This window comes from Streptomyces sp. NPDC004609, assembly GCF_042873655.1.
GTDB lineage: Bacteria > Actinomycetota > Actinomycetes > Streptomycetales > Streptomycetaceae > Streptomyces.
Map to the genome: position 1 here is coordinate 114,338 of NZ_JBIALS010000013.1, position 57,671 is coordinate 172,008.

The 57,671-nt window shown below is 71.0% G+C and carries 46 protein-coding genes, 1 tRNA gene and 1 pseudogene (1 of these 48 cut by a window edge); 23 read left to right on the plus strand and 25 right to left on the minus strand.

Annotated features, from left to right (window positions below):
• On the minus strand, window positions 1-222 hold the beginning of the coding sequence (locus tag ACFYT4_RS15610; protein ID WP_389268569.1) for a response regulator transcription factor. 435 nt of this gene lie to the left of the window's left edge; the window shows 222 of its 657 coding nt (coding positions 1-222); its start codon is at window positions 220-222; its stop codon lies beyond the left edge, outside the window.
• A gap of 228 nt (window positions 223-450) precedes the next feature.
• Between ACFYT4_RS15610 and ACFYT4_RS15615 the strand changes: the two genes are divergently transcribed.
• From ACFYT4_RS15615 to ACFYT4_RS15630, 4 genes are read left to right on the plus strand one after another with little or no spacing between them, the layout of a single operon-like run.
• Window positions 451-1,002, plus strand: a complete 552-nt coding sequence (locus ACFYT4_RS15615) for a hypothetical protein (RefSeq protein ID WP_389268571.1) — start codon at window positions 451-453, stop codon at window positions 1,000-1,002.
• A complete protein-coding gene (locus tag ACFYT4_RS15620; protein ID WP_389268573.1) occupies window positions 1,002-2,231 on the plus strand; it encodes an efflux RND transporter periplasmic adaptor subunit in 1,230 nt (409 codons plus the stop codon). Before ACFYT4_RS15615 ends, ACFYT4_RS15620 begins: the two co-directional genes overlap by 1 nt.
• Window positions 2,228-2,914, plus strand: coding sequence for an ABC transporter ATP-binding protein (locus tag ACFYT4_RS15625; protein WP_389268575.1), 687 nt, complete (start codon window positions 2,228-2,230; stop codon window positions 2,912-2,914). The genes ACFYT4_RS15620 and ACFYT4_RS15625 overlap by 4 nt, the downstream gene beginning before the upstream one ends.
• Window positions 2,911-4,161 carry an ABC transporter permease gene (locus tag ACFYT4_RS15630; protein ID WP_389268577.1) on the plus strand — a complete coding sequence of 417 codons (1,251 nt, stop codon included), beginning with the start codon at window positions 2,911-2,913 and terminating at the stop codon, window positions 4,159-4,161. The genes ACFYT4_RS15625 and ACFYT4_RS15630 overlap by 4 nt, the downstream gene beginning before the upstream one ends.
• Before the next feature lie 260 nt (window positions 4,162-4,421).
• On the opposite strand, the gene ACFYT4_RS15635 is transcribed toward ACFYT4_RS15630, so the two are convergent.
• The 5 genes from ACFYT4_RS15635 to ACFYT4_RS15655 form a co-directional block, all read right to left on the minus strand.
• On the minus strand, window positions 4,422-5,462 hold the full coding sequence (locus ACFYT4_RS15635; protein WP_389268579.1) for a TerC family protein: 1,041 nt from the start codon (window positions 5,460-5,462) through the stop codon (window positions 4,422-4,424).
• 219 nt (window positions 5,463-5,681) lie between these two features.
• Window positions 5,682-7,649, minus strand: a complete 1,968-nt coding sequence (locus ACFYT4_RS15640) for a TerD family protein (protein ID WP_389268581.1) — start codon at window positions 7,647-7,649, stop codon at window positions 5,682-5,684.
• A 165-nt stretch (window positions 7,650-7,814) separates the two neighbouring features.
• The gene (locus ACFYT4_RS15645) at window positions 7,815-8,393 is read right to left on the minus strand and encodes a TerD family protein (protein WP_389268583.1); all 579 of its coding nucleotides are present in this window, start codon (window positions 8,391-8,393) and stop codon (window positions 7,815-7,817) included.
• A 178-nt stretch (window positions 8,394-8,571) separates the two neighbouring features.
• Window positions 8,572-10,701, minus strand: a complete 2,130-nt coding sequence (gene uvrB / locus ACFYT4_RS15650) for an excinuclease ABC subunit UvrB (RefSeq protein ID WP_389268585.1) — start codon at window positions 10,699-10,701, stop codon at window positions 8,572-8,574.
• Window positions 10,702-10,822: 121 nt separating this feature from the next.
• Entirely contained in the window at window positions 10,823-11,704 is an 882-nt protein-coding gene (locus ACFYT4_RS15655; RefSeq protein ID WP_389268587.1) for an MHYT domain-containing protein, read from the minus strand.
• Window positions 11,705-11,962: 258 nt separating this feature from the next.
• On the opposite strand from ACFYT4_RS15655, the gene ACFYT4_RS15660 reads away from it, so the two are divergent.
• The 5 genes from ACFYT4_RS15660 to ACFYT4_RS15680 all read left to right on the plus strand — a co-directional run bounded on the left by ACFYT4_RS15660 (window position 11,963) and on the right by ACFYT4_RS15680 (window position 17,402).
• Complete coding sequence (locus ACFYT4_RS15660) at window positions 11,963-12,859, plus strand: glycerophosphodiester phosphodiesterase (protein ID WP_389268589.1); 897 nt, start codon at window positions 11,963-11,965, stop codon at window positions 12,857-12,859.
• Window positions 12,860-12,918: 59 nt separating this feature from the next.
• Window positions 12,919-13,449, plus strand: a complete 531-nt coding sequence (locus tag ACFYT4_RS15665) for a methylated-DNA--[protein]-cysteine S-methyltransferase (RefSeq protein ID WP_389268591.1) — start codon at window positions 12,919-12,921, stop codon at window positions 13,447-13,449.
• 392 nt (window positions 13,450-13,841) lie between these two features.
• Window positions 13,842-15,050 carry an MFS transporter gene (locus tag ACFYT4_RS15670; RefSeq protein ID WP_389268681.1) on the plus strand — a complete coding sequence of 403 codons (1,209 nt, stop codon included), beginning with the start codon at window positions 13,842-13,844 and terminating at the stop codon, window positions 15,048-15,050.
• Window positions 15,051-15,087: 37 nt separating this feature from the next.
• Window positions 15,088-15,990 carry a pseudouridine-5'-phosphate glycosidase gene (locus ACFYT4_RS15675; RefSeq protein ID WP_389268593.1) on the plus strand — a complete coding sequence of 301 codons (903 nt, stop codon included), beginning with the start codon at window positions 15,088-15,090 and terminating at the stop codon, window positions 15,988-15,990.
• Between the two features lie 443 nt (window positions 15,991-16,433).
• Entirely contained in the window at window positions 16,434-17,402 is a 969-nt protein-coding gene (locus ACFYT4_RS15680) for a carbohydrate kinase family protein (RefSeq protein ID WP_389268683.1), read from the plus strand.
• On the opposite strand, the gene ACFYT4_RS15685 is transcribed toward ACFYT4_RS15680, so the two are convergent.
• The 4 genes from ACFYT4_RS15685 to ACFYT4_RS15700 form a co-directional block, all read right to left on the minus strand.
• Window positions 17,375-18,013 carry a uridine kinase gene (locus ACFYT4_RS15685; RefSeq protein WP_389268595.1) on the minus strand — a complete coding sequence of 213 codons (639 nt, stop codon included), beginning with the start codon at window positions 18,011-18,013 and terminating at the stop codon, window positions 17,375-17,377. The two genes, ACFYT4_RS15680 and ACFYT4_RS15685, sit on opposite strands and share 28 nt — an antisense overlap.
• A gap of 42 nt (window positions 18,014-18,055) precedes the next feature.
• Complete coding sequence (locus ACFYT4_RS15690) at window positions 18,056-18,451, minus strand: cupin domain-containing protein (protein ID WP_389268597.1); 396 nt, start codon at window positions 18,449-18,451, stop codon at window positions 18,056-18,058.
• A gap of 654 nt (window positions 18,452-19,105) precedes the next feature.
• A complete protein-coding gene (locus ACFYT4_RS15695) occupies window positions 19,106-19,837 on the minus strand; it encodes a hypothetical protein (protein WP_389268599.1) in 732 nt (243 codons plus the stop codon).
• 222 nt (window positions 19,838-20,059) lie between these two features.
• On the minus strand, window positions 20,060-21,256 hold the full coding sequence (locus tag ACFYT4_RS15700; RefSeq protein WP_389268601.1) for a cytochrome P450: 1,197 nt from the start codon (window positions 21,254-21,256) through the stop codon (window positions 20,060-20,062).
• A gap of 96 nt (window positions 21,257-21,352) precedes the next feature.
• Here ACFYT4_RS15700 and ACFYT4_RS15705 point away from each other — a divergent pair, with 96 nt between their 5' ends.
• Window positions 21,353-21,886, plus strand: a complete 534-nt coding sequence (locus ACFYT4_RS15705) for a hypothetical protein (RefSeq protein ID WP_389268603.1) — start codon at window positions 21,353-21,355, stop codon at window positions 21,884-21,886.
• A gap of 117 nt (window positions 21,887-22,003) precedes the next feature.
• On the opposite strand, the gene ACFYT4_RS15710 is transcribed toward ACFYT4_RS15705, so the two are convergent.
• The 4 genes and pseudogenes from ACFYT4_RS15710 to ACFYT4_RS15725 form a co-directional block, all read right to left on the minus strand.
• The gene (locus ACFYT4_RS15710; RefSeq protein WP_389268605.1) at window positions 22,004-23,311 is read right to left on the minus strand and encodes an SWIM zinc finger family protein; all 1,308 of its coding nucleotides are present in this window, start codon (window positions 23,309-23,311) and stop codon (window positions 22,004-22,006) included.
• The gene (locus ACFYT4_RS15715; protein ID WP_389268607.1) at window positions 23,308-26,211 is read right to left on the minus strand and encodes a DEAD/DEAH box helicase; all 2,904 of its coding nucleotides are present in this window, start codon (window positions 26,209-26,211) and stop codon (window positions 23,308-23,310) included. Before ACFYT4_RS15715 ends, ACFYT4_RS15710 begins: the two co-directional genes overlap by 4 nt.
• Before the next feature lie 162 nt (window positions 26,212-26,373).
• Window positions 26,374-27,486: an SPFH domain-containing protein gene (locus tag ACFYT4_RS15720; protein WP_389268609.1), complete on the minus strand. Its 1,113-nt coding sequence runs from the start codon at window positions 27,484-27,486 to the stop codon at window positions 26,374-26,376.
• 97 nt (window positions 27,487-27,583) lie between these two features.
• A pseudogene (locus ACFYT4_RS15725) lies at window positions 27,584-27,898 on the minus strand (acyltransferase); the annotation flags it as partial.
• A 344-nt stretch (window positions 27,899-28,242) separates the two neighbouring features.
• On the opposite strand from ACFYT4_RS15725, the gene ACFYT4_RS15730 reads away from it, so the two are divergent.
• Window positions 28,243-28,560 (plus strand): DUF6343 family protein, encoded by a 318-nt coding sequence (locus ACFYT4_RS15730; RefSeq protein ID WP_389268611.1) that lies wholly within the window; start codon window positions 28,243-28,245, stop codon window positions 28,558-28,560.
• Between the two features lie 29 nt (window positions 28,561-28,589).
• Here the strand turns inward: ACFYT4_RS15730 and ACFYT4_RS15735 are convergent, their stop codons facing one another.
• The 5 genes from ACFYT4_RS15735 to rpsA all read right to left on the minus strand — a co-directional run bounded on the left by ACFYT4_RS15735 (window position 28,590) and on the right by rpsA (window position 32,865).
• The gene (locus tag ACFYT4_RS15735; protein WP_389268613.1) at window positions 28,590-28,958 is read right to left on the minus strand and encodes a tetratricopeptide repeat protein; all 369 of its coding nucleotides are present in this window, start codon (window positions 28,956-28,958) and stop codon (window positions 28,590-28,592) included.
• A 78-nt stretch (window positions 28,959-29,036) separates the two neighbouring features.
• Window positions 29,037-29,420: a DUF3592 domain-containing protein gene (locus ACFYT4_RS15740; protein WP_389268615.1), complete on the minus strand. Its 384-nt coding sequence runs from the start codon at window positions 29,418-29,420 to the stop codon at window positions 29,037-29,039.
• A gap of 179 nt (window positions 29,421-29,599) precedes the next feature.
• On the minus strand, window positions 29,600-30,202 hold the full coding sequence (gene coaE / locus ACFYT4_RS15745; RefSeq protein ID WP_389268617.1) for a dephospho-CoA kinase: 603 nt from the start codon (window positions 30,200-30,202) through the stop codon (window positions 29,600-29,602).
• A 51-nt stretch (window positions 30,203-30,253) separates the two neighbouring features.
• A complete protein-coding gene (locus tag ACFYT4_RS15750; protein ID WP_389268619.1) occupies window positions 30,254-31,192 on the minus strand; it encodes a PAC2 family protein in 939 nt (312 codons plus the stop codon).
• A gap of 182 nt (window positions 31,193-31,374) precedes the next feature.
• Window positions 31,375-32,865, minus strand: a complete 1,491-nt coding sequence (gene rpsA, locus ACFYT4_RS15755; RefSeq protein ID WP_384719569.1) for a 30S ribosomal protein S1 — start codon at window positions 32,863-32,865, stop codon at window positions 31,375-31,377.
• Window positions 32,866-33,250: 385 nt separating this feature from the next.
• Here rpsA and ACFYT4_RS15760 point away from each other — a divergent pair, with 385 nt between their 5' ends.
• Together ACFYT4_RS15760 and ACFYT4_RS15765 are read left to right on the plus strand one after the other, a co-directional pair.
• On the plus strand, window positions 33,251-34,111 hold the full coding sequence (locus ACFYT4_RS15760) for a class I SAM-dependent methyltransferase (RefSeq protein WP_389268621.1): 861 nt from the start codon (window positions 33,251-33,253) through the stop codon (window positions 34,109-34,111).
• A 373-nt stretch (window positions 34,112-34,484) separates the two neighbouring features.
• On the plus strand, window positions 34,485-37,313 hold the full coding sequence (locus tag ACFYT4_RS15765; protein WP_389268623.1) for an ATP-dependent RNA helicase: 2,829 nt from the start codon (window positions 34,485-34,487) through the stop codon (window positions 37,311-37,313).
• Between the two features lie 571 nt (window positions 37,314-37,884).
• Here ACFYT4_RS15765 and ACFYT4_RS15770 read toward each other — a convergent pair.
• The 3 genes from ACFYT4_RS15770 to ACFYT4_RS15780 form a co-directional block, all read right to left on the minus strand.
• Window positions 37,885-38,874: a DUF3068 domain-containing protein gene (locus tag ACFYT4_RS15770; RefSeq protein ID WP_389268625.1), complete on the minus strand. Its 990-nt coding sequence runs from the start codon at window positions 38,872-38,874 to the stop codon at window positions 37,885-37,887.
• 12 nt (window positions 38,875-38,886) lie between these two features.
• Window positions 38,887-39,024 (minus strand): SPW_0924 family protein, encoded by a 138-nt coding sequence (locus ACFYT4_RS15775; protein ID WP_389268627.1) that lies wholly within the window; start codon window positions 39,022-39,024, stop codon window positions 38,887-38,889.
• A gap of 168 nt (window positions 39,025-39,192) precedes the next feature.
• Window positions 39,193-40,902: a lytic transglycosylase domain-containing protein gene (locus ACFYT4_RS15780; protein ID WP_389268629.1), complete on the minus strand. Its 1,710-nt coding sequence runs from the start codon at window positions 40,900-40,902 to the stop codon at window positions 39,193-39,195.
• Between the two features lie 241 nt (window positions 40,903-41,143).
• On the opposite strand from ACFYT4_RS15780, the gene ACFYT4_RS15785 reads away from it, so the two are divergent.
• Entirely contained in the window at window positions 41,144-41,962 is an 819-nt protein-coding gene (locus ACFYT4_RS15785) for a DUF4184 family protein (protein ID WP_389268631.1), read from the plus strand.
• Window positions 41,963-42,263: 301 nt separating this feature from the next.
• Here ACFYT4_RS15785 and polA read toward each other — a convergent pair whose 3' ends face one another.
• Complete coding sequence (polA, locus tag ACFYT4_RS15790) at window positions 42,264-44,975, minus strand: DNA polymerase I (protein ID WP_389268633.1); 2,712 nt, start codon at window positions 44,973-44,975, stop codon at window positions 42,264-42,266.
• Window positions 44,976-45,184: 209 nt separating this feature from the next.
• Between polA and ACFYT4_RS15795 the strand changes: the two genes are divergently transcribed.
• The 8 genes from ACFYT4_RS15795 (at window position 45,185) to ACFYT4_RS15830 (ending at window position 55,108) form a co-directional block, all read left to right on the plus strand.
• The gene (locus tag ACFYT4_RS15795) at window positions 45,185-47,455 is read left to right on the plus strand and encodes an FdhF/YdeP family oxidoreductase (protein WP_389268635.1); all 2,271 of its coding nucleotides are present in this window, start codon (window positions 45,185-45,187) and stop codon (window positions 47,453-47,455) included.
• 149 nt (window positions 47,456-47,604) lie between these two features.
• The gene (locus ACFYT4_RS15800; RefSeq protein WP_389268637.1) at window positions 47,605-48,108 is read left to right on the plus strand and encodes a PaaI family thioesterase; all 504 of its coding nucleotides are present in this window, start codon (window positions 47,605-47,607) and stop codon (window positions 48,106-48,108) included.
• A gap of 124 nt (window positions 48,109-48,232) precedes the next feature.
• Entirely contained in the window at window positions 48,233-48,634 is a 402-nt protein-coding gene (locus ACFYT4_RS15805; RefSeq protein ID WP_389268639.1) for a hypothetical protein, read from the plus strand.
• A gap of 864 nt (window positions 48,635-49,498) precedes the next feature.
• On the plus strand, window positions 49,499-50,731 hold the full coding sequence (locus tag ACFYT4_RS15810; RefSeq protein ID WP_389268641.1) for a branched-chain amino acid ABC transporter substrate-binding protein: 1,233 nt from the start codon (window positions 49,499-49,501) through the stop codon (window positions 50,729-50,731).
• A gap of 103 nt (window positions 50,732-50,834) precedes the next feature.
• On the plus strand, window positions 50,835-51,767 hold the full coding sequence (locus ACFYT4_RS15815) for a branched-chain amino acid ABC transporter permease (protein ID WP_389268643.1): 933 nt from the start codon (window positions 50,835-50,837) through the stop codon (window positions 51,765-51,767).
• A 5-nt stretch (window positions 51,768-51,772) separates the two neighbouring features.
• Window positions 51,773-53,503: a branched-chain amino acid ABC transporter permease gene (locus ACFYT4_RS15820; protein ID WP_389268645.1), complete on the plus strand. Its 1,731-nt coding sequence runs from the start codon at window positions 51,773-51,775 to the stop codon at window positions 53,501-53,503.
• Window positions 53,504-53,507: 4 nt separating this feature from the next.
• On the plus strand, window positions 53,508-54,395 hold the full coding sequence (locus tag ACFYT4_RS15825) for an ABC transporter ATP-binding protein (RefSeq protein WP_389268647.1): 888 nt from the start codon (window positions 53,508-53,510) through the stop codon (window positions 54,393-54,395).
• A complete protein-coding gene (locus tag ACFYT4_RS15830) occupies window positions 54,392-55,108 on the plus strand; it encodes an ABC transporter ATP-binding protein (RefSeq protein WP_389268649.1) in 717 nt (238 codons plus the stop codon). Before ACFYT4_RS15825 ends, ACFYT4_RS15830 begins: the two co-directional genes overlap by 4 nt.
• A gap of 177 nt (window positions 55,109-55,285) precedes the next feature.
• On the opposite strand, the gene ACFYT4_RS15835 is transcribed toward ACFYT4_RS15830, so the two are convergent.
• Window positions 55,286-55,942, minus strand: a complete 657-nt coding sequence (locus ACFYT4_RS15835) for an ANTAR domain-containing response regulator (RefSeq protein WP_389268651.1) — start codon at window positions 55,940-55,942, stop codon at window positions 55,286-55,288.
• Window positions 55,943-56,041: 99 nt separating this feature from the next.
• Here ACFYT4_RS15835 and ACFYT4_RS15840 point away from each other — a divergent pair.
• Window positions 56,042-56,114: transfer RNA gene (locus ACFYT4_RS15840), tRNA-Leu, on the plus strand.
• Window positions 56,115-56,172: 58 nt separating this feature from the next.
• Here the strand turns inward: ACFYT4_RS15840 and pyk are convergent.
• The gene (gene pyk, locus ACFYT4_RS15845; RefSeq protein ID WP_389268653.1) at window positions 56,173-57,606 is read right to left on the minus strand and encodes a pyruvate kinase; all 1,434 of its coding nucleotides are present in this window, start codon (window positions 57,604-57,606) and stop codon (window positions 56,173-56,175) included.
• Window positions 57,607-57,671 lie beyond the last annotated feature (65 nt).

Here is a 57,671-nt window from a genome sequence, read left to right on the forward strand (position 1 = left end):
CCGGGCGACGGCGCCGGACTCGGCCAGTCGACGGCAGACCTCGTCCCCGTGGACGGCCGGCAGGTCCCGGTCGAGCACGATCACGTCGTAGTCGTTGACGTCGATGCGCTCCAGGGCCGACGCGCCGTCGTGGACGATGTCGACGGCGTGTGCCTCCTCGCGCAGCCACTCGGCGATCGCGCCGGCGAGCATCGGCTCGTCCTCCACCACCAGAACCCGCATCCCCGTGACCTTCCTTCTCCCGGTGGGGGCCGCTCCGCATCCGGCGCGGCGCGATCCCGGGGGTCCATGGTGGAGGCTGCCACGTTTCCTCCCTGTTAGCAGCCCGGGCCGCCGGAGTCCGCCGTACGGGCGGTCCGGGACCGGAAACGGAGAGGAAACGGCCGACTGCGTTCCATCACTCCTCGGGCGGCCGGAACTCCTCCGGCCCGCAGCGAAGGAGACGACTCCATGCGATCACGTACCCGCAGGGCGCACGCCGCTCTGGCGGTCCTGCCGCTCGCGCTGACCCTGGCGCTGGCCGGCTGCTCGTCCGGCTCGGACCAGAAGGACGTGGCCTCGGCGGCGACCGGCAAGGCGTCCGGCGCCAAGGAGGCCAAGGACGGGGAAGCCGACGGGCCGGACGGCGACGGAAGGGACAAGGCCCTGCAGTTCGCGAAGTGCATGCGCGACAACGGCGTTCCGATGGAGGACCCGAAGGACGACGGGAGGTTCGTCCTGGAACTGGACAAGAACACGAACAAGGCCGACGTGGACAAGGCCATGAAGGCGTGCCGTCAGTTCCAGCCCGCGGCCAAGGGGAAGGGCAAGATCGACCCGAAGGCCGCCGAGGCGATGCGGAAGCTCGCCCAGTGCATGCGCGAGAACGGCGTCGAGGGCTTCCCCGACCCGGCTGCGGGCGGCGGCATCAAGATGGACCGGAGCGTCGGCGAGGACCCCGACTTCAAGGCGGCGGACGAGAAGTGCAAGTCCATGCGCCCGAAGAAGCCCGAGGGGCAGTGATGGGGGAACCGACCGTGGAGGAGCTGACGGACGGGCGCCCGGCCGGCACGCCCGGGGACACACCCGCCGCGACGCCCGGCGAGGCGGCACCCGACGCCACCCCCGACGCGCCCGGTGACGGCGAACCGGGCCGTGGGCCGAGGACACGCCGCCGCAGAAGGCGCGGCCGGAAGGTCGCCGTCGCCCTCGCCGCACTGGCCGCGGGCGGCGCGGTCACCGTCGCCACGCTGGGCCTCGGCGGGGACCAGGGTTCGTCGGACGGCGGTGCCGCGAGCGATCTGCCGCCGAGCACGGCCAAGGTGACGAAGCAGACCCTGGAGGACGTTCACGATGCCGACGGCCAGCTGGGGTACGGTCCGTCGACGGAACTCTCCGGCCGGCTGACCGGCACGCTGACGGATCTCCCCGAGTCGGGTGACCGTGTCGGCCGGGGCAAGCCGCTGTACGAGGTGGACAACAAGCCGGTGACCCTGATGTACGGCTCCCTGCCCGCGTACCGCGAGCTGAAGGAGGGCGTCGAGGGCCAGGACGTCAAGCAGCTGGAGCGGAATCTCTCCGCGCTCGGCTACAGCGGCTTCACCGTCGACGAGGAGTTCACCGGGACGACGGCGTCCGCGGTGAAGGAGTGGCAGGAGGACCTGGGGCTCGACGAGACCGGGGCCGTGGAGCTGGGACGGGTGGTGTTCGCGTCCGGCGAGGTACGGATCGACGCGCTGGACGCCGATGTGGGCAGCGCGGTCTCCATGGGCGGCAAGGTGCTCTCGTACACCGGGACCGCGAAAGCCGTCACCGTGGAACTCGACGTGGCCGACCAGCAGTTGGCGAAGGAGGGGGCGACGGTCGGCGTCACCCTGCCCGACGACACGGTGGTCAACGGGCGGGTCGACGACGTCTCCACGATCTACCAGGCGGCGTCCGGGCAGGAGGAGGAGGCCTCGACCGTCATCGAGGTGGTGGTGGCCCTGAAGGACGAGAAGGCCCAGAAGGCGGCCGAGTCGTACGCCCTGGCGTCGGTGACGGTGAACTTCACCGCGGAGACCCGCAAGGACGTGCTGACCGTGCCGGTCTCCGCGCTGCTGGCACTCGCCGAGGGCGGCTTCGGCCTGGAGGTCGTCAGCGGCGGCAAGACCTCGTACGTCCCGGTCACCACCGGCCTGTTCGCGGACGGCAGGGTGGAGGTGTCCGGCACGGGCATCACCGAGGGCACGACCGTGGGGATACCCAAGTGATCTCTCTGACGGAAGTGACCAAGGTCTACGCGGGCGAGGTGACCGCGCTCGGCGGCGTGTCGCTGCGGATCGCACGCGGCGAACTCGTGGGAATCGTCGGCCCGTCCGGTTCGGGCAAATCGACGATGCTGCACGTGCTGGGCACGCTGGACCGGCCCACCTCGGGACGTGTGCACATCGACGGGTACGACGTGGGCGCGCTCTCCGACGGCAAACTGTCCGCGCTCAGGGCGAGCCGGATCGGCTTTGTGTTCCAGCAGTTCCATCTGGCGTCCGGCACCCCCGCGCTCGACAACGTGGCGGACGGGCTCCTGTACTCGGGGTTCCGTTCCGCCGAGCGCCGGCGCCGGGCCGCGGCGGCGCTGGAGCGGGTGGGGCTCGGCCATCGTATGGACCACGAACCCCATGAGCTGTCCGGCGGTGAGCGCCAGCGTGTGGCCATCGCCCGTGCGGTGGCGGGCGACCCTCCGCTGCTGCTCGCCGACGAGCCGACCGGAGCGCTGGACTCGGTGTCGGGGGAGGGTGTGATGACACTGCTGCGCGAGCTGCACGCCGCGGGCACCACGGTGGTGGTCATCACCCATGACCGGGAGATCGCCGGATCGCTCCCCCGCCAGGTGCGGATGCGGGACGGCCTGGTGGTCGAGGACGTCGTCACCGCGCCGGTGGGGGTGGGACCGTGACCTCCAGCGCACTGCTGCCGGAGAAGGACAGGACACAGCCGGCCGACGCTCGGGATCTGCGTCCTGCCCGGCTGGGGCCGCGCGATGTGATCAAGGTCGGTGCGGTGGGGCTGCGCACCCGCCCCATGCGCGCCTTTCTGTCGGCGCTGGGCATCGCGATCGGTATCGCCGCGATGGTCGCGGTCGTGGGCATCTCGTCCTCGTCCCGCGCCGAGCTGGACCGTACGCTCGCCGCGCTGGGCACCAATCTGCTGACCGTCGCCCCCGGCTCGACCATGACCGGCGAGGACGCCCAGCTGCCGATGGAGGCCGAGGCCATGGTCAGCCGGATCGGCCCGGTGGAATCCGTGTCGGCGGTCGGTGAGATCGCCGACGCCAAGATCTACCGCAACAGCAAGATCCCCCCGGCGGAGACGGGCGGTCTCGTCGCCCTGGCCGCGCGCACAGACCTGCGGGAGGCGGTCGCCGCGGAGCTGCGCAGCGGCACCTGGCTGAACGCCGCGACGAGCAAGTACCCGGCGGCGGTCCTCGGCGCGACGGCGGCCGAGCGTCTGGGCATCGGCCGGATCGGCCCCGACACCCAGATCCTCATCGACGGCAGGTGGTTCACCGTCGTGGGCGTCCTGGAGAAGGCCCCGCTGGCCCCGGAACTGGACACAGCCGCCCTGGTGGGCTGGCCGGTGGCCCAGACGGAGCTGGGCTTCGACGGGCATCCGACGACCGTCTACACCCGGTCCGAGGAGTCCGCCGTACCGGCCGTACGGGATGTGCTGGGGCCCACGGCGAGTCCCCAGGCGCCCAACGAGGCCGAGGTGTCCCGTCCCTCGGACGCGCTGGCGGCGCAGCAGGCGGCGGGTGAGGCGTTCACCGGTCTGCTGCTGGGCCTGGGTGCGGTGGCCCTGCTCGTCGGCGGTGTCGGGGTGGCCAACACCATGGTCATCTCGGTGCTGGAGCGACGGGCCGAGATCGGGCTGCGCCGTTCCCTGGGGGCCACCCGGGGGCAGGTCCGTACGCAGTTCCTGGCGGAGTCCCTGCTGCTGTCCGCGCTCGGCGGGCTGGGCGGGGCGGCGCTGGGGTCCGGTGTGACGGTCGGCTATGCCGTCTACCAGGGCTGGCCCTCCGTGGTGCCGCCGTGGGCGGTGTTCGGCGGTGTCGGCGCGACGCTGGCCATCGGCGCGCTGGCCGGTCTCTACCCGGCCGTACGCGCCTCCCGCCTCTCTCCCACCGAGGCGCTGGCCACGCCGTAGCGCCCGGGCCGGACGGGGCCCGGACAACCGGGAACGGTGGGTGCGACGGCCGAGCCGCCACACCCACCGTTCTGTGCCGTACGGGCCTCTCCCGGTCGGGCCGGGGTCCGGGGCCTCCGGCCCACCCGAGCTTCGGAGGTCGTGTCCGAAGCGGTCCCGGCGGGCGGGACCCGGGGGTCCGGCCCGCCGGACCCCCGAAGTCGCCGGAGCCCCGGCGGGCCGGCCCTTCCTGCGCGGTGGGGCCGGTCCGCGGCCGGGGCTCAGGCCCCGATGCTGTCCTTGTCGCCGTCCTTGGACTTCGAGGACGACGCGGACTCCGTCACCTCGCCCTTGGCCGCGGCCTCGGCGGCCTCCCGCTCCGACTGCTTCTTGGAGGCGATGAGGCTGGTGATGGTGGTGATGATCAGCACACCGCAGATGACCGCCAGCGAGAACGGGATGGAGATCTCGGGGACGTGCACCCCGCTCTCGTGCAGTGCGTGCAGCACCAGCTTGACGCCGATGAAGCCGAGGATCACGGACAGGCCGTAGCTGAGGTGGACCAGCTTCCTCAGCAGTCCGCCGATGAGGAAGTACAGCTGGCGCAGACCCATCAGCGCGAACGCGTTGGCCGTGAAGACGATGTACGGGTCCTGGGTCAGTCCGAAGATCGCGGGGATGGAGTCCAGCGCGAACAGGATGTCCGTGGTGCCGATGGCGAGCATGACGACCATCAGCGGCGTCAGGACGCGCTTGCCGTTGTTCTGGATGAAGAGCTTGGTGCCGTGGTACCTGTCCGCGACGCCGAACCGCTTCTCGATGGACTTCAGGAGGCGGTTCTCCTCGAACTCGTCCTCCTCGTCGTCGGAGCGCGCCTCCTGGATGAGCTTCCAGGCGGTGTAGATCAGGAACGCGCCGAAGATGTAGAAGACCCACGAGAAGCTGGCGATGATCGCGGCGCCGGCGGCGATGAAGATGGCCCGCAGGACCAGCGCGATCAGCACACCGACCAGCAGCACCCGCTGCTGGAGGTGGGAGGGCACCGAGAACTTCGCCATGATCAGGACGAAGACGAAAAGATTGTCGACACTGAGCGACTTCTCGGTGATGAAGCCGGCGAAGAACTCTCCGGAGGACTGGCTACTGCCGAAGATCAGCAGACCGATACCGAAGAGCACGGCCAGGGCGATCCAGACGATCGTCCAGATTCCGGCTTCCTTGATCGACACGTCATGGGGCTTGCGCCCGATGAAGAAGTCGACGGCGATCAGGGTGCCCAGACCGAGAATGGTCAGCACCCAAAGAGTCAATGAAACGTCCACTGCGCCTCCGGCGTCGTACGGCTACTTGATCAGCGTCGTCGCTGCCGGAGGTCTCCTCCACCCGGTGACACCTGCCACCTCGGGCCGACGCCCCGGGACCTGTCGGTCCGTATTGACGGGCACGCCGCAGCCGGGAGTACTCCCCTCCGCTCAAAGGAGCGTACAGGACAGCCCAAGGAAGGGTAAAGCGATTGGTAAAGAGATATTCAAATACGCAGGTCAGCGACCCCAGGATCGCCGTGCGGCGGTCACCTGGTCCAGCACTTGGCGCAGAATCGCGCTGCCCGGCGGCACCGCAGGCGGCTGATACGTCCAGGAGTGCCGGACCCAGGGGTCGGCCAGATGGTCGTCCGGCACGGGCGTGATGCGCAGCAGCGAGCGCCACAGCGGGTCGAGCACGGGCCCGTACGCGCTCGCGTCCTCGCGGTCGGCGACCATCATCAGATGCACCCCGACCGAGGGGCCCTCGTCGGCGAGATAGCGCAGCTGGGTGACGGCGCGGTCGTCGAAGCCGTGCGGGAAGTCGTTGACGATGAGCAGCTGCTCGGAGGTGTCCAGATCGGGCGGCAGGGCGTCCGCCGCGCCGCCGCGCACCGCCATGGTCACCAGATCCACCCGCTGGGTCAGCCTGGCGAGGGTCTCGGTGACTCCCTGCGCGCCGGTGGCGGGCGGCGCGGCGAGGACTCCGGACTGGACCAGTGGAGCGAACGAGGTGGCTCCGGTGCCCGCCGGGTCGATCACATGGACCGTGAAGTCGCCGGGCGGGTGGACGGCGAGCAGCCGGGCCGCGTGGGTGACCGCGCAGTCCACGGCGAGCTTCCTCAGCTGGGCCTCGTCCAGCATGATCGCGGCCTCGGAACCGGCGCGTCCGCTGTCCACCCACAGACCGCGCTCCAGCGGCAGCCTGATCAGGAACGGAATGCGCAGCTCCGGGGTCTCGGGCAGCTGGAGGTCGCCCAGGCGCAGCGCCATCGGGTTCTCCATGGGCACGCGGTACGCGTGCCAGACGGGGTTGTCCCAGCGGGCGAAGGCGGGCGGCAGCGCGGGCTCGACGACATCGGACTCGGCGGCGAGCTGCGCGAGGTCGCGGTCGAGCGCCTGGCGGGCCTGGACGGTCAGCTGCTCGCACTTGGCACGGGCCGCCGCGCGGGCCGCGTCACCGGCTCCTCCGATCCGGCTGCGCGGGTCGGACAGGGCCTGGTCCAGCTCCTGGTCCATCCGGGACTCGGCGAACTCGACGGCGCTGCGGTAGGCGGCGACGGTACGGGCCAGGTCCTCGAACATGCCCCAGATCTGGTTGTAGAGCCGCTCCTCCATGGACCAGCCGGTGGCGTCGCCCGCGACGGGCCGCGACGGCCTGCCGGGCTCGGCGGCGGGCGTGGCCGGGGGCGGCGGGGGCGGGGCGGAGCGGCGGCGGGGGTGCGCGTAGTCGATGGGGCCGCCGGGCACGGTCGGGGCATCGGCCGTGGCGTCCTGCTGGCCGTCTGCGGGGCCCGGCTGGGGGCCGCCCGGCCCGGTGAGCCCGTCCGCGACGGTGGCGTCCGGTGCGGGTGTGTGGTTCGGCCGGGAGCCGGAGGTGCGGCCGTAGGCGCCGTCGGCGGCGCTTCCCGTACGCAGGTGCGCGGGCTCCGCCCGGGGCGGGCGCGGGGTGACGGCCCCCTGGATCTCGGCGGCCCGCTCCCGGGCCCGGTCGACGCGCTGGTCGGTGAGCAGCTGGGCGAGCCCGCCCGCGTACCCCTGTCCGACCGCGCGCACCTTCCAGGCGCCCTGGCGGCGGTACAGCTCGAAGGCGACGAGCGCGGTCTCGGCGTCCAGGCCGGTGATGGTGAAGCTGGCCACCTCGACGCCGTCCCGGCTGATGACGGCCAGGAACGGCGCGGCCGTGGCTCCGAAGTGCGCCGGGCCCCCGGTGCCCTCGGGGAGCGCGAGCAGCAGGCTGACCTGGTGCACGGCGGCGGGCACGGCGTCCAGGTCGACGCTGAAGCGGGGTGCCTCGGTGACGCCCGGGGGGACCTCCACGCCGGGCAGCGCCGGCGCGCCGGGATGGGCGAGCCATTCGTCCCGTACGGCCCCCTGCTCGTCGGAGCAGGTGGCGCAGGCCACCATCGGATGGCCGGCGGACACCCGGACCTCCAGGCGGGTGTCGGGCAGCGGATGGTTCTGCCCACGGACCAGCTCGGCCGTCATCGCCTTGTCCCCTCGATGCTGTAGTCGGTGCTGTCGTCGGGCGGGCGCGGGTGGTCGTGTGCGCGGTGCCCGATGGTGGTAAGCGGTGCAGCTCCCGGTGGCCTGCCCGCCTCCGGGAGCTGCGTGTACGTCCGTACGGTGTCCTGCGGTCCCGCCTGCGGGTGCCTACAGGTGGGGCAGGATCGCCGGCATCAGGTCCTGGAAGGTGCGGCCGTTGGCGGGGTTGCCGAGGGCGGTCATCGTCCAGCCGCCCCCGACGCGGTGCACCTTCGCCATGATCTGCGCGGTGTAGTTGCCGCCGCCGTCGAGGGTGTAGCGGGCCAGCTCCTGGCCGTTGGTCTCGTCGACGATGCGGCAGAAGGCGTTCTGCACCTCCTGGAACGTCTGGCCGGTGAAGGAGTTCACCGTGAAGACGATCTGGTCGATGTGGACCGGTACCCGCGCGAGGTCGACGAGGATGGCCTCGTCGTCCCCGCCCGAGCCGGCGCCGCCGACCATGTTGTCCCCGGTGTGCCTCACGGAGCCGTCGTCGCTGACGAGGTGGCGGAAGAAGACGACGTCCACCGGCTGCTTGTCGGCGAACAGCACCGCGGACGCGTCGAGGTCGATCTCCTTGGTGCGCGAGCCGAACAGACCGCGGCGGGCAGCCGCCTGCCAGCCGAGCCCCATCCTCACTGCGGTGAGAGTGCCCCCGTCGCTCTTCTGCAGGCTGATGGCCTGACCCTTGGTCATATTGACCGTCACGCGCTGTCCCCTTCTCGGTTGAGTGCCCCGCCCATATGAGCGGCTCATCAGCACCCTACGCAGTCGCGTCAACGGTGCGGCACAATTGGCCGGTTTTTGTGTCGGTCTTGCAACACACCAGGTGCCCGGGCCCCGGCACCCCCGATTCGGGCCCCGGAAACACACCGGTGCGCGTGATTCAGGAGAGGCCCGCCTCCTTCATCTGGCGCAGCTCCTTCTTCAGTTCGCCGACCTCGTCACGCAACCGCGCGGCCACCTCGAACTGGAGGTCGGCGGCCGCGGCCCGCATCCGCTCGGTCATCTCCTCGATGATCCCGGCCAGTTCGGCCGCGGGGCGGTCGGTGAGCAGCTCGCCCCGGGTGCCGGACCCGCCCGCCCGGGCGGCCGTCGCCGGGACCGGGGCCTTGGCTCCCCGGCCCGGCTTCTCGCCCTTGGGCCTGCGGTAGTCGGTACCGAGCAGTTCCTCGGTGTCGATCTCCTCGCGCGCGATGGTGGCGACGATGTCGTTGATCTTCTTGCGCAGCGGCTGGGGGTCGATGCCCTTCTCGGTGTTGTACGCGATCTGCTTCTCGCGGCGGCGGTTGGTCTCCTCGATGGCCTTCTCCATGGCCGGGGTGATCTTGTCCGCGTACATATGGACCTGGCCGGAGACGTTGCGCGCCGCGCGGCCGATCGTCTGGATCAGCGAGGTGCCGGAGCGCAGGAAGCCCTCCTTGTCGGCGTCGAGGATCGCCACCAGGGAGACCTCGGGCAGGTCGAGGCCCTCCCTCAGGAGGTTGATGCCGACCAGGACGTCGTACTCGCCGGAGCGCAGCTCGCGCAGCAGCTCGACCCGGCGCAGGGTGTCGACGTCGCTGTGCAGATAGCGGACCTGGATGCCCAGTTCGAGGAAGTAGTCGGTGAGGTCCTCGGCCATCTTCTTGGTGAGGGTGGTGACCAGGACGCGCTCGTCCCTCTCGGTCCGCAGCCGGATCTCGTGCACCAGGTCGTCGATCTGGCCCTCGGTGGGCTTGACGACGACCTCGGGGTCGACCAGGCCGGTGGGGCGGATGATCTGCTCCACGAAACCGTCGCCGCGGGAGAGTTCGTACGCCCCGGGGGTGGCCGAGAGATAGACCGTCTGCCCGATCCGCTCGGTGAACTCCTCCCACTTCAGCGGCCGGTTGTCGAGTGCGGACGGCAGCCGGAACCCGTGCTCGACCAGGGTCCGCTTGCGGGAGGCGTCGCCCTCGTACATCGCGCCGATCTGGGGGACGGTGACATGGGACTCGTCGATGACCAGCAGGAAGTCCTCGGGGAAGTAGTCGAGGAGGGTGTTGGGGGGCGAGCCGGGGTCGCGGCCGTCGAAGTGCATCGAGTAGTTCTCGATGCCGGAGCAGGAGCCGATCTGGCGCATCATCTCAATGTCGTACGTGGTGCGCATGCGCAGCCGCTGGGACTCCAGGAGCTTGCCCTGCTTGTCCAGTTCGGCGAGCCGCTGGTCCAGCTCCTTCTCGATGTCGTCGACGGCCCGCTCCAGGCGCTCGGGGCCGGCGACGTAGTGGCTGGCGGGGAAGACGTAGAGCGACCGGTCCTCGCTGAGGATCTCCCCGGTGATCGGGTGGAGGGTGGACAGGGCCTCGATCTCGTCCCCGAACATCTCGATGCGGACGGCCAGCTCCTCGTAGACGGGGAAGATCTCGATGGTGTCGCCGCGGACCCGGAAGGTGCCCCGGGCGAACGCCGTGTCGTTGCGTGTGTACTGAATGTCGACGAAGCGGCGCAGCAACTGGTCGCGGTCGATCTCGTCACCGACCCGGAGAGGGACCATCCGGTCGACGTACTCCTGTGGGGTGCCGAGGCCGTAGATACAGGAGACGGAGGCGACCACGATCACATCGCGCCTGGTCAGCAGGGAATTCGTGGCCGAGTGGCGCAGCCGCTCCACCTCCTCGTTGATCGAGGAGTCCTTCTCGATGTACGTGTCCGACTGGGGGACGTACGCCTCGGGCTGGTAGTAGTCGTAGTACGAGACGAAATACTCGACCGCGTTGTTGGGCAGGAGCTCGCGGAACTCGTTCGCCAGCTGGGCGGCCAGGGTCTTGTTCGGCGCCATCACCAGGGTGGGGCGCTGAAGCTTCTCGATCATCCAGGCGGTGGTCGCCGACTTGCCGGTGCCGGTGGCGCCGAGCAGGACGACGTCCCTCTCGCCCGCGAGAATACGGCGCTCCAGATCGGCGATGGCCGTGGGCTGGTCGCCGCTGGGCTGGAAGTGACTGACGACCTCGAAGGGCGCCACCGTACGTTCGATCTTGGAAACGGGCCGCATGGATCCACCGTACGACCCCCCACTGACAACCGGGTGCCGAAGCCGTGCGCGGGCCCCGGGGCGAACGGCCCTGCCCCGGGACCATGCCTGGTCAGGCGGTCGATGCCGCCCTTCCGGGCGGTCACCAGCCGTCGGCGCGCGGAGCCTCCCGGTGCATCGTGGGATCGGTGGCCCAGCCGGCGGGACGGGTCCCGAGCGTCATTCCGGCGCCCGCGGCGGGGATCCCGGGGGCCTGCGCCCCCTTCTTGCCGGGCTTGTTCCACTCGGGGTCCCCCATCACCAGCATGGGGTCGAACATCACGACGACTCCCGCGAGCAGCAGGAAGATCACGGGTCCGAGCAGCATGGGCAGCAGCAGCGTGGTCGCCGACTCCCCGACACCGGCGGACGTGGGCACTCCGTGGAGATGGACGCTGACCGCGGCCATTCCCGTGTAGTGCATGCCGGTCACCGCGACGCCCATCACCAGGCTGGCGCCGAGGCTGGCCAGGAAGCCGTGGATCGAGACGGCCGCCCAGAGGGCCGCGGTGGCCGCGACGACGGCGACCACGACGGACAGGACGACGGTGAAGGTGTCGTACTTGATGCTGCCCTGGAGCCGCATTCCGGCCATTCCGAGGTAGTGCATGGAGGCCACACCGAGTCCGGTGACCGTTCCCCCGGTGATGAGTGCCATCGGGGTGGCGCCGCGGTATCCGACGATGAAGATCCCGATGCCGACCATCACGATGGCCACGGCGAGGCTGGCGAAGGTGATGGGGCGGTCGTAGGTGATCGGGACCTCGTCGACCGTGAAGCCCATCATGGCGATGAAGTGCATCGTCCAGATGCCGGAGCCGATCGAGGTGGCGCCGAGGGCCAGCCAGCCCGCTTTGAACGATTCCGTGTTCCGTACCGACCTGGTCGTGCAGCGGAGCCCGAGCGCCGCGCCGAGACAGGCCATCACATAGGCGGCTACGGGTGTGACGAGTCCGTAGGAGAAGCCGTCCATGGTTCCCTGCATGAGTTGGTCCTTGCCCTTGAATCCCGCAGTCCTGGTCTTGGTCGCGCGATCCCCCGATGGAACGTGTGTTCAGGGGGTGAGGGTATGACCCCGAAGGGGTTTGGCAAACACGTGGGGGGAGATTTATCTCCACAGAAACCATCACGTGACGCGTTCTGTGTGCATTCGTTCACATTTTTGCCACGCGTTGCCTGCTCCTCATTGGCTGACAACTGCCACTCTCGGCACATCCGCAACCCGGCCTCCAGAGGAGTCAAGGTGTACGCACGTCCTGTCGCAGCAACCGCCGCCGTCCTGGGTCTCGGCGCGGCACTGTTCTCGGGACCGGTGGCCCAGGCCGACGAAAGGGGCCGTACCGCGCCCGCGTCGGCCGGCCGGTACGGCGATCCGCTGATCATCGCGCACCGGGGTGCGTCCTGCGCCGCGCCCGAGAACACCCTCGCCGCCGTCGACCTCGCCGACCGCATGGGCTTCGCCTGGGTCGAGAACGACGTCCAGCGCACCAGGGACGGCGAACTGGTCGTCATCCACGACGACACGCTCGCGCGCACCACGGATGTGGAGGAACGGTTCCCCGGACGCGCTCCGTGGAACGTGCGGGACTTCACCGCCGCCGAGATCGCCACGCTGGACGCGGGCAGTTGGTTCGGCCCGACGTGGGCGGGCGCGCGGATCCCGACGCTTGAGCAGTATCTGAACCGGGTCGACCGCAACGGCCAGAAGCTGCTGCTGGAGATCAAGCGGCCCGAGCTGTACCCGGGCATCGAGAAGGACACCCTGCGCGTCCTGCGCGAGGAGGGCTGGCTGGACCGCAAACACGTCCGGCACAAGCTCGTCGTCCAGAGCTTCGGCGCGGACAGCGTCAAGGCCGTGCACCGGCAGCGGCCGGATGTGATCACCGGCTTCCTCGGCACCCCCACGGTCGCCGATCTGCCCTCGTACGCGGCCTTCACCGACCAGATCAACCCGGCCGCCTCCACCATCACGGCCGATTACGTGGCCTCGGTTCAGCGGCTCAAGGGCGCCCACGGCAAGCGGCTCCAGGTCCACACCTGGACCGTGAACGACGCCGCGGGCGCGGCCCGGGTGGCCGGATTCGGGGTGGACGGGATCATCACCAACAACCCGGACGTGGTGCGCGACACGGTGGGCTGAGCCGGGCCGCGGGAGCGCTCGCGCGGGCGATGTCGGTGCCCGGTCGTACGGTGGTTCGCATGAAGAGCTTCGAGTGGACCGTCGTGGGCACCGGCATCGGCCCGCTGCTCCTGGCCGCAACCGGCAGGGGCCTGGTCGCTGTGGTCTTCCACGCCGACGCGCGCGTCCGGGACACGGCGCTGCGTCAACTGGCTGCACGTCTCGCCGCCGAGCCCGTGGAGGACGCGACGGGCCGGCTCGCCGAGCCGATACGCCAGCTGGAGGCGTATTTCGCGGGCGATCTGCGGGAGTTCTCGTTGCCGCTCGACTGGTCGCTGTCCGGCGGGTTCAACCGCGAGGTGCTGCGGGAGCTGGCGGCCGCGGTCCCCTTCGGCACGGTCGTCGGGTACGGCGACCTGGCCGCCCGTGTCGGACAGCCGGGCGCCGCCCAGGCCGTGGGGGCGGCCATGGGGTCCAATCCACTGCCGGTGGTCGTGCCGTGCCACCGGGTGGTGGAGACGGACGGCGGGCTGGGCGGCTTCGGCGGCGGCCTGGAGACCAAGCGGAGGCTGCTCGCACTGGAAGGGGTCCTTCCGGAACCGCTGTTCTGAGGGTCCGCGAGGTCCTTCGTCCGGCCCCGGCTCGTCGTACGGCGTCTTGTGCCGTACGACGAGCCGGGGTGCCGGCGGCCGCGGTGGAGGCGCCACCCGGCGCGGCGCCACCCGGACCGGCCCGGGACACGAGGGAAATCCGAGGTGGGAGCCAAGACGGCGGTTTCGTACAGACTTGAACGAGCTGGCACACTGCGCACGTGAGCACGAACCCTGACGCACCTGACATATCCGATGCCGGAGCCGTGGATCCCGGGAGTGTCACGGCACTCCCGGGATCCACGGCTCCGGGCCCCTCGGTGACGGGCAGGGAGTCCGTGGCGGACCCCGCGCGGTCCGCCACAGGCCCCCTCGGCACGGCTCCGCCGGAAGGAACGGTCTCCGAGGACGAACTGCCCGCGCTGCGCCGCCGGGTCACCTCGGTCCTGGTCGCCAGCCAGATCCTCGGCGGCCTCGGGATCGCCACCGGGGTCGCCCTCGCCGCCGTGCTGGCACAGCAGGTGACCGGGTCCGACGCGCTGTCCGGGCTGGCGTCCACCGCGTCCGTCGCCGGGACCGCGCTGCTGTCGATGCCGCTGGCCGCCCTGATGACCGCCCGGGGACGGCGCCCGGGACTGGTGCTCGCGTATGTGATCGGGGCCCTGGGCGCGGGCGTGGTCGTCCTCGGCGCCGTCGTCGAGAACTTCCCGCTCCTCCTGGTGGGACTGGCCGCGTTCGGCGCCGCCTCGCTGGCCAACCTCCAGGCCAGGTTCGCCGCCGCCGATCTCGCGCTGCCCGAGCGGCGCGGGCAGGCGATCTCCACCGTGGTGTGGGCGACCACGATCGGGGCGGTCCTCGGCCCCAACATCGCCGCCCCGGCGGGCCGCAGCGTCGCCTGGCTGGGTGTCCCCTCGGCGGCCGGACCCTTCGTCTGGGCCGCGGGGGTGTTCCTGCTGGCCGCCGCAGTGCTGCAGGTGCTGCTGCGCCCCGATCCGCTGCTGACGTCCCGCGCGCTGTCCCCGGCCGACGGCTCGCCGAGCGAACGCTCCCTGCGTGCCGCCGTCCGTGCCGTACGGGAGTCGCCGATGGCCGTGCTCGCCCTGGTCACCATCACCGTGGCACATACGGTGATGGTGTCGATCATGTCGATGACCCCGGTCGCCCTGAGCCATCACGGCGCGGGCATCGAGCTGATCGGCCTCGTCATCAGCGGCCATATCGCGGGCATGTACGCGTTCTCCCCGGTGATGGGCCGACTGGCGGACCGGGTCGGCCGGCTGGCCGTGATCGGGCTCGCCGTCGGACTGCTCGCCGTGGCCGCGCTGCTGGCCGGTACGGCGGGTCCGAGCCACGCCCAGAACGCGGCCGGACTGTTCCTTCTGGGGCTCGGCTGGTCGGCGGGGGTGGTCGCCGGTTCGGCGCTGCTCACCGACTCCGTGCCGCAGCCCGCCCGCGCGCCCGTCCAGGGGCTGTCCGACCTGGTCATGAACGCCTCCGCGGGCGTGGGCGGCGCGCTCGCGGGACTTGTCGTCGCCCAGGCGGGCTACGGATGGCTGAATGTCATCGGCGCGGGTCTGCTGCTGCCGCTGGCCGTCCTGACCGTACGCAGGTCGCTCGACTGAGGGTTTGGGCCGCCGTTCCCTGTGCCAGGGATGGGACATGCTGCTCACCGACGTGTCAGAGGAAGTACAGGAAGCGCTCGCCGCGCACCGGCCCGTGGTGGCCCTGGAGTCGACGATCATCGCGCACGGTCTGCCGCGCCCCCGCAATCTCGCCGTGGCCGCCGAACTGGAAGGGCTCGTACGGTCCGGGGGAGCTGTTCCCGCCACGATCGCCGTGCTCGACGGACGGGTGCACATCGGCCTGGACAAGGGCCAGTTGGAGCGGGTCGCGCGGGACGACGACGTACGCAAACTGGGTCACCGGGATCTCGCGCCGGCCCTCGCCACCGGGGCGAGCGGGGCGACGACCGTCTCGGCGACGGCGTTCCTGGCGTCGCGGGCCGGGATCCGGGTCTTCGCGACCGGCGGGCTCGGCGGGGTGCACCGCGAGTGGACCCATTCGCAGGACGAGTCGGCGGACCTGCGGGTGCTGGCGGGGACCGGGATCACCGTGGTCTGTGCGGGGGTGAAGTCCGTACTGGACGTGCCCGCGACGCTGCAGCGGCTGGAGACGCTGGGCGTGGCGATCGTCGGCTTCCGGACGGATCGTTTCCCCGGTTTTTATCTGACGTCCTCCGGGGCGCCGGTCGACTGGACCGTCGACTCCCCCGAGCAGGTGGCGGAGGTGATCCACGCCCGGGAGGCTCTCGGCGGCCCCGAGTCGGCGCTGATCGTCGCCAACCCGGTCGCCGAGTCGGAGCAGCTGGACCCGGCCCTGCACGACCGCGTCCTCGGCGAAGCCCTCGACGAGTGCGCGGAACGCGGCATCACGGGCCAGTCCGTGACACCGTTCCTGCTGGACTTCCTCGCGCGCCGCACCAACGGCGCGTCGCTGGAGGCCAATGTGTCGGCGATCCGGGGCAACGTCCGCCTCGCAGCCCTGGTGGCGGCGGCCCTGTGAACGGCACCACCCCCGCCGCCCGCGTCCCGGCGGGCGAGGGTGCGGCAGGCGACGGGTCGGGTCCCGCCGCCCCGGCGGACAAAGGCTCCGGGAGCGGGAGCCCCGGACCCGACGGTCGACCCTGCGAAGGACACCGGGGTGGGTGCTCCCGGCACACCGGGCAGGGGGACGCGCAGCGGCAGGGCGTTCCCCGGCCTGCCGCCCACGACCGCGGGGAAACGCCGACCGGACCGGCCGCCCACCCGGACCGTGCCCATCCGGACCGTGGCCACGCGTTCCGTGCCCGTCCGGGCCGGGGCGCGCAGGACCACGGCGGCACAGATCCCCAAGGCACGGCGGACGCGTTGCCCGGCGCCCCGGAACACGGGAGCCACCCCGACGGGCAGCCCGTCGCTCCGGCCGGGCACGGGCTCGCGGAGCCCCGGCTCCCGGTCACCGGCGCCCTGGGCCACTCCGCCGCGCCCGATGGCGCCCCCGCCCTCCTTGTCATCGGCGAGGTGGTGACCGATGTCGTCGCCCGCCACTCCACGGCCCTGGCGCACGGCACGGACACGGCGGCCCGTATCCGTATCCTCCCCGGCGGCGCGGGGGCCAATGTCGCCTGCTGGGCGGCGCGCCGGGGGCGCCGGAGCGTACGGCTCCTGGGGCGGGTCGGCCGCGACCAGGCCGACTGGCACACGGAGCACCTGCGGGCAGCCGGGGTCCACTCGCTGCTGGTGGCCGATGACACCGTGCCCACAGCGACGGTCATCGCCCTCGTCGACGCGACCGCCGAGCGGACCTTTCTCACCGACAGCGGCGCGGCGCTGCGGATCTCGCCCGCCGACTGGTCGCCGTCCCTGCTGGACGGCGTCGGTCACCTCCATCTCTCCGGGTATCTGCTCTTCGCGGACATCAGCCGCCGGCTCGCGGGGCTCGCCCGTACATCGGCCCGCGCACACGGGACGCCGGTGAGCGTCGACCCCGCGTCCACCGGCTTCATCCGGGCCCTGGGCGTGGACCGGATGCTGTCGTTACTCGACGGCGTGGACGTCCTCGTCCCGAATGCCGACGAGGCCCGTCTCCTCACCGGCCTGACCGACCCGGCCAAGGCCGCCGCCGCACTCAGCCGGCGCGTCCCGCTGACCGTCGTCACGCTGGGGCGCGAGGGAGCCCTGGTGGCGGAGTCCGGCGCGGTCACGGCCCGCGTCCGGGCCCCCTCCGTACGAGCCGTCGACACCACGGGCGCGGGTGACGCGTTCACCGGAGCGTTTCTGGCCGCCCGTCTGTCGGGTGCCGACCCGGCGACGGCGGCGGAGGAGGGCTGCCGCGCGGGCTCGGAGGCGGTGAGGCTCATCGGCGGCCGGCCGACTCCCCCGACCGTCCCCCGCTCCGGGCGTTCACCTCAGCCCATGCCGCCCCACGCCGGGTGACGCGGGTCATCGGCTCGTACCAGCACATCGGCGGCCTCCGCGGGCCCCACCTCCTCCTCGTACCTCTGGAACGCGGGCAGCGTCCAGTGCTCGCTGTGGTCCATACGCCGGCGCAGGGCCGCGGGCGACAGCCCCAGATGCACGGTCAGATCGAACGGGAACCAGTGCCCGAGGAGGAACGGACCGTGCAGCAGCAGCACTCCGCCGTGCGGCAGTTCGGTCCGCGGGCTCCGGGTCGCCCGGTCGGTCACGGGATCCCGGAGATCGGGCAGCACCATCCCGCTGCCGCCCGTCTCCAGGGGGCCGAACACCTCGCGCCGCAGGGCGCCGGTGTCGAACCAGTCGCTGTAGTACGCGTCGGGGTCGTACCGCCCGTGCTCGTACCGCAGTGACGCGGGGCGCAGAAATCCGCCGGTGCCGACGACGATGCCACCGCGCCCGCGCAGCCGCAGTGCTTCCTCGACCCGTCCGGCGAACTCCCCGCCTCGCGCGGCGGGGGCCCCGTCCACCCCGATGCGCACCCAGGAGCCGCCGTCCTCGGCCTCGGTCTCCAGGACCTTGTCGGCGATGGCTTCGGTCAGCCGCTCCCAGGTGATCGCTTCGAGTCTCACCAGTCCATCATCGTGCAGGGCGGGGCGTCGAGCGTTTGGCGACTAGTCGCCAGCACAGGGCGGGGCGTCCGCGTCGACCGACAGGGGGCCGTCCTTGGGCAGCAGATAGGTCAGATACAGCACCACCGGCTCACTGCCGAGATTCCGCCCGATGTGCCGGTTCCGTGCTCCGGACGGCTCGATGAAGGCACCCCCGGCAGGGGTCACCTCGACCGTGCAGTCCTCAAGCGTCCGTGTCAGCGTTCCCGACGTCACGACGGCGAGAAGCTGCCCCGGGTGGTAGTGCCAGCCGGTGGAGCCGCCGGGTGCGAGAGTGATCGTCCGCACGATCACATCGGTTGCGCCCTCCGCCCCCAGATGCAGCGATTCCTGCGAGACGCCCCGCGCGAGGACCGTGCCGGAGACACCGCCACCCGGCGAGACGTCCGCCGCGGGCACGCTCGCCGGCGCCGCCGGACAGTCTGCGGGGATCCTCGCCCCGCGTCCCCGTCCCGTACACCCCGCGCGCCCCGCACACCCCGTGCGCCTCGTGTGCCGCGGCCTGTCCGTGAGTTCCATGGAACCCTCCAACTCCGTGACGCGGCATCGGCGTTCTGTCGCCGACTCCCGTCCGCGCCCTTTCGCCGAACCGTCCTACGGTAGCAAGGCGAACGCCGGTACCGGAAAGGGAAATGCAGGTGAAATACGGGAGCGGGCCCGGAGGCTTAGCCAGCCTCCGAGCCCTGTGAATGCCGCCCATGGGGCACGCCGGCGCACTTGAGGACCCGAGTCAGTCATCATGTCGTCGCGTCCTGCCTTTGGACCACCGCACATCGAGCTGTGCGGGCCGGAGTTGAACCGGCATTTCGACGCCCGGGGCTCGGGCCCGGTCGATCCGGCGATCGGCGGCGAATGCTGAATCTGGAGCAATAGTCTGAGTCTGACGGCGGTCTGCCTCTGCCCGGCTTGGGCTACCGCGGCCCGAATTCGTGGTGCCGCGGGGAGGATTCGAACCTCCACTGGAACCGCCTGATCACGACAAGCCTCAGTTTCAGCTTGCGCTCCTCGCGCACCCCGCCCGCATCGCGGGCGGGGGGTTCGTGAGGCTACCCGCTATCCGAACAGGTAGCCGAACACCGCGTCACCCACTCTCTGGTCGGTGACCTCCCCGCCATTGGCCTCCTCGCGCGCGAACTTGACGGCCTGCTGGAGCTTCTCGACCCGGTCCAGCAGTTCGTTCACCCGCCGGGCCGGAAGCGCACCCGAGAACTTCACCGTGGTCCAGTAGCCGACCGGGATGTCCTCGTAGTAGACCTCGACCTGCGCGGGGTGCTTGTCGGTCGCCTCGGCCTTCACATGGTTACGGGGGACCTTCTTGGTGCGCAGCGTCCGCACGGCGTCCGTCTTCCACGCGTCGGTCGACGGGTCCTGCGTCCACGACTCGGAGGCATCGAGCACCGGCAGCTTGCGCACGAAGGTGTTGATGTCCGTCAGCTGCTTCTCCAGGAAGAGGAGGTACGCCACCGGTACTTCCCGTACCAGCACCTGTCCGTCCACGGTGACATCGGCACGGGCGGAGCAGTTGGCCCAGTCCTTGGTGGCGGTCACATCGAAGAGGCGGGTGAGGGTCTTCGCCGTCTCGCGCAGCACGTCCTCCGCCTTGACCTGCACGCGGGTGGACTCGGGCGGCAGCTGCTCGCCCTCCTCGTCCTTCGGCTGGTACGTCCGCGAGATCCCGGCGAGCAGCGCGGGCTTCTGGAGGCCGTGATGGGCGGACGTGAGGTCCTGGTGTGCCTTGGACTTGACGCCCTTCTCCACTGCGATGATCTGATTCAGCTTTGCCACGCGCTCACGCTAGCAAGACCGCAACGGGTGTTCGAGCCATTATCCGGGCCCGCGCCCACGTCGAACGGCCCGGCTGTACGGCCCGGAGGCACGCCCCGGCCTCGGGCCCGCGCCCGCGGTCACGACCCGGTCGGCCGGTAGGCCACCGGGCGGGCGCGCGCCCGGGCCCGGGTGCGGACGGCCGAGGCAGGCGCGCCGCCTCCGCTTCGGCAGGGCCGGACGTCAGTAACGAACAGGCAGTTCGAGCAGTCCTCTGGCTCGTGTCGACGGCCGGCGGCGGAGTTCGTGCTCCGGGACGTCGAGCGCGAGCTTCGGGAAGCGCTCCAGCAGGGCCGTGAGCGCGACCTCGGTCTCCAGGCGGGCCAGGGGTGCCCCGAGGCAGTAGTGGATACCGTGCCCGAGCGCGACATGGCCCGCGGTGTCCCGGTCCAGATCGAGCCGGCCGGGCTCGGGGAATCGGCCCGGGTCGCGGTTGGCCGACGCCAGGGAGAGCAGTACGGTCTCGCCCTTCGGGACGGTCACTCCGCCGATCGTCATGTCCTCGACGGGGAAGCGCCGCAGAGCCAGCAGCGCCGGTCCGTCGTACCGGAAGAACTCCTCCACCGCCGCCCCGATCCGGCCCGGATCGGCCCGCAGCGCCTCCAGTTGCCCGGGGTGGCGAAGGAGCGCGAGAGCCGCGTTGCCGATGAGCTGGACGGTGTTCTCGTACCCGGCGAAGAGGATCAGGAAGGCGAGCGACATCAGCTCGTCCTCGCTGAGCCGGTCGGTGCCGTCCGGCCCGGACTCCTCCCGCACCGCGATCAGCGCGGACAGCAGATCGTCGTCCGGCCGGGCCCGTTTGTGTGCGAGGAGTTCGGAGAAGAAGCCGACCACGGCCGCCATGGCCTCCCCGGTCCGGCCGGGCCGGGCGGGATCGGGCATGAGCAGCGCGTCCGTCCACTCGCGGAAGTCGCGCCGGGACTGCGGCGGCACTCCGAGCAGTTCGCAGATGACGGTGATGGGCAGCGGCGCGGCGTACGCGGCGACGAGGTCCGCCCGGCCGTCCCCCGCCATGGCGTCGAGGAGATCGTCGGCGATACGGCGGACGGGCTCCCGCAGTTCCTCGATCCGGCGGGTGGTGAACGCCCGGGAGACCAGCCGTCGGATCCGGGTGTGATCGGGCGGATCCATGTTCAGCAGATTCGCGTCCAGAGCGGGCGGCAGCCCGAGTCCCCGGTATCCACCGGGCGCCGAGTGCCGCTTGTCCAGGGACAGCCGCGGATCGGCGAGGCCGTGCCGTACGTCCTCGTAGCGGGTGACGAGCCAGACCGGCAGTCCGTCCGGCCCGGTGACGCGGTGCACCGGCGCGGTCTCGCGGAGCCTGTCGTACACGGCGTACGGATCTGCAAGCAGTTCGCCGGTCGGGTCCTCGTTCGTCATGGGGTCACCCTAAGGGCGTTCACAGTTGCTCCATCACGGAAGTCAAGCGATGATTTTGCGCCGAGATCCGGCCGGACGTTGAGAAGGTTCTCTCCCATGACAGACCGCCCGCTCCTCCTCCTCGACGTCGACGGCCCGCTCAACCCGTTCGCCGCGCGTCTGCCCCGTCTGCGCGGCTATACGACCCACCGTCTGCGCCCCGCGGTCTGGCTGTCCCGTCAGACTCCCGGTTCCCGCCGCCACCGCCGCGGCCTCCGGGTCCGCCTCAACGCGTCACACGGGCCCCGGCTCACCGGGCTCCCCTTCGAACTCGCCTGGGCGAGTGCGTGGATGCACGAGGCCAACACCCTGATCGCTCCGGGTGTCGGGCTTCCCCCGGATCTGCCGGTGGTCGAATGGCCGGAATCCTTCCCCGCCGACCCCGACGGTCTGCTCTGGAAGACCCGCCCGGTACTGGAGTGGGCGGCGGGACGGCCATTCGCCTGGGTCGACGACATGCTGACCGCGCGGGACGTGGCCCATGTCGCCGAACACCACGACGCCCCCGCGCTGCTGTTGCGCATCCATCCGAAGTGGGGGCTGCGGGACGACGACTTCGCGAGGCTGCGGGGGTGGGCGGAGGCGCTGTGAGCCCAGCCGGCGCGGGAACCGCCCCCACCGGCCCCCACCGACCCGCATGGCCCGCCTTACCGCGTGCTTCTTCTGCCCGCGTGCTTCTTTGCCGCCCCCGGGCCATCCGCCCCCGGGTCATCCGTCCGCGGAGGCGTGTCCCTCGTGGGCCAGCAGAGTGGTGAGCGCGCCGACCGGGTCCGTGTCCGGAGTGCCCCGGGGCCACCAGTCCTCGCGGTCGGTGTCCGACTCGTATCCGTACCAGAGGCCGTCGCGGCCGAACCGGAGCTGGAGCGCGGAGGTGGAGAGGCGGTTGCGCCGGGGGCGGAAATGCGGGAAGTCGGCCGCCGCCAGGGCGGGCCGGGCACGGTCGAAGGGTCCGGCGGGCGGATCCCAGGGCTCTTCCAGTACGTCGAGGGCCGGGCGCCCTCCCTGGCGCCAGGCGGCCACCGCCCGTGCCAGGTCCGTGGGTGTACGGCCGGTGGCGGCCGCCAGATCCCGGTACAGGGCGCGGGTGGACGCGGTGAGCCCGGCGCCGGGGTGCGCGGCGGCCAGCCGAACCGCGTCCTGCCAGACGGTGAGCCCGGCTATCGGATCGGTGCCGCCGGTCAGCAGGGTGTGCGCGCGGGCGGCCGCCTCGCCTGCGAGCAGGTCGAGGGCGATCGGATCGGGCGCGCCCGTCGCCTCGGGGTACGCGGGTGGCCGGCCCGGCTGCTCCGGCAGGGGGAAGGGCGGGGGAAGGGCGGGAAGCCGCGTACGGACCAGGACCTCGTGCGCCGGAACGGTGGGCGCGGGCGCGGCGGTGCGCTCGGTCGCCGACCGGGTGGCGTTGCGGTGGGAGAGCTCGGCCAGGATGTCCCGCTCCCCCATGCCGCGCATCAGGAAGAGCACGAACGGATCGTGGTCCAGCAGCCGCGCCGTCTGATAGCAGAGCGCCGCCGCGTGCTTGCAGGGGTAACCGTCGTCCGGGCAGGAGCAGTCGGGAACGAGGTCGCCTGGTGTGGGCAGCAGCTCCGCCGCCGTGGCGAGCGCGTGGGGCACGTCCTTGTCGAGCAGGGCCGCGATGTGGTCGGGGCGGGCGGCCGCGGCGGCCAGGAAGTCCTCCCAGTCGTCGTCGGAGAGCGTGCGGAGACGGATCTCCGTACGGTACGGGCGCACTCTGCTGCCGTGGACGTATGCCGTGACGCGGCCCGGGGTGACCGTGATCGCGTCGACATGGCCTCCCCGCGCGTACGCCCGGCCGCGGGCCAGCCTGGCGAGGTCCAGCGCGGTGGCCTCCAGCGCCTGGACCCAGGCGTTCCCCCACCAGCTGGACGCGAACTCCCGGCCGGTGCGGGGCTCCAGGGCGGGGAAGGTCCGTCTGCGGTCGTCGTGCCGCAGGGCCGGGGAGCCGTGGTGGCGGCCGGATGAAAGGGGTCCGGTGCGGCGGCCCGGTGCCGGGGTCACGCGGGCCTCCGCAGCGAGACGAGATCGGCCAGTTCACGGTCGGTCAGCTCGGTGAGGGCGGCCTCCCCGGAGCCGAGGACCGCGTCGGCCAGTGCCCGCTTGGCGGCGAGCATGCCGGAGATCCGGTCCTCCACGGTGCCTTCCGCGATCAGGCGGTGGACCTGGACGGGCCGGGTCTGCCCGATGCGGTACGCCCGGTCCGTGGCCTGCTCCTCGACGGCGGGGTTCCACCAGCGGTCGAAGTGGACGACATGGCCCGCCCGGGTCAGATTGAGCCCGGTGCCCGCCGCCTTGAGGGACAGGAGGAACACCGGTGTCCCGCCCGACTGGAAGCGGTCGACCATGCGCTCCCTCTCGGCCACGGGCGTTCCTCCGTGGAGGAGCTGGGAGGGAATGGCGCGGGAGGTGAGGTGCTGTGACAGGAGCCGCGCCATGGAGACGTACTGGGTGAAGACCAGGACCGATCCGTCCTCGGCCAGGATCGTCTCCAGCAGCTCGTCGAGGAGGGCGAGCTTGCCGGAGCGCCCGGCCAGCCGGACCGCTCCCCCTCGGGCGGACGCGCCACCGCCTCCCCGGGCGCCGGCGGGGCCGTCGCCCCACCCTCCGTACTCCTTCAGGAACTGCGCCGGGTGATTGCAGATCTGCTTGAGGTCGGTGAGCAGCTTCATCACCAGGCCCCGGCGCGCGATGCCCTCGGCGGCCTGGATGGCGGCCATCGTCTCCCGTACGACGGCCTCGTACAGCGAGACCTGCTCACGGGTGAGCGCGACGGGATGGTCCGACTCCGTCTTGGGCGGCAGCTCGGGCACGATGCCCGGGTCGGACTTCTTGCGGCGCAGCAGGAAGGGCCGGACGAGGCGGGACAGGCGCTCCACCGCGTCCTCGTCCTCGCCCAGCTCCACCGGTCGGGCGTGGCGGGCCCGGAACGTCTTCAGCGGCCCGAGCAGCCCCGGGGTCGTCCAGTCCAGCAGGGCCCACAGCTCGGAGAGGTTGTTCTCGACGGGGGTGCCGGTCAGCGCGACCCGGGCGGGTGCCGGAATCGTCCGCAGGGCCCTGGCGGTCGCGGAGAACGGGTTCTTCACATGCTGTGCCTCGTCGGCGACGACCAGCCCCCAGGTGTGCCCGGCCAGCCGCTCCGCGCTGGAGCGCATGGTGCCGTAGGTGGTGAGCACGAAGCCGCCCCCGGTGTCCGGCAGGGCCCGGTCGGTGCCGTGGAACCGGCGGACGGGCACCCCCGGGGCGAACCGGGTGATCTCCCGCTGCCAGTTGCCGAGGAGGGAGGCCGGGCAGACCACCAGCGTCGGTGCGGGGCGGTCGCGGTGGAGATGGAGCGCGATGACCGTGACCGTCTTGCCGAGACCCATGTCGTCGGCGAGAGCGCCGCCGAGTCCGAGCGAGGTCATCAGGTCGAGCCAGGCCAGACCGCGCAGCTGGTAGTCGCGCAGAGTGGCGGTCAGGCCCTCGGGCGCCGCGACGGGAGCCGCGCCCGCCGTGAGCCGGTCGCGGAGCGCCGCGAGGGTGCCCGTCGGCACGGCCTCCACCGTCTCGCCGTCGACCTCGGCCGTGCCGGTCAGCGCCGCCGCCAGGGCGTCGACGGGCTGGAGCAGTCCGAGCTCCCGTTTGCGTGCCTTCCGCACGAGACCGGGGTCGACGACCACCCACTGGTCCCGCAGCCGTACGATCGGGCGGTGCGACTCGGCCAGGGCGTCCATCTCCCGCTCGGTGAGCGGATCTCCGTCGAGCGCCAGCTGCCAGTTGAACGTCAGCAGTTCCCCGCTGTCGAAGAACGGGGTGCCGTCCGTCGCCGAGCCGGGAGCCGGCCGCACGACCGCGGCGGCCGAGAGCGTGCGCGCGAGCTCCTTCGGCCAGTGCACGGCGACCCCTGCCGCGGCCAGCCGGGCGGCGCCGGGTCCCAGCAATTCGTACAGCTCGTCCTCGGTGAGTGCCAGCACATCGGGAACGTCCCGCTCCAGCAGTCCGGCGAGCGGTGCCCAGACCCGCGCCGCCCTGCGCAGTGCCAGCACGGCGTCGATCCTGGCCCGGGGGCCGAAGTGTCCTTCGCCCTCCCCCGCCCACAGTCTGGCCGCGTCCACGACGATCGTGGGATCGGCGAGGCTGTGCACCTGAACGAGGGCGGCTGCGGCTCCCCGCCTGTCCTCGTCCGCGCTCTCCTCGTCGGCGATGTCGAAGAGCCGGAACGCGGACAGGTCGAGCCGCAGGGACACCCGTACGCCCGCGTCCATGCCCGCCGCGGCCTCCGCGGCCCACTCCCTGGCACCGGGCAGATGCTGGGCGGCGGTGGCCGCGAAGGGCGCACCGGCGGCGAGGGCCGCCGCCGGTGTGCGGGGCAGGGCGTCGGCGACCGAGTCGAAGAAGGCCCGCACCAACGCCTCCGGGTCGGGCAGCCGGATGGGTCTCGGACCGGGGGCGGGCGTGGCGTACGCCTCGTACGGCATGGCGGCGGCGATCGCCCTGAGCTGGGCGATGTCGGAGGCGTCCAGGGGGCCCGCGCGCCAGGCGTCGTGATCGGCCGCGGTCAGGCCGGGCAGCAGCCGGCCGCGGGCCACCAGATGCAGGGCGTGCAGCGCGGCGGCGCCCCAGCAGGCCGCGGCGGGATGCGCGGCCGGATGGCTTCGGGCGCGGGCCAGCAGCGGCACGGCCTCGGCGACGGGCAGCAGCACGGCGGGGACGGCACGGCTTCGGACGGCCTGCTCGTCGGGGTGGCCGGGGCCCGCCGGGTGCTCCGGAGTCGTGTGGTGAACGACGGTGATCTCGTCGGTCGTGTCGTGCGGCAGGTCGCCGTCGGGAGCCCAGAAGGCGACCCTGCCCTCACGCGGCAGCGCCGCGGGAAGGAAAACCGCCGCACAGCTGTGCAGCGGACGCGCGGTCCCGGATGTCATGGGTCACCTCCCACCCTCGTCGGTCGTGTACCGGAGTGCTGATCTACGACCTTACGGGTGGGGTCTGACAACGACCTCCGCCGCGGGCCCGGAGTGTGCGTGACCAGGGCCTTTCCGGGGCGTCCCGATTCTTCCGGTGCCGGCGCCACCCGTCCGCCCCGCTCAGCGCTCCGGGGGCACCGGCCGGACCCGCGGGGAGCCCGATGCACCGGCGGGGGGCTCCCCGCCCGGCTGCAGTGTCTCCGGATCGGCGGCGGGACCCGCTTCCGTCACGTCCTCCCTCTTGGAGACGTGCTCCGGACCGGCGGCTGTGTGGACCTCATACGCCTCCTGTGCCTCGCTCACCTCACGCGCCTCGTCCTCTCGCGCCGCCTCCAGCTCCGGCTCCGTATCGATCTCGATCCCCGGCTCTCGCCCCGCAGCGGCCGGAGCCTCCACCGAGGTGCCCGGCGGCGCCGGTTCCACCACGCTCCCCGCTCCGGCCCGCCGCTCCGACGGCTGCTCTCCGGGCGGTGCCTGCTGCGCGCGCTCCAGGAAGCGGAGGAGTTCCACCGGGAACGGCAGCACCAGCGTGGAGTTCTTCTCCGCGGCGACGGCGACCACGGTCTGCAGCAGGCGCAGCTGCAGTGCCGCGGGCTCCTTCGACATCTGGCCGGCCGCCTGGGCCAGCTTCTTCGATGCCTGAAGCTCCGCGTCCGCGTTGATCACCCGGGCCCGCCGCTCGCGGTCCGCCTCCGCCTGGCGGGCCATCGAGCGCTTCATGGCCTCGGGGAGGGAGACATCCTTGATCTCCACGCGGTCGATCTGTACACCCCACCCCATGGCCGGGCTGTCGATCATCAGTTCCAGGCCCTGGTTGAGCTTCTCGCGGTTGGAGAGCAGATCGTCGAGATCGCTCTTACCGATGATCGAACGCAGCGAGGTCTGCGCCATCTGCGAGACCGCGAAACGGTAGTCCTCCACCTCGATGATCGCGTCCGCCGCCTCGACGACCCGGAAGTACACGACCGCGTCGACGCGGACCGTCACATTGTCCCGGGTGATGCCCTCCTGAGCGGGGACCGGCATGGTCACGACCTGCATATTGACCTTCTGGAGCCGGTCCACCCCGGGCACGATCATCGTGAATCCGGGCCCTCGGACGGCGCCCCGCAGCCTGCCGAGGCGGAGCACCACACCTCGTTCGTACTGCTTGACCACCTTGGCCGCCGCCATCGTGTACACCACGGCACCCGAAGCGGCCGCGATGCCCGCGACCACCAGCTCTTCGACCATCGGGGCACCCCCTTCCGTCCGAGCTGACGCTCACTTCCACGGTATGCCCGAGGTGGTCCCGGGGGCGAACGTGCGTACTACGCCGCCTGGCCCGGTTTCAGAGCTGGAACCAGCCGTGTCCGCAGTGCCGGTGGCGGCCTGCCCGGAGATGGTCGCCGATGGCGCGTTCCAGCGTGGTGCGCCGGGGCAGCGACTCCGGCGGCAGCTCCGGATCGCCGAAGACGAAGCCGATCGGGCCCGAGCCCTCCGCGGGAGCGGGTTCGGAGGCGAGGTGGAAGCGTTCCTGGGAGCGGCGGATGTCGGAGTCCCCGGGGAGACAGCGGGCGAGCTGGGGATCGAGGAGCCAGGAATGGCAGTCGGCGACCCGATAGGCCTCCTCCGGGTAGCCGCGGGCGAAGAACTGCCCGGCCAGGTCGCGGATGTCCTCGTGGGACACCCCAGCAACGCCTCCGCCGGCTCATCGCCGCGGGCAGTTCCACCTGCGCGCCGGTCACCGGACTCCCCCTCGGTTCGGGCCTCACGGCCGATTGGGACGGGTGCATGTCGCACGGGCGCCCGGCCACCTGTCACGGGTGCCTGGGACGGGTACCCGTCCCGCGGACGGCCTCTCGTACGGGCACCGGGCAGGCGGACCGTACCGGCAGCGGGTACGCGCACGCCCGCGTGCGGATCGCCGGGCTACGCCCGGGCGCGGCCGCGAGGGCTCCTCCGGAGTGCCGCGGCGGGTGCATCCTGGAAGACGGAGAAGGAATCACCATGCGCACCGGGAGTGAACCGATCACCGCCCGCAGTCCGCTGCGGATGCGGTTCTGGCTGAGCGTATGGGGCCTGATCTGGACCGGCGCGGGCACGGCGATCTTCGCGATCACGTCCCATCCCGGCTGGGCCGTGCTGTGCGGGGTGCTGTTGCTGATCGTCATCGTGGACATGATCCAGATCGTGCGGCACATCCGGCAGGGGCCGCATTACCAGCCGGGCCGGGAGATCCCCCCGTACGAGCCGGTGCACGAGGACCGCCGGGCCCGCTCCGATCCGGGACAGCCGCACCACGACGGGCCGCGCCACACCTCGTAGGCCAGGCCCGGTGGCGGCGGGGACGCCGTTCACGCCTCCGCGTCGAAGCGGGCAGCCTTCAGATACTCCGGCTTGGGGTCGAGGGCCGCCGCCAGCCGGAAATGGCGTTTGGCCTGCTCGGGGCGGCCCGCCCGCTCGAACGTACGGGCCAGGGCGAAGTGCGCGAACGCGTTGTCCGGCTCGCGCTCCAGGACCAGTTCGAATTCGAGTTCGGCGGGGCGCAACTGGGCCGCGGCGAAGAAGGCCCGGGCCCTCAGAAGCCGGGCGGCCGTGTTCTCGGGGTGGGCGGCTATGACCCCGTCCAGCAGCTTGACGGCACCACGGGGGTCCCGCGCGGCCAGCAGTTGCTCGGCGGCGCGGTAGTCGATGACGTGCGTCTGCGGGTCGCTTGGGGGCACGGTCGCATCCTTCCCACTGCCGAGCCGTTCCAACACCGGTCCCGGCAGCGGTATTCCGGACGGACACGAACTCAAGGTTCACAGGACCCCGGCCGCACCGGCGACCGCGGGGCCCAGTCCGACCACCGTCACCACCAGACCCGCGCTCACGAACGCCCGGTCCACGCCGGTCCGCTCATGGCCGTCGACCACGATCTCCCGCGGATCGGCGGGGTCGTAAGAGAGCCGGACACTGCTCCCCTCGGGCAAGCGGGGCACCGGGGAGACGGTCTCCATGACGCGGCCGTCCCGGGTCTCGTACTGCAGCAGCGGCCGCTCCCCGCCGGGCGGCGGAGGCTTCACCACGGCGATGGCGAAGTGGCCCGCGCGCCTGATACGACGGGTCTGCCGCAGGCCGTACGCACCGGCGAGCACGGCTACCAGCCCGCCCAGCACGGTGACGGCGCCGAAGACGATCTGCACCACGTCTACGCTAGCCGTGCCCGGGGACGCCGTACACGTCGCTTGACGGATATCTGACGCGCCGGGGACTTCCCGGCGCCGGATACCTCGGGGGCGGTGCGCGGGACCGGAACGGCACACCCTCTGTCGAGGGCCCTGTCCTGCGCTCCGGCCGGGTCAGGTCTCGGCCGGGTGCCGGATCACCGGGTGTCCGCCCGTCGGACCAGCTCCGCCCATACCACGCGGACCTGCGGTTCCAGGTCCTCCAGGGGTCCGTCGTTGTCGATGATCAGATCGGCGACGGCCCGCCTCTGCTCACGCGTGGCCTGTGCCGCCATCCGCGCCCGCGCCTCGGACTCGGTCATTCCGCGGAGCCTGACCAGCCGGTCCAACTGCGTTTCGGGGGCGGCGTCCACGACGACGACCAGGTCGTACAGTGCTGCGAGATCGTTCTCGGTGAGCAGGGGCACATCGTGGACGACCACCGAGTCCTCCGCCGCGGATTGTGACAGTTCCCTCGACCGCGCCCCGACGAGCGGATGCACGATCGCGTTCAGGGCCGCCAGCCGCTCGGGGTCGGCGAAGACGATCGAGCCGAGCCTGGGCCGGTCCAGGGTTCCGTCGGCGGTGAGGATCTCGCGGCCGAACGCTTCGACGACGGCCGCGAGCCCCGGTGTACCGGGCTCGACGACCTCGCGGGCGATCTTGTCGGCGTCGACGAGCACCGCTCCGTACGACTCCAGGAGCCGGGAGACTTCGCTCTTGCCGGCGCCGATTCCGCCAGTCAGGCCTACAGACAGCATGAGCGGCAGCTTAGCTTCCGGCCCCGCGGCGTCGGCCGCGGGCCTGTGACCTCAGGAGTCGCCCTCCCGCTCCGCGAGGAAGCGCTCGAATTCGAGACCGATCTCGTCCGCGGAGGGCAGATCGACCGGTTCGGCGACCAGGTTGCCCCTGCTCTCGGCGCCCGCCACGGCGTCGTACTGGTGCTCAAGTCCCTGCACGAGGGCGACCAGTTCCTCGTCGCCCTCGCCGATCTGGCGCTCGATCTCGTTCTGAGTGCGGTGTGCCTCGGTGCGCAGGGAGTGGGCGACCGCGGGCAGGACGAGGCCGGTGGCGGCGGTGATCGCCTCCAGGGCGGTCAGTGCGGCGTCCGGGTAGGAGGAGCGGGCGACGTAGTGCGGTACATGCGCGGCGACGCCGAGGACGTCGTGGCCCGCCTCCATGAGTCGGAACTCGACCAGTGACTCGGCGCTGCCCGGGACCCGCGCCTCGTCGAACGGGCCGCGGTGGCCGGGCATGAGGTCGGTGCGGTTGCCGTGCGGGGTGAGGCCGACCGGGCGGGTGTGCGGAACGCCCATGGGGATGCCGTGGAAGTTGACCGAGAGGCGCACTCCGAGGCGCTCGACGATCTGCGCGACGGCCGCCGCGAAGCGCTCCCACTCCACATCGGGCTCGGGGCCCGACAGCAACAGGAAGGGGGCTCCGGTGGCGTCCTGGACGAAACGGACCTCGATGTCCGGCGTGTCGTACGCCGTCCAGCGGTCGCGTCTGAAGGTCAGGAGCGGTCGGCGGGCCCGGTAGTCCACCAGCCGGTCGTGATCGAATCGGGCCACCACCTGATGAGGCAGCGTGGAGAGCAGGTTGTCGACGATCTGCTCGCCGGTCTCACCCGCGTCGATGTATCCGTCGAAGTGATACAGCATGACCAGACCGGCCGACTCCTGCGCGAGCGCCACATCGACGACGGCGAGGCCCTTCGGCTCCCATTCGTACAAACCCTGCGGATCAAGCACGATTACCGCTCCTCCTCGTCTCTCTCAACGAGAACGCGCGGTGACGCACCGGCATTCCCCTCGCACGGTGCGAACACACCGGAGGTCGCGGACGGACCGGTCGTGCCCCCGAATCATGTAAGGCCCGCTCCCCAGGGGGGAGCGGGCCTTACATGTCAGCTGTCGGTCAGCCGGTCAGAGCGTCAGCTCTGGCCGCCGGCCAGCTTCTCGCGGAGGGCGGCGAGCGCCTCGTCCGACGCCAGGGCGCCGGAGTTGTCGTCCGACTCCGAGGAGTACGAACCACCGGTCGGCGCGGCGGCCGGAGCGGCGGTGCCACCCTCGGCGGCAGCGGCCTCGTCGGCCTCGCGGGACTTGATGACCTGAGCCTGGTGCTGCTCGAAGCGCTGCTGCGCCTCGGCGTACTGGGTCTCCCACGCCTCGCGCTGGGTCTCGAAGCCCGGCAGCCAGTCGTTGGTCTCCGGGTCGAAGCCCTCGGGGTAGATGTAGTTGCCCTGGTCGTCGTACGACGCGGCCATGCCGTACAGAGTCGGGTCGAACTCCACCGACGCCGGGTCGGCACCGAAGGACTCGTTGGCCTGCTTCAGCGAGAGGCTGATGCGACGGCGCTCCAGGTCGATGTCGATGACCTTGACGAAGATCTCGTCGTTGACCTGGACGACCTGCTCCGGGATCTCCACGTGGCGCTCGGCCAGCTCGGAGATGTGGACCAGGCCCTCGATGCCCTCGTCGACGCGGACGAACGCACCGAACGGCACCAGCTTGGTGACCTTGCCGGGGACGACCTGGCCGATCTGGTGCGTACGGGCGAACTGCTGCCACGGGTCTTCCTGAGTCGCCTTCAGCGACAGGGAGACACGCTCGCGGTCCATGTCGACGTCGAGGACCTCGACGGTGACTTCCTGGCCGACCTCGACAACCTCGGACGGGTGGTCGATGTGCTTCCAGGACAGCTCCGAGACGTGGACCAGACCGTCGACGCCACCCAGGTCCACGAAGGCACCGAAGTTGACGATCGAGGACACCACACCGGACCGCACCTGGCCCTTCTGGAGGGTGGTGAGGAAGGTCTGGCGGACCTCGGACTGGGTCTGCTCCAGCCAGGCACGGCGGGACAAGACCACGTTGTTGCGGTTCTTGTCCAGCTCGATGATCTTCGCCTCGAGCTCCTTGCCCACATAGGGCTGGAGGTCGCGGACACGGCGCATCTCCACGAGGGAGGCCGGAAGGAAGCCGCGGAGGCCGATGTCGAGGATGAGTCCACCCTTGACGACCTCGATGACGGTACCGGTGACGATGCCGTCTTCTTCCTTGATCTTCTCGATGGTGCCCCAGGCACGCTCGTACTGGGCGCGCTTCTTCGAGAGGATCAGGCGGCCTTCCTTGTCCTCCTTCTGGAGAACAAGGGCCTCGATCTCGTCGCCGACCTTGACGACCTCGTTCGGGTCGACGTCGTGCTTGATCGAGAGCTCACGGCTCGGGATGACACCTTCGGTCTTGTAACCGATGTCGAGCAGGACCTCGTCCCGGTCGACCTTCACGATGACGCCGTCGACGATGTCGCCGTCGTTGAAGTACTTGATCGTCTCGTCGATCGCGGCGAGGAAGGCTTCCTCGTTACCGATGTCGTTGACCGCTACCTGCGGAGTGGCGGTGGTCTCGGTGCTGCTCGTCATGTGGGAAAGGGCTCCGGTGCGGACATTGAAGTCGTAGGTACTGCTACGCCGAGAGCCCGTATCGCAGCTGCAAGAAGCCGGACAGCCTAGGAAGCGCCGGCCCAGTCGGCGCTCCGGAAGCGGACTGAGCTTCCGGAAACGAATTTCCGCCTGGAGGCGCCTCGTGAACCGAGGGGACATACATACAGATGCGAGCGCGGCCTGCTCTGTCTGAGGCACGCAGGCCCGCAGCGCAACTTGTAGCATACGGGGGCAGCGGTAGACGGTCAATGCGCGAAGGCGCACACCCGGGGCGGATCGCCCCATACCCGGCACAACTAAGGTTTGCGGAGGCCACCATGGCCGCCATTGGTCGCGCTGAACGCAAACTACAACGACGGTGAAGATGAGCCAATACACGGAAGCGGCGTCGGCGTCGGAGGGCACGCGCGCGGGTGCGGGTGCCGGGCCGGAACCCGAGCCGGAAGCCACCCGCCGTGACACGGACGACGCGGAGAGCAGCCGGGCCAGCCGGGGCTGGTGGGACCGGAACGCGGACGAGTACCAGAACGAGCACGGCCCGTTCCTGGGCGACGACCGGTTCGTCTGGGGACCGGAGGGTCTCGACGAGACGGACGCCGGACTGCTCGGCCCCGTGGAGTCCCTGAAGGGGCTCGACGTCCTGGAGATCGGCGCGGGCGCGGCGCAGTGCTCGCGCTGGCTCGCCGGCCGGGGCGCGCGGGCGGTGGCCCTCGACCTCTCCCACCGGCAGCTCCAGCACGCGCTCCGGATCGGCGGGGACGTCCCCCTGGTGGAGGCCGACGCGACGGCGCTGCCGTTCCGGGACGGCTCCTTCGATCTCGCCTGCTCGGCGTACGGAGCGATTCCGTTCGTCGCGGACCCGGTGCGGGTGTTCACCGAGGTGCACCGGGTGCTGCGGCCCGGCGGCCGCTGGGTCTTCTCGGTCACCCACCCCATCCGCTGGGCCTTCCCCGACGAGCCGGGCCCGGAGGGCCTGAGTGTCTCGGCCTCGTACTTCGACCGCACCCCTTACGTCGAGCAGGACGCGGAGGGGCGCGCCGTGTACGTGGAGCACCACCGGACGGTCGGCGACCGAGTACGGGACGTGGTCGCGGGCGGCTTCAAGCTGGTGGATCTGGTCGAACCGGAGTGGCCTGCGTGGAACAGCCAGGAGTGGGGCGGCTGGTCCCCGCTGCGGGGGAATCTGATTCCGGGGACGGCGATCTTCGTGTGTGTACGGGACTGAGGCCCTGAGCGCCCCCGGCGGCGGTTCCGCCACCACGACGCCCGCCGCGCAGGAGCGGCCCCGCCCGGCTCCGGGCCCGCCCCCGCCGGCCCGGACCGGGACCGGCAGCGGGTCGTGACGGCCGGCGGGCCGGGCCCGTCGTCGGCCGGGTGATCCGGTCTGCCGGAACAAGCCCGTCCTCGGTCCGGGGTCCGGCTCCGCGAGGTCCTGCCGCCCGGCCGAGCGGCAGGACCGGCGGGGTATCCGGGCCGGAACCGTCGTCGGCGGGGCATCCGGGCCGGACACCTGACGCCATTAGTCATATGAACTGATGAACTCATCGTGCTGTGGACAACCGGGAACACGGCTCGCGGAGACGGACAACACTGAACGCATGATCCGAACCGAAGCACTCGACCGCCTGCCGGTACGCCACGCCGTGCCCGGACTGATGGCCGCGCTCGACGAGCGCGGTACGGCGGTGCTGCACGCCCCGCCGGGCACGGGCAAGACGACCCTGGTGCCGCTGGCGCTGGCCGGACTCGTCGGCGGCGGCCCGCGCCGGCGGGTGCTGGTCGCCGAGCCCCGCAGGATGGCGGTGCGGGCGGCCGCGCGCCGGATGGCGTGGCTGCTCGGCCAGGAGGTCGGGGACACCATCGGTTACACGGTCCGCGGCGAGCGGCGCGCCGGCCCGGCCACCCGTGTCGAGGTGGTCACGACCGGTGTGCTGTTGCAGCGCCTGCAGCGGGACCCCGAACTGCCGGGGGTGGACGCGGTGCTGCTCGACGAGTGCCATGAGCGCCATCTCGACGCGGACACCGCGATGGCGTTCCTCGTGGAAGTACGGGCGGTCCTGCGGCCGGAGTTGAACCTGGTCGCGGCCTCGGCGACGGGCGATGCCCAGGCATGGTCGCAGCTGCTGACCGTCCTGGACGGCACGGGCCCCGCACCGGTCGTCCACAGCAAGGGCGAGGGGTACAGCTGCGGGATCCACTTCGCCGCTCCTCCCGCCGGGATCCGGCCGGCGCACGGGACGCGGGTCGATCCGGCGCTGCTTCGGCATGTGGCATCGATGGTGCGGCTCGCACTCGAACGGCACGAGGGGGACGTCCTGTGCTTTCTTCCGGGCACGGGCGAGATCGCCCGGACGGCCGGGATGCTCGACGGCGTGGACGCCGAGGTGCTCCAGTTGCACGGGCGCGCCCCGGCCGCCGTGCAGGACGCCGTGCTCCGGGGCAGCGGAGGTGAGCGGCGGCGAGTGGTGCTGTCCACCTCGGTGGCCGAGTCCAGTCTGACGGTGCCCGGTGTGCGGGTGGTGGTCGATTCGGGGCTGGCGCGCGAGCCCCGGATGGACCACGCGCGCGGTCTCGGGTCACTGGCGACCGTCCAGGTCTCGGTCGCGGGGGCGGCCCAGCGCAGCGGCCGCGCGGGACGCGAGGCACCGGGGACGGTCTACCGGTGCTGGGCCGAGGCCGACGACGGGCGGCGTCCGCGGTTCCCCTCGCCCGAGATCAGGATCGCGGATCTGGCCGCCTTCGCCCTGCGGGTGGCCTGCTGGGGGGATCCCCGGGCGTCGGGGCTCGCCCTGCTGGACGCACCGCCCGCCGGAGCCATGGCCGCGGCGAGGGAGGCCCTGACCGCGATCGGCGCGGTGGACGGAGACGGTCGGGCGACGGACCGAGGGGTCCGGATGTCCCGCCTCGGGCTGCATCCCCGTCTGGCCCGCGCCCTCCTCGACGGTGCCCCCGAGGTGGGCGCGCGCCGCGCCGCCGAGGTGGTGGCCCTGCTGAGCGAGGAGCCGCCGCGCGACTATGGCGACGATCTGGCCGTCGCCTGGCGGGCGGCCCGCCGTGGCGGTGACGGCTACGGAGCCCGCTGGCGCACCGAAGCCCGGCGGCTTGCGTCCTCACTGCCAGCGACGGAGAGTTCGGGAGTCACGGTCGGAGGCACCGGCTCCGGTCAGGGCCCGCACGCCGGAGAGATGAACCGGGGAGCTGATTCCGGGCCGGATGCCCGATCCCTCGCCGCTGCCGCCACGTCCGGCCCGGGTGCCGGATCCGGGGCGGGTGTTGTCGGGCCCGGCCCGGCTGCGGACTCGGGTGCGGAGGGCGGGCCCGGTGTGCCAGCCGGGTCCCGCGACGGAGCGGGAGCTGGCGCGGAAGGAGGACGAGAGGATTCCGGTGCCGGTGCCGGGCCGGTCGGCGGGTGGCGCGGGACCGGGCGCCAGGCCGGGGGTGGACTCGGCGATGACGCGGTCGCCGGACTGATCACCGCGCTCGCCTTCCCCGAGCGGGTGGCCAGGGCACGGGGTGAGGGCGCGTTCCTCATGGCCTCCGGGACCAGGGCCGACGTCGGGGCCGAATCGGGTCTGCGCGGCGCCGAGTGGCTGGGGGTCGCGGTCGCGGACCGGCCGGCGTCCGCCGCCTCCGCCCGGATGCGGCTCGCCGCGGTGATCGACGAGGACGTCGCGCGTACCGCCGCCGCTCATCTCCTCGGCTCGGTCGAGGAGGTCCACTGGGAGAGCGGCGATGTCGTCGCACGGAATGTACGGCGGCTGGGCGCGATCGAGCTATCGGTACGCCGTATCCGGGACCCGGACCCCGCCCTGGTGCGGGACGCCCTTCTCGACGGACTGCGGCGCGAAGGACCGGAGCTGCTGCAGTGGTCGCGGGACGCCCGGGGGCTGCGGGAGCGGTTGGCCTTTCTGCACCGGGAGTTGGGCGAGCCGTGGCCGGATGTGTCGGACGCGGGTCTGCTGGGCCGTGCCGGGGACTGGCTGGAACCCGAGCTGTCGCGAGCCCGGAGAAGGGCCGATCTGGGACGGATCCGGGCCGGGCATGCCGTGCAGCGGCTGCTGCCGTGGGCGAGCGGTGAGGCGGCCCGGCTGGACGAGTTGGCGCCGGAGCGGATCGAGGTGCCAAGTGGATCACGCGTACGCGTCGAGTACGGCGGGGAGCAGCCCGTCCTGGCGGTGAAGCTCCAGGAGCTGTTCGGGCTGCGGGAGACGCCCACGGTGACAGGTGTGCCGGTGGTGGTGCATCTGCTCTCCCCGGCGGGGAGACCGGCCGCCGTCACGGCAGATCTGGCGTCGTTCTGGAAGGAGGGATACCGGTCTGTACGGGCGGAGTTGCGGGGGCGCTACCCCAAGCACCCCTGGCCGGAGGACCCGTCGGTCGCGGGGCCGACCCGCCACACCAAGGCGCGGCTCGACAGGGACCGCTGATGGGACCGGCGTCGCCCCCTGGCTCGCCCGGTGATCGGGGCCACCCGATCAGGCGGCGCCACAACCCGCCGGGCCGTCATCACCCAGCACTCCCGGTGGGCGCGGTCGGCCGCCCAGGCGCCCGCCCCCGTGGGCTTCGCAGCCCGTCATCGCCCGGTGGCACCGGGACGCCAGGGGGCCACGCGGTTCGGGATCGCACCCGTCGCCGGGCACCCCCGGGGCGGCGAGAGCCCGGCACCCGCGCCTCGTGGGTGCCTGGAGCCACCCCACCTCCCAACACCCACCGGGCCGCGCCGCCCTCCACTCCCCACCGAGCTCCACCGCCCAACACCCACCGAGCCGCACCGCTCTCCACTCCCCACCGAGCCGCACCGCCCAACGCCCACTGGGCCGCACTCCAGCGCGCCGGGCCGTATCACGCACCGGGGCGCCGACCCCACTTCGGAGCCCGCACGGCGCCCGGCCGGTGTGCGGGCCGCCGGGGCCGGGCGCGCCAGGCGGTCACCCGCGCACGACGACAGGGCGACGGGGCGGACCGCACCGCCCCGGGCTCACGGCGCCTGGACCGGGTTCACACCGGGACCGGTTCGGGTTCGGGGTCCGATCGTTGTTGCCGGGGGCGGCGGCTGCGGGCCTCCAGGACCAGGGACAGGGTCAGGAGTCCCGCCGCCAGAAAGAGGAATCCCCATGGAAGATAGGAGGTGAGCAGCAGGACCAGCTGGCGCTGGGACTTCACCAGTTCGACGGTGTGGTCCGCATAGTCGGGGCGCATCTTCACATGGCCCGCGAAGGCGGTGACCTTGTCCCGGCCGCCGAGGAGCGTGCCGCCGCGGAGTTCCTCGGTGTGGATCTCCTCGCCGTTGACGGGGGCCCCGGTCACCGGGTCGACCCAGAACATGCGCTTGGTGGTGTACCAGCGGGTGGTCCCGGTCTGTTTCTCCAGCGTGCCGGCGTCGATACCGGGGATGGGCATCTTCTTGGGGAACGGCACCTTGGTCCAGGGAATGGTCTGCTCGAAGTAGTACACGTCGAGGCCGCGGTACTTCTGCGTCCCCTTGTAGTGGATGGGGGCGGAGCTGCGGGTCTGGGCGTCGAAGTACTCGTAGTCCCGCTTCTCGGTGAGGAAGGGCCACTTGTACTCGATGCCCTCGCGCCGGACCGGTTCGCCGTCGACGGACTCACCGGTGGCGTGGACGGGAGCCTGGCTGTGGGCGTCAAAGATATAGCGCTCGGGGATCTGGGACACCATCTTGCCGTCGGGTCCCTGGACATAGGAGAGGGTGTCCCAGACGACGACATCGCGGCCGGCGCTGCGTTCGATCTTCTCGGACTCCTCCACATTGCCCTTGAGGGTCTGGACGATGGTGAGCTTCTCCACCTCCTTGGCCCGGAGGGTGCCGTAGTCGAGGAGGGTGGCGGGCCTCGCCTCCATGACCACCTCCTGGTACTGGCTGGGCGGGATCTTGGCGAGCCGGGGGAAGGCGTACCAGCGCAGCAGCGGTGAGAGTGCGGCGAAGAAGACGGCGAAGGCGAGGAGTACGAGGCTCGCTCGGCGGCGCATGGGCTGGCCCTCCTACTTCTTGGGGCCGGGGACGGTGGTCAGCAGCGGCTTGGGAGAGGTCTCGCCCGGGGGCGCGCCGATTCCGGTCATGGCGAGGACGAGGGCGAGGGCTGCGGCCAGCCCGATGGCGGCGGCGACGAGGGCGCGCATGCTCGGCCTCCCGGGGCTCGGATCCCAGTGGATCTGATACGGCGTCAGGGCGGGGGCACCGTAGCAATCGAGCCGTGAGATGAGAACACGTTGCACCGCCCCTCCACCGGGTGGTGGCAGAGGGGCGGTGCGGGGAGTGAGCTGTGGAGGAGGTCAGGACACGGGAGGTCAGGAGGCCGGAGTGGCCGACTCCGTAGGGGTGGGGGAAGCGATGACCTGGAGTTCGACGGTCAGGGTCGCGCCACCGGCGGCGGTGAGGCGGAGCGTGAAGGTGCCGGCCTCGGCGTCCGCGAAGAGCTTCGGGAGCCGGAGCACGCCGTCGGCGCCGGTCCTGAGATCGGTGAGTGTGCGGATCGTCTTGCCGTCGGCGTCCTTGAAGTGGGGGCCCTTGTCGTTCTCGGCCGGGTCGCCCCCCTGGACGGGCTTGATCATGGTGGCCGTGACCGCGACCCCCTGGGCGGCGTCGCCGCCGAAGGTGGCCCTGACCGCCACCGTGTCCGCGAACTCCGCCCCGGGGGCGGCTGTCAGAGCCTTGTTGTCGATCCGGACGAGAGTGTCGGCGGTGGGCGCGGTGACCCTCGCGGGGAATGCGACCGCGGGCACCGTGTGCCCCACGACTGTGACTCGGACGGTGAACGCACCGGTCTTCTCACCGGCCTTCAGAGCCGGCGAGACGGCCTTGCCGTCGCCGCCGGTGGCGAGGACGACGGACTTCCTGCCTCCGGGGAAGGTGGTGTCCGTGTCACCGGAAATCTCGAAGCGCACCCTCTGCTTGGCGACACCCCGGCCCCTGACGTTCTCCACCCGCACGGTGACCCGCTCGGAGAACTGCCGTCCGGTGACCGCGGAGAGCACGCCGGTGCCCGCGTTCTCCACGCGGGACACGGGCAAGGGAGTGGCCGGCCGGGTGGGCGGCACGGGCTTGGGCTCGGGCTTGGGCTTGGTGGCGTTGCCGGGCTTCGGCTTGTCGCCCGGCTTGGGCGATGAGGCGGGCGACGTCGGCGAGGACGACGGGGACGGGGAAGACGAGGGCGAGCCACTCGAACTGTCCGGGGTGTCCGAGTCGGGCAGCGCTCCGGTCCCGTCGGGCACCTCGTGCGTGCCGCGCTTGTAGTACTCGAACCAGGACAGAACCGTACGGAGGTACTCACGTGAGTGGTTGTAGCCGAGGATCGCCCGGTCGAGGTCCGCCTGGACGGTCAGATCACGGTCTCCGACGCAGAGGTAGCGCCCGGCGGCGAGGGCCGCGTCGTAGATGTTGTTGGGGTCCTTGCGCCCGTCGCCGTTGGCGTCCTGGCCCCATGTGGCCCATGTCGACGGGATGAACTGCATCGGGCCGACGGCCCGGTCGTGGGTGGTGTCCCCGTCGTACGCGCCGTTGTCGGTGTCCGAGATGTTGGCGAAGCCGACACCGTTGAGGACGGGGCCGAGGATCCGGGAGGTGGTGGTGCCGTCGGCGTCGACCTTGCCGCCGCGCGCCTGGCCGGACTCCACCTTGCCGATAGCCGCGAGCAGCTGCCACGGCACCTTGCAGCCGGGGTCGGAGGACGCGATGGTCTGCTCGGCCCGCTTGTAGGCGGCGAGGACCGTGGCGGGTATGCCCGCTTCGGACGGTCCGGTCACCGGGAGGCCGGTGGAGCCGTCCGGCTTGGCCGGGGTGTTCAGCGGCGGAAGGTCCGTGTAGTAAGGGGAGTTGCCCGTAACCGGCGTGTCGGACGGCGGTGACACGTCCGACGCCTCCAGCGCCCCCTGGCCGTCACCGGTGATGGCATGCGTAATGCCGGGCGCCTGCGAGGCGGAGAGCGCCGCTACGGCGGCTGCGGCCACCGCCGTGGTGGTCGCTCCTCTGCGGAACCGGCGGCCGAATTGCGCTGCCATACGTCTGTCCCCTCCCCGAGCGGCTGACCGCGCTCCCGATGCGTCGACTCAGGCGACCCTACGGCAACTACGGGCGCCAGAACACCGGACCTTGACCGTTTTTCACCTATTGGCCACTTCCTGGTCGCCCGGAGTCCGGGACCCGGGATCGCGCATACTGGGCGCCGGGTGATCGACACTCCGATCGGTCCGGTCGACAAGGGTCACGGATCAGCGAGGGTCACGGGGAGGACCGCCGTCCATGCCGTTCACACTGAGCCATGTCGCCGCGGTGCTGCCGGGCCTTCGCGCAGACGGAACCGCGCGCGGTCCGCTGGTCGCCTCGGCGCTGGTGATGGGGTCGCTGTCACCGGACATGACGTACTTCGCGGCGACGCTCGTGCCCGGGGCCATGGGGTTCGGGCGGTTCACCCACTCCCCGGCGGGCGTGCTCACCGTCGATGTGGCGGTGACCGCGGTCCTGGTGGCCCTGTGGCTGATGATGCGCGAGCCGTTGCTCGCCCTGCTCCCGGGCGAATGGCAGGGCCGTGTCCACGCCGTACTGCGCGGGCGGCGCGGGGACAAGTCCCCGGCGTCGGGAGTGTGGTTCTGTGTGTCGGCGGTGATCGGTGCGACCACCCATGTCGTCTGGGACGCGTTCACCCACCACAGCAGATGGGGTACGGAGGTGCTGCCCGTGCTCAATGAGTCGGTGGGCGGACTTCACGGCTACCAGTTGGCGCAGTACGGTTCGTCGGTTCTCGCGGCCATGGTGATCGTCTGCTGCGCGGTGTCCGCGCTGCGGCGGCAGCCCCCGCAGCCCGCGCCGCCCTGCGTACCGGTGCTGGACCGACGTGCGCGGCGACTCGCGGGCGTGCTTCTGGGCGGATGCCTGCTGGCCGGGGCCGTCGAACGATGTGTGCGGTGGTACGGGGTCCACGGGCAGGTGGGTTCGGCACTCGACCTCGTCCCGACCGCCTGCTTCGGAGCGGGGGCGGGGCTGGCCCTGGGGCTGGTGGTGTACGGGGCGGGGATGCGGTTGCGGGAGCGGGTGACGGCACGCGTATCCGGCCGGCTCTGAACTCCGGCACCGGCAATTCCGGCGCCCGCGCCGCGCCCGGCCCCGTACGGACGTGACCCGAGGCGACCGACCGCATCCGGCCGCCGTTCCCGCCGATTCCGCGCCTGTCCGAACGCTGCGGCCCGATGCCGGGTGCCTCCCGGCGCTCCCGGGTGCCGTACGCTCCGGTGCGCCCGGCGCGTACACCCCGGGCCGTCCTCGCCTCCGCAAACCCCGCAAGCCCTGCGAACGCCCCTCGGCCCGGAGCCCCCGCCTTCCCGGTCGTGGTCGCGGACCGGGAAGGCCGGGGCCCGGGAAGCGGTCAGTGTGCCGCGGACTCCCAGTCCGGGCCGACGCCCACCGAGACGTCCAGCGGTGCGCTCAGGGACGCGGCCGACGACATCTCGCGCCGCACGATCGCTTCGACGTCCTCCCGCTCCCCCGGCGAGATCTCCAGCACGATTTCATCGTGGACCTGGAGCAGCAGCCGGGAGGAGAGCTTCGTCTCCTGGAGCGCGTCGTCCACCTTGAGCATGGCGATCTTGACGATGTCCGCGGCGGTGCCCTGGATCGGCGCGTTCAGCGCCATGCGCTCGGCGGCCTCCCGGCGCTGGCGGTTGTCGCTGTTCAGGTCGGGCAGATAGCGGCGGCGGCCGAGCATCGTCGCCGTGTACCCCGTGGCCCGCGCCTCCTCGACGACATGGTGCAGATAGTCACGGACCCCGCCGAAGCGCTCGAAGTAGGTGTCCATCAGGGCCCGCGCCTCGCCCGCCTCGATGTTCAGCTGCTGGGACAGGCCGAACGCGGAGAGTCCGTACGCCAGGCCGTACGACATGGCCTTGATCTTCCGGCGCATCTCCGCGTCGACGGCGGAGGTCTCGACGCCGAACACCTGTGAGGCCACGGTGTTGTGGAGGTCCTCGCCCGAGGTGAACGCCTGGATCAGGCCCTCGTCCTGGGAGAGATGGGCCATGACGCGCAGTTCGATCTGGCTGTAGTCGGCGGTCATCAGCGACTCGAAGCCCTCGCCGACCACGAAGCCCCGGCGGATGGCGCGGCCTTCGTCGGTGCGCACCGGAACGTTCTGCAGGTTCGGGTCGGTGGAGGACAGCCGGCCGGTTGCCGCGACGGTCTGGCTGAACGTGGTGTGGATACGGCCGTCTGCCGCGATGGTCTTGATCAGCCCCTCGACCGTCGAGCGCAGCCGGGCCTGCTCGCGGTGGCGGAGCATGATGACCGGCAGCTCGTGCTCGGTCTGGGCGGCGAGCCAGGCCAGTGCGTCGGCGTCCGTGGTGTAGCCGGTCTTGGTCTTCTTGGTCTTGGGCAGGTTCAGCTCCCCGAAGAAGACCTCCTGGAGCTGCTTGGGCGAACCGAGGTTGAATTCGTGCCCCACCGCGTCGTGGGCCTCCTTCACCGCCTGCTGGACGGCTCCGGCGAACAACTGCTCCATCGTCTCCAGATGGGCGCGGTCGGCGGCGATGCCGTGCCGCTCCATCCGCGCCAGCAGCAGGGAGGTGGGCAGCTCCACATCGTGCAGCAGCTCGGCCGCGCCGACCTCGGAGAGCCGTCGGCCGAACGCGTCCCCGAGGTCGAGGACGGCACGGGCCTGGGCCATCAGCGCGTCGGCCTCGGCCCGTTCGTCGGTGCCGAACGCCAGCTGGCCGTCGGCCGCGGCCGGGGCCAGCTCGCGGCCCAGATATTCGATCGAGAGCGCGTCCAGGGCGAAGGAGCGGCGGCCCGGCTTGACGAGATAGGCGGCGAGCGCGGTGTCCATGGTGATGCCCGCGATGTGCCAGCCGTGCTCGGGGAAGACCCGCAGGGCCTCCTTGGCACTGTGCAGGACCTTCGGACGGTGCGGGTCCGCGACCCAGGCGGCGAAGGCCCGCTCGTCGGCCTCGTCCAGCTGGGTCGTGTCGAACCAGGCCGCCTTCCCGTCGGCCGCGGCGAGCGCGACCTCGGTGACATTGCCGACACCGAGGGCCCAGGTGCCGACCGTCGCCACGCCGAGCGGCTGTGCGCCGTGCCGCTCCAGCCAGGGGCCCAGCTCGCCGGCCGAGAGCACGGAACCGTCCAGCTCGACGCCCGCGGCCGGGGCCGGGGCCTCCTCGGCGGCCGCGCCCGGGTCGACGGCGAGCAGCCGCTCACGCAGGCTGGGATTGCGGATCTCCAGGATCTCCAGGAAGCCCTTGAGCGCCGTCCTGTCGTACGGAGCGCGCTCCAGGTCGGCGACCGTCCCGGTCAGCTCCACGTCCCGCACCAGCTCGGTGAGGTGGCGGTTGAGCCTGACGGCGTCCAGATGGTCGCGCAGGGCCTGGCCGACCTTCCCCTTGACCTCGTCGGCGCGCTCGACCAGCTCGGCGAAGGAACCGAACTGGTTGATCCACTTGGTGGCCGTCTTCTCGCCGACACCGGGAATGCCCGGGAGATTGTCGGACGGGTCGCCGCGCAGGGCGGCGAAGTCGGGGTACTGCTGCGGGGTCAGTCCGTACTTCTCCTGGACCTTCTCCGGGGTGAAGCGGGTCAGCTCGGAGACGCCCTTGGTCGGGTAGAGCACGGTGACATGGTCGCTGACCAGCTGGAACGAGTCCCGGTCGCCGGTGACGATCAGCACGTCGAAGCCGGCGGCCTCCGCCTGGGTGGCGAGGGTGGCGATGATGTCGTCCGCCTCGAAGCCGTCGACCGCGAACCGCACCGCGTTCATGGTGTCGAGGAGCTCGCCGATCAGCTCGACCTGGCCCTTGAACTCGTCGGGGGTCGACGAGCGGTTCGCCTTGTACTCCGGGAAGTCGTCGGACCTCCAGGTCTTGCGGGACACGTCGAAGGCCACCGCGAAATGCGTGGGCGCCTCGTCGCGCAGCGTGTTCGCCAGCATCGACGCGAAGCCGTAGACGGCATTGGTCGTCTGGCCGCTCGCGGTCGAGAAGTTCTCCGCGGGCAGCGCGAAGAACGCCCGGTACGCCAGGGAGTGCCCGTCCATGAGGAGCAGGCGCGGACGGTTGTCGTCTGGGGTCTTCTTCGACGCTGTCTCAGCCACGGACACGATCCTGCCACGCCCCACTGACATTGCCGTCCACACCTGGCTCCGCAGCGGCGCTGTCAGCGCCGCATGGCAGGATTGCCCGTGACAGATCCGCATGGCGGCAGAGCAGTCCGTACGTACGGTGACCGGTCGTGCGCGCGGACCGGCGGTGTGTACGGGAGCGGCGCCCGCCCGGCGGTGGGATCTCTCGCAAGGGGAGCACGATGGCCAGCAAGCCGCCCGCAGGCGACCCGGTCCAGGACACACCGCAGGTCACCGCCCCGCCGCACGCCGCGGCCGGAGCCGCCGCCATCGGACACACCCTGAGGATCGCCCAGCGGCAGATGGGTGTCCGGCGCACCGCGCAGACCCTGCTCAAGGTCAATCAGAAGGACGGCTTCGACTGTCCGGGCTGCGCCTGGCCCGAGGGCGACGAGCGCCACACCGCGGAGTTCTGCGAGAACGGGGCGAAGGCGGTGGCCGAGGAGGCGACCCTGCGCCGGGTCACCCCCGACTTCTTCGCGGCGCATCCGCTCGGCGATCTGGCCTCCCGCAGCGGGTACTGGCTGGGGCAGCAGGGCCGTATCACCGAGCCCGTCCTGCTGCCCGAGGGCGCGGACCGGTACGAGCCGGTGAGCTGGGAGCGCGCGTTCGCGATCATCGCCGAGGAGCTGACCGCCCTCTCCTCCCCCGACGAGGCGCTCTTCTACACCTCGGGCCGCACCAGCAACGAGGCGGCGTTCCTGCTCCAGCTCTTCGCCCGCGAGTTCGGCACGAACAACCTCCCCGACTGCTCCAACATGTGCCACGAGTCCTCCGGCTCGGCGCTCACCGAGACGCTCGGCGTCGGCAAGGGCAGTGTGTCCCTGGAGGACATGCACCGGGCCGATCTGATCATCGTCGCCGGGCAGAACCCCGGCACGAATCACCCCCGGATGCTCTCCGCCCTGGAGAAGGCCAAGGCGGCCGGTGCGCGGATCATCTCGGTGAACCCGCTGCCCGAGGCCGGTCTGGAGCGGTTCAAGAACCCCCAGACCCCGCGCGGCATGCTCAAGGGCGTCGCACTGAACGATCTTTTCCTCCAGATCCGCATCGGCGGCGACCAGGCGCTGTTCCGGCTGCTGAACAAGCTGATCCTGGAGACCGCGGGAGCCGTCGACGAGGAGTTCGTCCGCGATCACACGCACGGGTACGAGGAGTTCGCGGCGGCGGCCCGCGCCGCCGACTGGGACGAGACGCTCGCGGCGACGGGACTCGACCGCGCCGGGATCGAGCGGGCGCTGGAGATGGTGCTGGAGTCCGAGCGGACGATCGTGTGCTGGGCGATGGGCCTGACCCAGCACAAGCATTCGGTGGCCACCATCCGCGAAGTGGTCAACTTCCTGCTGCTGCGCGGCAACATCGGCCGCCCCGGCGCCGGTGTCTGCCCGGTGCGCGGCCATTCGAACGTCCAGGGCGACCGGACCATGGGCGTCTTCGAGCGGCCCGCGCCCGCTTTCCTGGACGCCCTGGAGAAGGAGTTCGGCTTCGCGCCGCCGCGCCACCACGGCTTCGACGTCGTACGGTCCATCCGGGCACTGCGCGACGGCGAGGCGAAGGTCTTCTTCGCGATGGGCGGGAACTTCGTGGCGGCGACGCCCGACACGGAGGTCACCGAGGCCGCGATGCGCGGGGCCCGGCTGACCGTCCACGTCTCCACCAAGCTGAACCGCTCGCACGCCGTGACGGGCAGGCGCGCGCTGATCCTGCCGACGCTGGGGCGTACGGACAGGGACGTGCAGGCGGGCGGACGGCAGGTGGTGACGGTCGAGGACTCCATGGGAATGGTGCACGCCTCACGCGGCAACCTCCCGCCCGCGAGCCCGCATCTGCTCTCCGAGCCGGCGATCGTGGCGCGGCTGGCGCGGGCGGTGCTGGGGGCGCGTTCGTCGACTCCGTGGGAGGAGTTCGAGCAGGACTACGCGGCGATCCGCGACCGGATCGCCCGGGTGATCCCCGGCTTCGAGGACTTCAACGCGAAGATCGCCCGTCCGGGAGGTTTCACCCTGCCGCACGCGCCCCGGGACGAGCGCCGCTTCCCGACCGCCACGGGAAAGGCCAACTTCACCGCCGCGCCCGTCGAGTTCCCCTCGGTGCCCGAGGGCAGGCTGCTGCTCCAGACCCTGCGCTCGCACGACCAGTACAACACCACGGTCTACGGCCTCGACGACCGTTACCGCGGGATCAAGGGCGGCCGCCGCGTCGTCCTGGTGAACCCGGACGACGCGCGCGAGCTGGGCCTGGCGGACGGTTCGTACACCAATCTGGTGAGCGAGTGGAAGGACGGGGTGGAGCGGCGCGCCCCCGGCTTCCGGGTCGTGCACTATCCGACCGCGCGGGGCTGCGCGGCGGCGTACTACCCGGAGACGAATGTGCTCGTACCGCTGGACTCGACGGCGGACACCAGCAATACACCGGCGAGCAAGTCGGTGGTGGTGCGGTTCGAGCCGGTGTAGCGGGGACGGCGGGTGCGCGGTGCCGGTGTCGCCCGTGGAGTGGCGGGACCCGGCCCGATCCGAACGAAAGACCGCCCTAAGCGTTCGCTCAGGCATCTGGTATGACGGTGCATACAGCACGCAGGACACCGAGATCGGAGCCGGGCCCCATGGGCGAGCAGCACACCGTGAAGTTCCCGCAAGACGTCGTCGCCGAGTACGCCGCCCTCGGGGTGGATCTCCCGGCACTCTTCTCCGCCGGGCATCTGGGCAGCCGTATGGGCATCCGGATCGTCGAGGCGGCGGCGGAGCGCGTGGTCGGCACCATGCCGGTGGAGGGCAACACCCAGCCGTACGGACTGCTCCACGGCGGAGCGTCCGCCGTACTGGCGGAGACCCTGGGCTCGATCGGCTCGATGCTGCACGGAGGCAGCACCAGGATGGCCGTCGGGGTGGACCTCAACTGCACACATCACCGGGGGGCGCGGTCCGGGCTGGTGACGGGGGTCGCGACGCCGGTGCACCGCGGCCGTTCGACGGCCACGTACGAGATCGTGATCACCGATGAGCAGGACAAAAGGGTCTGTACCGCCCGGCTGACCTGCATGCTGCGGGACGTGCGGCCCGGCGACGCCGATCTGCTGCCGGGCGCGCCGGCCTCCGGTCCCGCGTAGCTCCCCGCACAACACCGGCACCCGGCGGGCCGTGGACGACCACCCGGCCGAGCGGCCCGCCCCCCCTGCGGCGATCACCCGCAGGCTCGTTGTGTCACCGATCGTGACGGTTTAGCTTGCCCCCATGGGGACCTCACGGCACGCCTCGATCGGGCACACTCTGGGCGCTTTTCTCGCCGTCGTGGTCGCCACGGGCTGCACGGCGACCCCGTCGGCCCCACCACCCGCGACGACAACTCCCGCCCCGCAGAAGACCTCACTTGCCGACATCTGCACGAATCTTGTTGCCTATTGGGCGAAAGAGGCACTGAAGGGCGGTAAGTGGGCAGGGCTCGACTGGGAGCAGAAGGGGCTCTCCAACGAGCAGTACGACCTCCACGAGGAGGTCGTCGCAGCGGCCCGCGCCGAGGAGAGACGCCGAGGCCGGACGGCGGCGCTCGCCCTGATCGACGCCCGGACCAGGCAGAAGTGCGCGGCACGGAACGGCGCCACGGGCAGCTCCGAGAACTGGCGGCCACCGCGGTGAGCGGCGGCACCGGCCGGTGGGGCCGATCAGTCGCCGCCGACGATCATCCGTGGTCAGCGCACTCGAACCGCCGTGATCACCCGGCGCTCCCGCTCCCTGCGGCCACCGTCGTTTCGAGTGTGTGCCGGGCCGAAGACCACCCGCGGCGAGGCCCACGGCCGCCCCCGGGGCCGGGGCACCCCGCACGGCAGCCCGCGCCGGTCCGGGCCGCCCGATCCGCACCGGGCGCGCCGTCTCCGCCGACCCGGCCTCCGCACCGGCGCGTTCGCCGTGCGGAGCGCCCCCGCCCATCGGCCGTAGCCCCACCGTTCGGGTCCGCCCGGCGGCCGGCGCACACCCACGACCGGGGCCGCTGTCCACGCGGCGCCGGACCGTGCGGCCACCACCCGCGCACCCCTGGCGGCCACCGGGCGGAGCTCGGTGCAATACCGCGTGGCCGTACCACGGGCCTGGAAGATCACCTCCGCCGAACGTCACTCTCCGCAATAAGAGAGAGATCGACAAAATCAGGCTCGCTCCGCGGCTCGTCCGCGCGGACGATCTCGCCCGGACGCCCGGATCCGGGGGCCCGCGAACCACCCCAAGATCACCTCAAGCGCCGTGGTGGAACAGGGCGTTCTCAGCATATGAGCGCGCGCGTCAGCACGAGATGCCCGATCCGCCCGCACGGGATCTGAGCGATTTTTGAGCTTGGCATAACAAGAGAGTCACATCCTGACCCCGAGACTGCCCCACCCAACCACCTGCGCTTAGAGTCACCGCCAGTCACCGCGCCGCCGGGCAATATCAGCACGGCGCATTCCCGTACGGCCCGGCGACCAAACGGCACCTCAGGGGAGGGCCGTGCCAGGGAAAGGACTTATCGTGCGAAACCGTTCCTTGCTCATACTCACCACCGTGGTCACCACGGGAGCGCTCACCCTCACCGCCTGCGGATCGCGCGACGACAACTCCGGCGACGGGGGCAAGGACAAAAAGACCACCGTCGTCATCGGCCTCGACGCCCCGCTGACGGGTTCGCTCTCCGCGCTGGGCCAGGGCATCAAGAACTCCGTCGAGCTGGCGGCGAAGAACGCCAACAAGGACAACGTGGTACCCGGCGTCGAGTTCAAGGTCGAATCCTTCGACGACCAGGCCGTGCCCGCCTCCGGACAGGCCAATGCCGTCAAGCTGGCCGGCATGAAGGACGTCCTCGGCGTCGTCGGCCCGCTCAACTCCGGGGTCGCGCAGTCGATGCAGGGTGAGTTCGGCAGGGCCAACCTGGTCCAGATCTCTCCGGCCAACACCAACCCGTCGCTGTCACAGGGCGACAAGTGGGGCTCGGGCGAGAAGAAGCGCCCCTTCAAGACCTACTTCCGTACCGCCACCACCGACGTGATCCAGGGCAAGTTCGCCGCCCAGTACCTGTACAACGAGGCCAAGAAGAAGAAGGTCTACGTCGTCGACGACAAGCAGACCTACGGCGCCGGTCTCGCCGCGATCTTCGCCGAGGAGTTCAAGCGCCTCGGCGGCACCGTGGCGGGCACCGACAACGTCACGGTCAAGGAGACCGACTTCTCCGGCACCGCCGACAAGGTCAAGGCGTCCGGCGCGGACTCGGTGTTCTTCGGCGGCCAGTACCCCGAGGGCGGTCTGCTCTCCGACCAGGTCAAGAAGGTCGGCGCGAAGATCCCCACCATGGGTGGCGACGCGCTCTACGACCCCGCGTTCATCAAGGCCTCCGGCCAGTCGAACGACGGTGACCTCGCCACCTCCGTCGGCTACCCGATCGAGCAGCTGCCGACGGCGAAGAAGTTCATCGACGACTACAAGGCGGCCGGGTTCAAGGACCCGTACGCGGCGTACGGCGGCTACTCCTACGACGCCGCCTGGGCCATCATCCAGGCCGTGAAGTCGGTCGTCGACGCCAACGACGGCAAGGTTCCCTCCGACGCCCGCGCCAAGGTCACCGAGGCGATGGCCAAGGTCGCCTTCGAAGGTGTGACCGGCAAGGTCGCCTTCGACGAGTTCGGTGACACCACGAACAAGCAGCTCACGGTCTACTCCGTCAAGAACGGCGAGTGGGCCTCGGTCAAGAGCGCCACGTTCGAGGACTGATCCTCACCGCCTTGCCCCGCAGCACCTGACCTCATGCCGCGCGAGGGCGCAAACAGCGCCCTCGCGCGGAGTCATATCCGACACGCTCATCGGAGGCTCTGCGGTGAACGAACTGCCGCAACAGCTGGCCAATGGCCTGGCCCTCGGTGCCCTGTACGGCCTCATCGCCATCGGGTACACCATGGTCTACGGCATTGTTCAGCTCATCAACTTCGCCCACGGCGAGATCTTCATGATCGGGGGCTTCGGCGCCCTGACCACCTATATATGGCTCCCCAACGGGGTCTCGCTGTTCGTTGCGGTCCCGCTCATGATCATAGGTGGCGCCATCGCGTCCGTCGCGGTCGCGACGGCTGCGGAACGGTTCGCCTATCGGCCCCTGCGCGGTGCTCCGAGGCTGGCCCCGCTGATCACCGCGATCGGTCTGTCCATCGCACTCCAGCAGATCGTCTGGGCCTGGTATCCCGACGCCAAGAAGGCCCGGAGTTTCCCCGAGTTCGCGGGCGAGTCCTACAAGCTCCTGGACAACCTCGCCATCCAGCGCTCCGACGCGTTCCTCCTGGTGCTCGCCCCGCTCTGCATGTTCGCCCTCGGCTTCTTCGTCTCCAAGAGCCGGAGCGGGCGGGCCATGCAGGCCACCGCGCAGGACCCGGACACCGCCAAGCTCATGGGCATCAACACGGACCGCATCATCGTGATGGCCTTCGCCATCGGTGCGGCCTTCGCCGCCGTCGCGGCGGTCGCCTACGGCCTGGACAAGGGGCAGATCCACTACGAGATGGGCTTCCTGCTCGGACTGAAGGCGTTCACCGCAGCGGTCCTGGGCGGTATCGGCAACATCTACGGAGCCATGGTCGGCGGTGTCGTCCTCGGTCTCGCCGAGGTGATGTCGATCGCATACATCGCGGAAATCCCCGGAATGCAGCAGCTCGGCGGTGGCGCCTGGTCCAACGTCTGGGCGTTCGTACTTCTCATCCTCGTGCTCCTGGTCAGGCCACAGGGCCTGCTCGGTGAGCGCGTCGCGGATCGGGCGTGAGAGCGATGACCGACACCACCAAGACCACAGACCTCGTACCCGCGGACAGCGACTCCCGTACCGCGACACTCCGCTGGGTCACGGCGTTCGGCGGACTCGCCACCGTCGCCAGCGCCTTCATGTCGTGGACGTACACGGACGAGTTCCCCGGTGATCTGACCGTCTACGGCTACCCGGGCGGCCTCCAGGTGCTCAGCCTGGTGGCCGGAGCGCTCGTCGTCTTCCACTCCCTGGCCGCACTCGGCATCAAGGGCCTCGGCTGGCTCGCGCCCACCGGCACGTCCAAGGCCCTGCGGCTGTTCGCCCTCGGCGCCCTCGGCACCACCTGGTACACCGTTGTCGCCATCGCCGCGAAGCTCGGCGGTCTGGCCAATCTGGAGCCGGGTGGCTTCGTCGCGGCGGTCGCGTCCCTCGTGCCGCTCGTCGCCTTCCTGCTGCCCGACGACACCCGACCGGCTCCGCCCGCGAAGGAACTCCCCTCCTGGGCCGAGGTCCTGCTCATCGTCGCCGTCTTCGGCATCGGGCTGTACATCGTCACGTACGGCATCGACACCGAGTACGCCGAACTGTTCACCGGCTACCTCATCACGGTCGGCTTCGCCGCCGCGGCCTTCGTCAAGTCCGGCCTGCTGGGACGGATCTCCGCCCTCACCACCAAGTACCGGCAGATGACCGTCATCGCCGCGTTCGTCGCGGCAGCGGCCTTTCCCTTCACCCAGAACACCGACACCTACACACTCGTCGCGGTCAACATCCTGATCTTCGCGACCGTGGCGCTGGGTCTGAACATCGTCGTCGGCCTGGCCGGGCTGCTCGACCTCGGTTACGTCGCCTTCCTCGGCGTCGGCGCGTACACGGCGGCCATCGTCTCCGGTTCGACGGCCTCCGTGCTCGACATCCAGTTCCCGTTCTGGGCGTCCGTTCTCACCGGTGCCGCCGCCTCACTGGTCTTCGGCGTGGTGATCGGCGCGCCGACCCTGCGGCTGCGCGGCGACTACCTCGCCATCGTGACCCTGGGATTCGGCGAGATCTTCCGTATCTCCATGGGCAATCTGGACGGCACCTCGGGCCCGGACATCACCAACGGACCCAACGGCATCCCCAACATCCCGGACCTGGAGTTCTTCGGGTTCGACTTCGGGGAGTCCCATACCGTCCTGGGGGTCGTGCTCGGCCCGTACGCCAACTACTACCTGCTGATGCTGCTGGCGATGATCCTGGTCGTCCTCATCTTCAACCGGTCCGAGAGCTCCCGCATCGGCCGTGCCTGGGTCGCGATCCGCGAGGACGAGACCGCCGCGACCGCCATGGGCATCAACGGCTTCCGGGTGAAGCTGATCGCCTTCGCGCTGGGCGCGACCCTCGCCGGTCTCGCCGGAACCGTGCAAGCACACGTCCAGCACACCGTGGTGCCGGAGATGTATCTGTTCGCCCATCCGGTGCCGCCCAACTCGGCGTTCCTGCTGGCGGCCGTCATCCTCGGCGGCATGGGCACGGTCAGTGGTCCGCTGATCGGCGCCGCGCTGCTCTACATGATCCCGGCGAAGCTCCAGTTCCTCCATGACTACCAGCTCCTCGGCTTCGGCGTCGCGCTGATCCTGCTGATGCGCTTCCGTCCGGAGGGTCTGATCGCCAACCGCCGCGCGAAGCTGGAGTACCACGAGAACGATCAGAGTGACGTGCCGGACGAGGACACCCCGGACTCCGGCGTCAGCATCGCCAAGGCTGGGGCGTGACGACATGACGACCACCACCAAGACCGTGGCCGAGACCGTGCTGGACGCCAGCGGGGTCACCATGCGCTTCGGCGGTCTGACCGCCGTGCGCTCGGTCGACCTCACGGTGCGCTCGGGCGAGATCGTCGGTCTCATCGGCCCCAACGGCGCGGGGAAGACCACCTTCTTCAACTGCCTGACCGGTCTGTACATCCCCACCGAGGGCAAGGTCACCTACAAGGGCACCGTCCTGCCGCCCAAACCGCATCTGGTGACCCAGGCGGGGGTGGCCCGCACCTTCCAGAACATCCGGCTGTTCAACAACATGTCGGTCCTGGAGAACGTCCTCGTGGGGCGCCACACACGGACCAAGGAGGGCCTGTGGTCCGCCCTGCTGCGCGGCCCCGGGTTCCGGAAGGCGGAGGCCGCCTCGCACCAACGGGCCATGGAACTCCTGTCGTTCACCGGACTCGACCACAAGGCCGACCATCTGGCCCGCAATCTCCCCTACGGCGAACAGCGCAAGCTGGAGATCGCCCGGGCGCTGGCGAGCGATCCGGGGCTGCTGCTCCTGGACGAGCCGACGGCCGGTATGAATCCGCAGGAGACCCGGGCCGCCGAGGAACTCATCTTCGCCATCCGGGACCAGGGCATCGCCGTACTCGTCATCGAGCACGACATGCGCTTCATCTTCAATCTCTGCGACCGGGTGGCCTGTCTGGTGCAGGGGGAGAAACTCGTCGAGGGCACCCCCGAGGTCGTCCAGGGCGACGAGCGGGTCATCGCCGCCTATCTGGGCACACCCTTCGAGGGGGCGCCGGGCGCGGAGGAAGTCGCGGAGGTCGAGGCGGCCGAGGCGGAGGCACAGAGCGGCACCAGCACCGCCACCGGCCCGGAAGGGGAAGCCCAGTGACCGCACTGCTAGAGGTCGAGGACCTCAGGGTCGCCTACGGCAAGATCGAGGCCGTGAAGGGCATCTCCTTCAGCGTCGAGGCCGGGCAGATCGTCACCCTCATCGGGACGAACGGCGCGGGCAAGACCACCACCCTGCGCACACTCTCCGGACTGCTGAAGCCCTCCGCCGGACGGATCCGCTTCGACGGCAGGCCGCTCGCGGGGGTCCCCGCGCACAAGATCGTGTCGCTGGGCCTGGCCCACTCCCCCGAGGGCCGGCATATCTTCCCCCGGCTGACGATCGCGGAGAATCTCCAGCTCGGCGCGTTCCTGCGGACGGACAAGGCGGGCATCCATCAGGACATCCAGCGGGCCTACGAGCTGTTCCCGATCCTGGGAGAGCGCAGCAAGCAGGCCGCGGGCACCCTCTCCGGCGGTGAGCAGCAGATGCTCGCCATGGGCCGGGCGCTGATGTCCCGGCCGAAGCTGCTGATGCTGGACGAGCCCTCCATGGGGCTGTCGCCGATCATGATGCAGAAGATCATGGCGACGATCTCGGAGCTGAAGGCCCAGGGCACCACGATTCTGCTGGTCGAGCAGAACGCCCAGGCCGCGCTCTCGCTCGCCGATCAGGGGCATGTGATGGAGGTCGGCCATGTTGTCCTGTCCGGCTCCGGACAGGATCTGCTCCATGACGAGTCCGTCCGGAAGGCGTATCTCGGCGAGGACTGATCCGGGGCCCGGGGCCGTCCCCCGTCGCCGCCGGACCGACCGGCGGGCACGGGGCCGACCGCCGCCGCGGACACCGGAAGGGGCCCGCGCCCGTCTCAGGGGCGCGGGCCCCTTCCCTGTCCGTATCCGCATCAGTCCCGCGGCTGCTTCCGTGTGCCGGTGGCCGGGGGGCTGGTCCTACTGGTCGCCCTTGGCCGCCTTCTTCTCCTCCGCGTCCTCGATGACCGCTTCGGCGACCTGCTGCATCGACATCCGCCGGTCCATGGAGGTCTTCTGGATCCAGCGGAACGCGGCGGGCTCGGTCAGCCCGTACTCCGTCTGGAGAATGCTCTTCGCGCGGTCGACGAGCTTGCGGGTCTCCAGCCGCTGGGAGAGGTCGGCGACCTCCTTCTCCAGCGCCCTCAGCTGGGTGAAGCGGGAGACGGCCATCTCGATGGCGGGCACCACGTCGCTCTTGCTGAAGGGCTTGACGAGATACGCCATGGCTCCCGCGTCCCGCGCCCGTTCCACCAGGTCGCGCTGGGAGAAGGCGGTGAGCATCAGAACGGGTGCGATGGACTCCTCGGCGATCTTCTCGGCCGCCGAGATGCCATCGAGGACGGGCATCTTCACATCGAGGATGACCAGGTCGGGCCGGTGTTCCCGGGCCAGTTCGACGGCCGCCTGACCGTCCCCGGCCTCACCGACGACCGCGTATCCCTCTTCCTCCAGCATCTCCTTGAGGTCGAGCCGGATGAGGGCCTCGTCCTCGGCGATCACGACGCGGGTCGTGAGCGGAGGGACATGGGACTTGTCGTCGTCGGCGACGGGGTGGGGCTGGTCGGGGGCGGTCACGGGACTCCTCATTCCAAGGCAGGGTGCTCCCCATGAGACTACCCAGCTCCTGTATGGTTGGGGCACGAAGGGTGTTCGTAGTCCTTAGTTTCCAAGGGCGCCCCGGTAGCCCAGCGGTAGAGGCAATGGTCTCAAACACCATCCAGCGTGGGTTCGAATCCCACCCGGGGTACATTCCCTCACATTCCAAGGTCATAGATGAGGCCCCTCCGTGGAGGGGCCTCGGTGCGTCACCTGGGGGAATCGTCCTCACCGATGCGGTGTACACGCACCAGGTTGGTCGATCCGGGCACTCCGGGCGGGGAGCCGGCCGTGATCACCACGATGTCGCCGCGCTCACAGCGGCCGATCTTCAGAAGCTCCTCGTCGACCTGGGCCACCATCGCGTCCGTGGACTCGACATGGGGACCGAGGAAGGTCTCCACACCCCAGACCAGATTCAGCTGGGAGCGGGTGGCCGGGTCGGGCGTGAAGGCCAGCAGCGGAATGGGTGAGCGGTAGCGGGAGAGCCGCTTGACCGTGTCGCCGGACTGGGTGAACGCCACCAGGAACTTCGCGCCGAGGAAGTCCCCCATCTCGGCCGCCGCCCGGGCGACCGCGCCGCCCTGGGTACGGGGCTTGTTGCGCTCGGTCAGCGGGGGCAGCCCCTTGGCGAGCACGTCCTCCTCGGCCGCCTCGACGATACGGCTCATCGTGCGCACGGTCTCCACGGGGTACTTCCCGACGCTCGTCTCGCCGGAGAGCATCACCGCGTCCGTCCCGTCGATGACCGCATTGGCCACATCGGACGCCTCGGCGCGCGTGGGACGGGAATTGTCGATCATCGAGTCCAGCATCTGGGTGGCGACGATGACCGGCTTCGCGTTGCGCCTGGCGAGCTTGATCGCACGCTTCTGGACGATCGGCACCTGCTCCAGGGGCATTTCGACGCCCAGGTCGCCGCGCGCGACCATGATGCCGTCGAAGGCCGCCACGATGTCGTCGATGTTCTCGACGGCCTGGGGCTTCTCCACCTTGGCGATGACGGGGAGCCGGCGGCCCTCCTCGTCCATGATCCGCTGCACATCGACGATGTCCCGCCCGCTGCGCACGAACGAGAGGGCGATGATGTCCGCACCGGTCCGCAGCGCCCAGCGGAGGTCCTCGATGTCCTTCTCGGAGAGCGCCGGCACCGAGACCGCGACACCGGGGAGGTTCAGGCCCTTGTTGTCGGAGACCATGCCTCCCTCGACGACGGTGGTACGCACCCGGGGGCCGTCGACCCCGGTCACCTCAAGGGTCACCTTGCCGTCGTCGACGAGGATACGCTCGCCCGTGGTGACATCGCCGGCGAGCCCGCCGTACGTGGTGCCGCAGATATTGCGGTCACCCTCCGTCTCCTCGACGGTGATGACGAATTCATCGCCGCGTTCAAGGAGTACGGGCCCCTCGCGGAAGCGCCCGAGCCGGATCTTCGGACCTTGAAGGTCGACGAGGACCCCGACACTGCGTCCCGTTTCGTCGGACGCCTTGCGGACGCGCTGGTAGCGCTCCTCGTGCTCGGCGTACGAGCCGTGGCTGAGGTTGAGGCGGGCGATGTCCATTCCGGCCTCGACCAATGCCTTGATCTGGTCGTAGGAGTCGGTGGCGGGGCCCAGGGTACAGACGATTTTGGCTCGGCGCATGGTGCGAGCCTATTGCTTACCGGTGGGTAGGAAATTGGTACCGCGTGACTGCCCAACATCCTTTG

Coding starts and splice junctions, on each gene's coding strand:
- ACFYT4_RS15615 (WP_389268571.1), top strand. CDS start 451: ATGCGATCACGTACCCGCAGGGCGCACGCCGCTCTGGCGGTCCTGCCG.
- ACFYT4_RS15620 (WP_389268573.1), top strand. CDS start 1,002: ATGGGGGAACCGACCGTGGAGGAGCTGACGGACGGGCGCCCGGCCGGC.
- ACFYT4_RS15640 (WP_389268581.1), bottom strand. CDS start 7,649: ATGACGGCCGAGCTGGTCCGTGGGCAGAACCATCCGCTGCCCGACACC.
- uvrB (WP_389268585.1), bottom strand. CDS start 10,701: ATGCGGCCCGTTTCCAAGATCGAACGTACGGTGGCGCCCTTCGAGGTC.
- ACFYT4_RS15655 (WP_389268587.1), bottom strand. CDS start 11,704: ATGCAGGGAACCATGGACGGCTTCTCCTACGGACTCGTCACACCCGTA.
- ACFYT4_RS15665 (WP_389268591.1), top strand. CDS start 12,919: ATGAAGAGCTTCGAGTGGACCGTCGTGGGCACCGGCATCGGCCCGCTG.
- ACFYT4_RS15675 (WP_389268593.1), top strand. CDS start 15,088: ATGCTGCTCACCGACGTGTCAGAGGAAGTACAGGAAGCGCTCGCCGCG.
- ACFYT4_RS15700 (WP_389268601.1), bottom strand. CDS start 21,256: ATGACGAACGAGGACCCGACCGGCGAACTGCTTGCAGATCCGTACGCC.
- ACFYT4_RS15705 (WP_389268603.1), top strand. CDS start 21,353: ATGACAGACCGCCCGCTCCTCCTCCTCGACGTCGACGGCCCGCTCAAC.
- ACFYT4_RS15715 (WP_389268607.1), bottom strand. CDS start 26,211: ATGACATCCGGGACCGCGCGTCCGCTGCACAGCTGTGCGGCGGTTTTC.
- ACFYT4_RS15720 (WP_389268609.1), bottom strand. CDS start 27,486: ATGGTCGAAGAGCTGGTGGTCGCGGGCATCGCGGCCGCTTCGGGTGCC.
- ACFYT4_RS15730 (WP_389268611.1), top strand. CDS start 28,243: ATGCGCACCGGGAGTGAACCGATCACCGCCCGCAGTCCGCTGCGGATG.
- coaE (WP_389268617.1), bottom strand. CDS start 30,202: ATGCTGTCTGTAGGCCTGACTGGCGGAATCGGCGCCGGCAAGAGCGAA.
- rpsA (WP_384719569.1), bottom strand. CDS start 32,865: ATGACGAGCAGCACCGAGACCACCGCCACTCCGCAGGTAGCGGTCAAC.
- ACFYT4_RS15760 (WP_389268621.1), top strand. CDS start 33,251: ATGAGCCAATACACGGAAGCGGCGTCGGCGTCGGAGGGCACGCGCGCG.
- ACFYT4_RS15765 (WP_389268623.1), top strand. CDS start 34,485: ATGATCCGAACCGAAGCACTCGACCGCCTGCCGGTACGCCACGCCGTG.
- ACFYT4_RS15770 (WP_389268625.1), bottom strand. CDS start 38,874: ATGCGCCGCCGAGCGAGCCTCGTACTCCTCGCCTTCGCCGTCTTCTTC.
- ACFYT4_RS15775 (WP_389268627.1), bottom strand. CDS start 39,024: ATGCGCGCCCTCGTCGCCGCCGCCATCGGGCTGGCCGCAGCCCTCGCC.
- ACFYT4_RS15780 (WP_389268629.1), bottom strand. CDS start 40,902: ATGGCAGCGCAATTCGGCCGCCGGTTCCGCAGAGGAGCGACCACCACG.
- ACFYT4_RS15785 (WP_389268631.1), top strand. CDS start 41,144: ATGCCGTTCACACTGAGCCATGTCGCCGCGGTGCTGCCGGGCCTTCGC.
- ACFYT4_RS15795 (WP_389268635.1), top strand. CDS start 45,185: ATGGCCAGCAAGCCGCCCGCAGGCGACCCGGTCCAGGACACACCGCAG.
- ACFYT4_RS15800 (WP_389268637.1), top strand. CDS start 47,605: ATGGGCGAGCAGCACACCGTGAAGTTCCCGCAAGACGTCGTCGCCGAG.
- ACFYT4_RS15805 (WP_389268639.1), top strand. CDS start 48,233: ATGGGGACCTCACGGCACGCCTCGATCGGGCACACTCTGGGCGCTTTT.
- ACFYT4_RS15820 (WP_389268645.1), top strand. CDS start 51,773: ATGACCGACACCACCAAGACCACAGACCTCGTACCCGCGGACAGCGAC.
- ACFYT4_RS15825 (WP_389268647.1), top strand. CDS start 53,508: ATGACGACCACCACCAAGACCGTGGCCGAGACCGTGCTGGACGCCAGC.
- pyk (WP_389268653.1), bottom strand. CDS start 57,606: ATGCGCCGAGCCAAAATCGTCTGTACCCTGGGCCCCGCCACCGACTCC.